Source organism: Winogradskyella sp. 4-2091 (genome assembly GCF_045765065.1).
In the GTDB taxonomy this organism is placed as follows: Bacteria; Bacteroidota; Bacteroidia; order Flavobacteriales; family Flavobacteriaceae; genus Winogradskyella.
This window is the reverse complement of sequence record NZ_JBJKOD010000004.1, coordinates 115,344-173,014: the sequence shown is the minus strand read 5'-3', so window position 1 is coordinate 173,014 and position 57,671 is coordinate 115,344. Positions and strand designations below refer to the sequence as shown.

Here is a 57,671-nt window from a genome sequence, read left to right as displayed (position 1 = left end):
TCTATGAGTAAAGACTCAAAATAGGCGGCACCAATGCGCCAATCTAATTTTAATGTTTTGGCAAAATAGGATGCCACATTTTGGCGTCCTCTGTTGCTCATCCAACCGGTTTCTTTGAGTTCAATCATATTGGCGTTTACAAATTCTGATGTGGTTTCGCCATTAATCCAGTTCTGAATCTGAGTTGGGTTTGAAGACCAGTCGTATTCCTTTTGAAGTATGCCTTCTAACTTAAAGATTTGGTTGCCATGTTTTAAGGACACATATTTAAAATAATCACGCCAAATGAGTTCAAAAATGAGCCAATAGGTTGATTGATTTCTGAAGCATTCGTTTTCAAATTTTTTCACTTGCCCATAAATTGTTCTGGCTGAGATGCAACCATTTGCTAGCCAAGGCGAAAATTTAGAACTGTAGTCAACACCAACTAAACCGTTTCTCGTTTTTTTATAAAATCCTAATTTTTTAGTGTTGAAAAAATAATCCTCGAGACGTTTATTAGCTTCGGTTTCGCCACCTTTAAAAGGAAAAGCTGAATGCGGATGGGTTTCAAAATGGTCGAAACCTAAATCGTGAAGTGTTGGGATTTTAGTGTTGTTGGTAATCCGATTGTTTTCTGGATATTTTTTAGGTTGTAATTCTGGGCGAATGGCAACATATTTCTCAAGTTTTTTTCTAAAGTTGGTAAAGACTTGAGGTGTTTGTTCAATTTTGAAATTGAGGTCTTCGGGATGGTATAAAAACTGATTGTAAACAGAGTGCCAGTTAATAGAACTCAATTTTGATTTAACAGCATTTTCCGATTCTAATTCTTCTGACGTCCATTCCTTTTGAAGAAATATTGAATTGATATTATAAGTTTTACAAAGCTCTGGCATTATCACTTCTGGTTCTCGATGAAAAACCAATAAATCAATATTTAAGTTGTTGAGTTGCGCTCTTAAATCTTGTATAGATTCAATTAAAAACTTGGCCCTAAATTTCTCTGTTTTTTTAAATCCGAATTTGTCAATAGCAAAGTGATGTGGATTGAAGCAATAAACAGCTATAATTGGATTACCGTCTTTTTGAGCTTCATTTAAAACGGGATTATCTATGGTTCTTAAGTCGTTTCTAAACCATATTAAGTTGCTATTGTTTTCTGTTTTTTGCATCTGTCACTACAATATTTAACGTGTTCCCAATCGCGTTCCCATTTTTTGCGCCATGTAAAAGGGCGATTACAAACAAGGCAAAGCTTTGTTGGAAGATTTTCCTTTTTTACACCTCTCATTTTTTTACCAAAGCGTTAATCATACCATTAAAAACAAAAGCATGAAACGGTAAAACAGCATACCAATACAAACGTCCCCAAATCCCTTTAGGTCTAAAAACCGCACGTTGGTGTAACTGGTCGTCTACAATTTTAAACTCTAACCAAGCCTCGCCAGGCAATCGCATTTCTGCAAACAATAAAAGTCGTTTTTCTTCTTTGTTGGCATATAAAACGCGCCAAAAATCTAATGCATCGCCAGCCTCTAAATACGTATCGCTTGTTCGGCCGCGTCTTAAACCAACACCACCAAAAAGCTTATCCATGTAACCTCTAATTTTCCACAAACCATTAAAGCTGTACCAACCATTGCGGCCACCAATAGCCCAAATTTTGTTCAGTGTAAATGCTTCGTCTGTCACTTTACGTTGTTTGACATCTTTAAAACAGCCAAATTTTGGTAGCTCTATATGCTTAGATAATTGGTCTTTAAATCGTCCGCTACTCACGGCATCTTTCCAACTCGATATTACAGCGTTTTGTTCAATTTTCTGAAAGGCTAAATCCACAGCTGTTTTGTAATCCATAGGTTCAATACCTATAATGCCGTTGATGTTACTGGGTTTTCCAATCACTTCAACCTTCATACTATCGACTAATGCGGCTGCTAGTTTAAACGATGTAGAGGTTACAAAGTACAACCAATACGACGAGAGTTTTGGTGTTAATACAGGAAGCGTTACAATGTAACGTTTGAGGTCTCTAACTTCAGCAAATTGAAGTAGCATTTCCTTGTACGTCAAGACTTCTGGACCAAAAATATCATAAGCATTATTGTAGAGTTCTGTTTTGCCTAAGCCACCTGCTAAAAAGTTGAGCACATCACGAACGGCTAAAGGTTGTGTTTTGGTATTGAGCCATTTTGGAGTAATCATAAATGGTAGTTTTTCTACGATATCTCTTATGATTTCAAATGATGCGCTACCACTACCAACAATAATGCCTGCTCTAAATGTTGTGAGTGCATAGGTTTCAGATTTTAAAGTGTTCTCTACCTGTAGTCTCGATTTTAAATGTTTAGATAAGGAAGCATCATTAACAATGCCACTTAAAAAAAGCACTTGTTTACAGTCGGTAGGTTCAACAAGGTCTTTAAAATTTTGAGCACATTGTTGTTCTAAATCCTCAAAATCATCTGAACTTGTGGACATGGAATGAATCAGATAATAAGCAGCATCGATGTCTTTAGGAATTTCAGCATCTTCAGGTTTTAAGAAGTCTACTTTAATAAAAGAACATAAAGGATGGTCTTCGATTTCATCTGGAATACGGTTTAAATCACGCACACAACAAACCAACTCATGCTCATCTTCAAGCAATTGAAGTGCCAGTCTTTTGGCAATATAGCCAGTTGTACCTGTGATTAATATGCGCATTATTTTTTTGAGTTTATAAGTTCTGTTTTCGGTCTTTGGTAGTCTAAGCGTGTTTTTAATTCTGGAATAGCATAACCATCCAAACCATTGATAGTTGCCACATTCCCTTTAGAAAGGTTAACAAAACCATCGTCGCTTAACAAGGTATCTTGTATGTATAGTTTTTCAATTTTACCAATGACCAAAATAGTATTGTTAGCCGCAATAGGATATTCTTCTACAAATTGCATGGCCAATTGCAGCGGTGCATTTTTTACAAATGGCGCTAAAAAATTAGCTTTATATTCTTCTGTTAAATGCGTGGCATCAAATTCTGATATGTGTGAATCGTATTTTGCAGAAGTGTGATGAGCATCTTCTATAATTTCAGAATGAATGTGATTTATAGTGTATTTTCCTGTTGTTTTTAAGTTAGAATAGGTGTTACGTGTGACAGTTGTAGGTCTTAAAAAGAAACCTAACAATGCAGGATTAGAACCTAAATGCGTCACAGAACTAAACACAGCAACATTACTAATCCCGTCTTCACTTTTAGTACCAATGAGGTTTGCCGATTTATAACCAGAACAACTGTTAATGAGGTTAATTCGGTAGAGGTGTTCCATCTTGTCGATGTCGTCACTGGTAAATTCTATCATTTATAAATTTTTGAAGTTATTGATTTTAACGTCTTTAGATTTTAAATCGAACATTAAATTATACAGTCCAAAAAACGTTCTGTTAATATAAATAAAGTGTTTAGAACCTCTATTACCATTCATATTTCTAAGTTCAGTGCTTTTGGAATAACGTTGTCCCATTTCTGAAATTTGATTGAAAAACTCTGGATTCGAAAAATCGAATGTTTCAACATGAAATGGTTTGGTAAACAAGCTTAACAACTCATGAAACATAGCACTAAAGAATTTCAGCTCTTCTTCGGAATCATCTTGTCTTAAAATTTCTAACTCATAAAGTTTTTCGGTAAACAATTTAGGATTCTCGATGCATTCCTTTTCGGCTAATTCAAAATACGGAATGTAGAATTCTTCCGGAATTGTTTTCATACAACCAAAATCGAGTGCAATTAAATCGACTGATTCAGAAATTAAGAAGTTGCCAGGATGTGGGTCTGCATGTACTTTTCTAAGATTATGAATTTGAAACATGTAAAAATCCCAAAGGGCTTGGCCTAGCTGATTCGCTAAAGCTTCATCCGTATTATGTGCTACAAATTCAGACAGGTGTTCGCCTTTCATGTAGTCCATTGTAATAATGCGTTCAGACGACAATTCTGAATAATACTTAGGAAACTTTAAATTAGGAATATGTTTGCAGGCGTCTGCAACGGCCTTACTTTGCTCAATTTCTAAGATGTAATTGGTTTCTTCTGTGAGTTTGTTTTCAACCTCCTTAAAGTATTTATCAGAATCTTTCCCTTTAATATTAAACATCTTAATAGCAATGGGTTTAACCAAGGCTAAGTCTGATGCAATACTTTCCGCAACTCCAGGATATTGGATTTTCACAGCAAATTTTTTCCCATTCTTCTCTGCAATATGGACTTGGCCAATACTGGCAGCATTAACTGAAGTTGCGTTGAAAGTATCAAATAAATCTTCGGGATGTTTCCCAAAATATTTTTTAAAGGTTTTTATAACTAAGGGTGGCGATAATGGTGGTACTGAAAATTGAGATAAGGAGAATTTTTCAACATAAGCCTGAGGCAAAATGCTTTTTTCCATGCTCAACATTTGCGCTACTTTTAAAGCACTTCCTTTTAATGTTTTTAAGCTATCGTAAATATCTTCGGCGTTATTTTGATTAAGTCGTTCTTTGGCATCTTCTTTAGAATTAACCATTTTATCGCCATAATATTTTAGGTAATTAACACCAACTTTTGCACCAGTAGATACCAATTTAGTGGCTCTAGAAATTTTAGTAATTGGTATGCTGTCTATAGTTTTCATAAGCTCTATTTGGTTTGCATTTTTTCTTTGTATAAAAATTTACCAAAGTCGATAATGCTTTTTAAGGGTGTTGTGTCTATTAAATCGAAACTAGTTTTTAACGATTTTTCTATAAAAATATCAGTCTTTTCGAATGAAGACGATGCGTCGTCCATCCAAAATCTTAGTGTGACTAACAATTGAATCCAAGCAGATTCTTTTAAAGCTTTATTCTGTATTTTTTCTAACTTTTCTTGTTTTAAATCAATAGTCTTAATGTCTAAGTGTGCCACGTAATTAGTGAAGCTGTTTTTTAAATGTTTTAAAACCTTTAAAGTCTCTAATTTGTTATTGCTAGCATTTAAAGCATGAATTACATAACTTCTATTAGCTGTTAAAATTTCAAAGAAGGTATAATAGAAACTCAGCATTTTGTTTCTGGCATCAAAAGAATGATAATCTTCACTTTTCTCAAGATTAGCAATAGTGTGGTCAAAAAATATTTGGAATATAGATTGCTCTAGTGCTTCAAAAGATCCAAAGAATTCATAGAATTTTTGTTCTTCAAAATTATTGTCTTTTGCGAATGCATAGACCGATTTTGGCTTGTGGTTATGTGTTAAAACATAATCCATATAAAATTCGATTACGTCAGATTGTTTAAATGCCTTCTTTTTTGCCATAGTATATTCGTTTAAGAATGGTGTAAAGATAAATAATGTTTAATCATTTTTGGTAATAGTTAAACAAAATTTAACAAGAATTTATTGCTTAGCTATTTTGTAACAGCTAAAGTGATGTTCTTAAAGATACTGAATTGTAAGATCTATATTGATATAAAAGCATCTTCTTCCAGAAAACTAATTGGTATTTTAAGTTTTTATTAACAAATACAGCTTGGCTTTAGGCGTAATTTTATACCCATTATAAACACACTTAACACTATAAATTATGAAGAAGTTATTACTATTTACATTTGCGTTAACTTTAATGTTTTCTGTAAATGCACAAATTAAGACACCACAACCTAGTCCTGCTGCTAAGTTAAAGCAAGTAGTTGGTTTAACAGATGTTGCTATTGAATATTCTAGACCAGCAATGAACGGCAGAACAATTTTTGGAGACCTTGTACCTTACGGTAAATTATGGAGAACAGGAGCTAACAAAAATACGATGGTAACGTTTAGCGATGCTGTTGAAATAGGAGGTAAAGAGTTAAAAGCTGGTGCTTATGCCATTTTTGTTACACCTTCTGCAAAATCTTGGGAAGTGATTTTTTATACTGACACTAATAATTGGGGAACTCCAAAAGAAATTGATGAATCAAAGGTTGCGGCAAGAGTTACTGCTGAAGTTTATCCTATAGAAATGGATATTCAATCGTTTACAATTTCGGTAGATGATATCACTAGTAGTTCTGCAGTTATTGGAATGATGTGGGAGAAGACTTATGTTGGGGTAGAATTTAAAGTACCAACTGATAAAACGGTTAGTGCTGCAATAGAAAAAGTAATGGCAGGACCATCTGCAAATGATTATTATGCTGCGGCAGTATATAATTTAGCTGAAGGAAAAGATATTAAGCAAGCTAAAGAATGGATGGATAAAGCGATTTCTATGATGGATAATCCTCGCTTTTATCAATTACGTAAGCAATCATTAATTTATGCAGCAGCAGGAGATAAGAAAGGTGCGATTGAAATTGCTAAAAAATCTTTAGAAGGCTCTAAAGCAGCTGGTAATGCAGATTATATTAAAATGAATGAAGATTCTCTTAAAGAATGGGGCGCGAAATAATGCTCTAAACTTAATTTACATTTAGAATACTGAAAAACGCAACTTAATATGTTGCGTTTTTTGATTTTAATATTCTAAATCAATTAAATTTCTAACCTTGTCTAAAGTTCTAATGAGTTCTTTACTTTTTTTAAACGGCATTATTGTGCTTTCCGTTTGATTGTCTCTGATTAGTTGGTTAAAATGCTCAATTTCGAAACTATACCCAATGGTTTTATAATTGAAGTTTATGTCTTCGGAATGACCTGTATGGTCAATTAATGTAACCGAAGAGGGCTCGTGAAAACGACTATTTATTTTTATAATACCCTTTTCACAATAAAATGTTGCTTCGGTATTGGTTTCCTCTAATAAGGTACTTTTTAAACTTGCTTCTGCATTATTATATTTAAATAAGATATCGCATTTTGAATCTGCTCCAGATTTAAAAAACTCTGCTTTAGCTTCAATAGATTTAGGTTCACCTAAAGTAGAAAGTGCTACAAAAATAGGGTAGATGCCAATATCTAATAAACTTCCGCCTCCAACAGATTTATCAAAAACTCTAGAGTTTTCATCATAGGTTGGATAGAATCCAAAATCTGCTTCAAGCTTTAATATTTCTCCAAAATGCTTTTGTTCAAGGATATCCAATACATAATTAAAATGTGGAAGAAAATTGGTCCACATGGCCTCCATTAATAAGGTGTTTTTTTCTTTTGAAAGTTGAATCATTTCTTCAACTTCTTGTAATTTCATAGCGAATGGTTTTTCGCATAACACAGGCTTATTACGATTTAAGCATAAAGCAGTATGCGTTTTATGAAAACTATGTGGTGTAGCAATGTAAATAGCATCAATGTTATTATCTGTTACAAGTTCTTCGTAACTTCCGTAAGCGACATTTGCTTGATGCTTTTTTTTAAAGGCGTCTGCTTTCTCAATATCCCTAGAAGCAATAGCGTAGAAATTACATTGAGAAACCGCGTTTAAATCGGTAGCAAATTTAGAAGCTATTTTACCAGCACCAATAATTCCCCAATTAATAATTTTAGAGGTCATTATGCTACTTTTTTAGGCATAACTGCTTGTAGAATATTTGCAACGCATATGACTACAACACAACCAAATAGATTTAACCATAAATAAGGCATCCAATCTAGCCACCAACCTATAACAACAATGGTTTGTGTAATGAGTGCGCCAATAAATACAGCATTTCCTTTTATATATTTAAAGAAAAAAGCAAGTAAAAATATACCTAACACATTGCCATAGAAAATAGAGCCAATAATGTTAACGAGCTGAATTAAGTTCTCAGCCAAATCCGCAAAACACGCAATAATTATAGCTACTATTCCCCAACCAAACGTAAACCACTTAGTTACTTTAACCATGTGTTCATCATCCTTTTCTTCTTTTAAGTTTCTACCATATAAATCAATTGATGTAATGGTTGCTAAAGCATTTATTTCTGATGCTGTAGAAGACATAGCTGCAGATAGAATAACAGCCAATAATAAACCTATTAAACCTTTCGGGAGATTATTTAAGATGAATGTGATAAACATATAGTCTCTATCATTGGTCTGAGTGTCTTTTGCAGCATCATTATATAAGGCGTTTAATTCGGCATTTTTATCAATGTAGGACGAATTGTCCACATCGTTTTCTAATGAGTTCACTTCACTTTGCAGCTCGTTGTATGCTTTTTCGTAATCTGGATCTACTGCTTTTTTAATTAAGAATTTTGATTCTAAACGATATGACTTTTCTAAAATGTTTAAGGCAGCGAGTTGTTTTTTTGAAGCATCATCATTGCCATCTGACTGAGCTAACTGTAAAGAGATTTTATTTTTTAAATCAAAGAGTTCAGCTTGTTGATCTTGTAGTGCTCTGTAATCGTTTCCATACTCAGATGCTAAGACCGTTTGTGTTGATTTATTAATAAAATTTAAAGGTGAAGGGTTAAATTGGTAAAACACAAACACCATAACACCAACTAATAAGATAAAAAATTGCATGGGTACTTTTAGCATACCATTAAACAATAATCCCATTTGCATTTCCTTAATAGATTTGCCAGAAAGGTAGCGTTGTACTTGACTTTGATCTGTTCCAAAATAGGAAAGCATTAAAAATGTTCCGCCTATAATACCAGTCCAAACGGTGTATCTATTCTCTAAATCAAAAGAGAAATCTAATACCTTCATTTTTCCCGTTGCTCCAGCGATATCAATAGCATCGATAAAAGAAACTTCTTCCGGAATTAAATTTATGATGATAAATAATGCGGCTAACATACCAGCAAAAATGACAAACATTTGCTGTTTTTGTGTTACGGTTACAGCTTTAGTTCCACCAGAAACGGTATATATTATGACTAATACTCCAATGATAATGTTAAGCGTTATTATGTTCCAGCCAAGAACTACAGAGAGAATAATAGCAGGTGCAAAAATCGTTATTCCTGCAGCTAGGCCACGTTGTATTAAAAATAAGATGGCGGTTAGACTTCTGGTTTTTAGGTCAAATCTATTTTCTAAAAACTCGTAAGCTGTGTAAACTTTTAGTCGATGGTATAATGGAATAAATACCAGACATATTATGACCATGGCAATTGGCAGTCCAAAATAAAATTGAACAAATCCCATGCCATCAGAAAAGGCTTGGCCAGTTGTAGAAAGGAAAGTAATAGCACTTGCTTGCGTTGCCATTACAGATAGACCTATCGTCCACCATTTAGTTGAATTACCACCCTTTATGTAATCTTGTGCGTTTTTTTGACCTCTTGTTTTCCAAGTCCCATAGCCTACAATAATTGCTAATGTGGCAATAAGTACGGTCCAATCTTTCCAATCTAAAATTTGAGGCATTTTTTATGCGAATGATGCGGTAATAAAGTAAAACAACACAATGTAAAGTGCATTAGCTATTAAAACTGCTGTGTATAATTTACTCCATTTTTGTTTTGCTTGTGGTTGGTTTTGGTTATTCATAATTCTGTTTTTGAGTTAGTTATATGAGGAAGTTATTATATTTTTAATTACATTTTTTTAATTTTAGTCAACCGTTAATCGGTATTTTCTGCGGATAGTAAGTTAGCAAAAATTCTGAAAGCACCTGAGACTCCAGCAGGAAATTCTCTAAAAAAGCTTAAGCCTGTATAAATGTAGTTGCCTTTTCCGTATTTAGCTACTAGTAAAGCTCCACTTTTCGAAGTTTCTCCTTTATCGTTAGAAGCCAGTAATGGCGTGAATTCTTCTGCCCATTCATTAGGGAAATACAACCCTCTTTCCTGCACCCAACCTTCAAAATCTGCACTTGTAATTTTGTTTGGAAAATTTAAAATTGAGTGATTTGGCTCTAAAATTCTCATTTCGGCATTTTCATCTGTAACGCGATCTCTTGATAATTTTAGATGGTATGGTGCTATATTATCTACCTTAAGTCTTCTATTGGTATTATATTGTATCACTAAGTTTCCACCATTTTTTACGAAGTCTAATAGGTGTTTTTGTTTAAACTTTAATTCGTCTACAATATTATATGCTCTAATACCAAGGACTACAGCATCAAACGTAGCTAATTTTTCTGGGGCTATTTCATCAGGTTTAATAATTGTTACGTTGTAGCCAATTTGCCTTAAACTTTCTGGTACTACATCGCCAGCACCTTCAATGTAACCAATATTATTGCCTCGTTTTTCAATATTTATTCGTACTATCTTACTTTCACTAGGCATTAAAACCGTTTGAAAAGGAATATGTGAGTAATCAATCTCTGTAAGTTCATCTGTATAAAAATCGCCATTTACATTTACCATTGGAGTTATCAATCCTTCACTTTGGTTTTTTGGAGGCACAACAGAAAACACCACTTTTTGAATATCTCCTTTATTGGTTATTGCTATTTTTTGCTTTTGAGGAAATACCTGCCAGTCGTTTGGGTAGGCCATTTGAACATAACCTTCTATTCCATCTTTACCCGCTTTTACAATAACTTCTATTTCTTTCTGTTCGTTGTTATCAAAAATATAGACGTCATCACTTAAACTTGCTGACACAATAGGTATGATTTCAAAAGGTCTATATAATTCTCCTTTATCTGGTTTAGAGTAACGAAAGATTACCGGTTTTTTATAGTTTATTGGAGTGCCTTCTATTAATAAATTGAAATCGACAAAGACTGTTCTAGGCGTTTCTGGTAGACCTATTAAATTTTGATCATTAACCTGATACATACCCAATGTACTTTGTTTGTTTAACCAATATGGTGTTGTGTAATCACTATCGTTTGGAATGACAATACTTTCTTCAAAATTTAATTTTTGATTTGAAGTTAACGTCATGTTTTTAGAAATTCCATGAGAAAGGGTTGATAAACCATAAGACACCAAATCTACTTTAGCGGAGCTTCTATTTAAAACTTCCATTTTTAAAGACACTTCAGAATTTGGAGTAGTATTAGGACTGTTTGCAGATACTTCGAGATATAAACCAGTACAAGCTTCAATAATAATTTTAATCTCTTTTGTTTTTACAGTTTTCCAATGCTGATCTTTTATAGACTGAATTAACTTATAAGCTTCTAAAAGTTGTGGTAAGTGCGACGCAGGATTTTTAAAATTAAAATTATTTTCTACGTCTTTTAAAATGTTTTCAATTGCTTTTCCGTCATCAATTCTATTCCAAGATGTATCAATACCTTCAAATACACCTTCTTTATTATGAATAGGTTCTCCTTTTAAAAACTCTATATATTCTTGTTGAGAACCACGCTGTGATAATCGTCCAAAACCTTGACATAAATGCTGGCTACTAGCTAAAGATGCTACTTCATTGTTAGATAGTCCTTTGTTTGGATAGTATACACCAATATCAAAATTTAGCATATTACTTTTGTCCACTTTATCAAATTCCTCTTGACTTCCATAGCGCCACCAAGATGTATTGTAAAATAAACGTTTTGGTTGCCAAGTTTCTGTAATTTCTAATTGTGAGGCATATTTAGTTGGATCATTTGCTAAGTCAAAAGCTTCTAAACTCAACATTGCTGATGCTGTATGATGGCCGTGTGTTCGTCCTGCACGTCTGTGATCAAAACGATTAATTATAACATCTGGTTTAAATTTACGAATAGCCCAAACAACATCTGAAAGGACTTCATCTTTGTTCCAAATTTCAAAGGTTTCATCAGGATGTTTTGAGTAGCCAAAATCATTAGCTCTAGAAAAACGCTGTTCGCCACCATCTACACGTCTTGCTGCTAATAATTCTTGAGTTCTAATAACGCCTAAAAGCTCTCTAATTTCAGGGCCAATAAGGTTTTGTCCACCGTCACCACGAGTTAAAGATAAATAACCGGTTCGCGCCTTAACCTCATTAGACATGTAAGATATTAGTCTTGTGTTTTCATCGTCTGGATGAGCAGCTATGTATAATACAGACCCTAAAACATTTAGTTTCTGAACTGCTTCGTAAATTTCTGATGAATTATATGTTTTTGGTTGTTGTGCTTGTAATGAAACAATGCTGCCTAAAAAAAGCAATAGACAGAGTCTAAAATGGTACATGTGGTAATTAGTTAGTTGCGTTTCAAATATAGAAAAGTTTGAAACGTATCACTTTTAATTTAGATTTATTTAACGATTCCTTGAGTCAGAAATGAAATTTAATTTGAAGACCACATTAACCAATTAAATAACTAAAATTAATTTTGATATTCTACCTTACTCTTTAGGTAATTTATAAAAACAAAAGAGGAATAACCTTGAAGTCATTCCTCTGTAAATTTAATTAAAAGACGTTTACTTTTTTAAAGTTCTAAAACTATATTGATCGTTTTCTGAAAATAGTTTAACGATATAAACACCAGCATTTAAAGAAGATACATCAACTTGAAATTGTGAGGCATTTGGTAGGTGTGTAAGAATATTTTGGCCTAAAAGATTATAGATTTTTACAGATTTGATTTCTGCATTGTAACTTACGTTCAAAGTATTTTTTATTGGATTAGGATACACAGATAATTGACTGATGTCAAAACTATTAACACTTAGCGAACTTACGCTTAAAGTGAGATCTAAAGCTTGTCCATAACCAGGTTGAGCGGCTGTACCAAATGGATTAAAAGAAATAGAGCATGGATCTACAATTGCAGGAGAATCGGCATCTGTATATGTTTTAGTGATTCTTATACGTGTAGCTCCTATAACGGCATCTGAAGGAATTGTTATATCTAAGGAAACTATAGTTCCATCATCTCCTGTGGTGTTAGTAAGTGTGCCGATAGAATAGACCTCATTAGCATCATCTAAAGTTTCATTTTGATTCCAATCTATAAAAGCTACGATATTTGTATCAAAGTTACCATAAGTATTACCAGTAACTGAAATGGTATAGGTTTGGTTTGGAATTATATTGACTATAGAAGTTGTTTTATCGACTAAAATGGAACTAGTATCAGAATTAGTAATACTTGTTAAATCAAAATTTACTGATGAAATTTCTTCTACAACAGCTCCAGACGGGATTTCGCAATATGGATTAGGAAATGTCTGTGCATTTAAAGCAAAAGTTAGTAAAGTAAAGAGTAAAGTAATTTTTTTCATATTGGTTGTGTTTTAAGTTGACTTTGAAGTTACTTAATAATAAAATAAAATCTTTAATTAATTGATTTTTAACACAATTAACTTTACTTAAGTTAGTTTATTCATTTTTTAAAAGTGCGTTGATATTATTTTTATTAAGGTATTTGAAATGCCGTTTGACTTACTTTTTTGTAACTAGACTATAAAAAAAACCATACATCTACTTTTTGTGTTTTTGATAATTGGTTTTACTACATTGCACTGTTTTTCCCTAATAAAAACAAAACATTAATGGACTTAATAGAGAAGATTATTAATAAGAAAAGTAGAGTGATATTTCTTCTTATTTTTTTGAGCATCGCTGTAATTTCTGCCGAGCCCTTTAGTCTTGACGATAAGAGGAACATTAATGACGCAAATATCTCGATATTTCCATTTACCATAAATGACTCTGCAACTGGTAAAATTAAATCAGCTTTTTTCGCGAGGGATAGTTATAATTCTTTTTTAAAATTAAAGGATAGCGTTCAAGTTTTATTTGTATCCTCAGCATCTTACGCTTCTTCTGTAAATAAAAATGCGAATTATCCCGTTGGTTTTTGTGCAGAGAATGGTAAGTTACTAAATAAAATACCACATCAAACTATGGATGGTCTTGTGCTAATTCATAATAATGAGCCAGAAATTAATACAATGCAAGTTATAGATCTAGATAAAGAGAACTATACATGCAATGATGGCAAATGTTATCCGTATTTTAGTACTGATAATATTAGAAATAATCCTGAAGAAACGTTTTCGTTTATAGATTTAGTTGAAACACAGAATATATCTAGTTTTCAAACCCAATTAGTCTATACGAATTATAAAAGTGATAAAGAAAATTTTAAAAATCTGACTAATGGCGATAATGATAGAAGTAGACGGTTTTTAGCGATTTGCGAAAAAGACAATCAGCTATATCATATTATTTTAGATAGTACGGAAGAAAACTATTTAATGACCTCTGCATTAGATGCTATAGACTATTTACGTCAAGCTAATTATGATGTGCGTAAAATGATTAATTTAGATACAGGTAGTAAAGACATTATGTATGTAAGAGAAGACGGTTTATTAAAAAATTATAGGCCTAATCCATTAACATCATCCTCAAAAATAGAAAACGCAGCCAGCTTATTGGTTTATTATAGAGATCTTTAGACAACGCGTTTTATGAGCTTTAAAAATCGAAATTTTCTATTTATTATTCTAGTTTTCAATTTCTTGGTTGGACTTTCTCAAAGTGAAACTACATCTATTAGTAGTGCAAATAGACTAATTACATTACCACTCGATAGTTTGTCAAATGACTTTAGAACTTATAGTATTGAGGATTACAATTATGCTATAGATACTGCCATTAAAATGTATAAGGATAGTAGTCAAATACATTTAAAAAAACGAGGTGTTAATATTGTAGCTAGTTTAGCTGTGAGTTTTCGTGAGCTGGTAATACATAAAAAAGTAGATTTAGATGCTATAGAAGTTGAAGCTTTGTTAGAGCGTTTTGAAGATGAAAATTTTTATATTGAAAAACCAAAAGTATCTAGATATATAAAACTAATGAACTATTTATGTAAAGGTGAGTATAGCTATGTGCATCATAGGCTTATAGATACAAGAGGATATAATATACTTTGTGTTTTTTTATTTTTATACTTTTCGATTTTTCTTTTTAGCTATTCAAATCAATTTAATTGGAAACATCAAAAACAATTTAGAAAAATTACTTTGTTTTCAATAGCATTTTTAGTTCTACTTTTCATTATTTTTAAATGTACTTGCCTTAATAATATAAAGGATTATTCCTTTTATGGAATTCCAGTATAACAAATTTTCTAAGTAGTAGCTTTTCTATTTAAAAACCAAACGTAACACACTAGTAGAATAACAAGAAGCCATAGCGCACCTATACTGCTGTAGTTAATAGTATTAAAAATTTTTACAAAGTTTAATTGACTTAAGTAATCTGCTTTTGAAAGATCATCGTAAAGTAACATCACTTTTTTATCAGACCAATTTTGAACCAATGGTTTCGTAATAGCAGCAAATATTGACAGTAAAACGAATAATAGCCAAGGAAATCTTGAAGATTTTAATTTTATAGAACTTATTTTTTTCTTTAATAATAATATAGAGATAACGCTAAAAATTACTGCTATTACTATGCTAAAAGCTGGTACATAGTATTGAAAGTGAATATTAATAAAACCATGCGATAGGCCATAATGAAAATAACCATATATGAAAATTTCCATTATAGCAGATAAAGCACTGATTAGTGTAAAGCCAAATATCAACCAGAGTATAGGTTTATAGATTGTTGATTTTTGTTTCATTCGTTAATTTACATTTCTTATTTTCCAAGAGTTAAATAAAGATATCGTAAAGGTATCGCCTTCATCTAATTCTTGATATAATATTTCTGTATCATTTTTATTTTTACTTTTCAGTTTTAGCTGAAATGAAGCACTTAAAGAATCCTCTGCTACAAATTTATTTAGCAACGTAGCGGTAATTTCTAAATCTCTCTCTGATTTAAATTTCCACTCTATTTTAGGACAATTGTAATCTATAGCATTATTATGTTCATCAACAGGAAGTCGTATTAATATCATGTCATTAACACTAAATTGATGGTAAGCGTCTAATGCTTTTTTATTAATTTGGTTTTGGCAGTCTTCAATAGGTTGCCAATAATTAAGAATTTCGTCTACTTGCTTTTGTAAGTTAAGTTGTTTGCTGTTTATATAATTATGATAGGTGTTTAGTATTAAGCCAGACTTATCCTTAACTCTGTATACACCCAAAGAATCAAAAAATGCATTTAACTTAACAGACGCTTCGTGGTTGTTTAAAAGATTTTGTTGTAAGTCATTTTCAATAGCGTAATCATAATAAACAGGTGTTACTTCTTTGATTACTATATCACTAAAACCTAATCTCTGATCATCATGCCAGTTTTTATCTAAGTACTGAAATGCAATGTCTAAGGTATTAGGAACTAATATTTTTTTCTTGCAAGAAAGAAATACAGAAACCAAAAGAATGCTAAATAATCTAAATTTCAATAGGTCTATGGTTTAATTACTATACGAAGTTCGACTTTTTTTATAATTCAGCAAATTAAATCCGTTGTATGTCCCAATTACACAGAGGTTTGGAGCTGTAACTTATAACATATCAACAAACCTTAAAGAATTCATAGATTACTCGTTTTATTTTGTAATTTTGTCTGCGTTTAACAACGTACCATGACCACAAACCCTAAATATATTTTTGTAACAGGAGGCGTGTCTTCTTCACTAGGAAAAGGCATTATAGCAGCATCTTTGGCTAAACTCTTACAATCACAAGGATACAGAATTACCATTCAAAAATTAGATCCATATATTAATATAGATCCAGGAACCTTAAATCCATATGAGCATGGTGAATGCTATGTTACGGATGATGGCGCAGAAACAGATTTGGATTTAGGACATTACGAACGTTTTCTAAACGTACCAACCTCTCAGGCCAATAACGTTACAACAGGTAGAATTTACCAAAGCGTTATAGATAAAGAAAGACGTGGAGAGTTTTTAGGGAAAACAGTTCAAGTAATTCCACATATTACAGATGAGATTAAACGAAGAATTCAAATTTTAGGGAACTCTGGTGATTATGATATTGTAATTACTGAAATAGGAGGAACTGTTGGTGATATTGAATCTTTACCATACATTGAAGCAGTAAGACAACTAGAATGGGATTTAGGTGAGCATAATACCTGTGTAATTCACCTAACTTTAGTACCTTATTTATCTGCTGCTGGCGAACTAAAAACTAAACCAACCCAACACAGTGTAAAAACTTTGATGGAAAGTGGTGTACAAGCTGATATTTTAGTTTGTAGAACTGAGCATCCGCTAAGCGAAGGATTAAAAACCAAGTTAGCGCGTTTTTGTAATGTAAAAAAGGAAGCCGTTATTGAATCTATTGATGCATCTACAATATATGATGTACCAAATTTAATGCTTCATGAAGGTCTAGATAAAGTGGTGTTAAACCAATTGCAACTCAAAAGTGATGTACCAAATTTAGAACGCTGGAACGAGTTTGTAAAGCGTCATAAAAATCCTAAAAGTGAAGTAACTATAGGATTAATTGGTAAATATGTAGAGTTACAAGATTCTTATAAATCTATACTTGAAGCTTTTATACATGCTGGTGCAGAAAAAGAAGTTAAGGTTATAGTAGAACCTATTCACTCTGAATATTTATCAGAAAGTAATATTGAATTTAAACTCGGTCATTTAGATGGTGTTTTAGTGGCACCTGGCTTTGGTGAGCGTGGTATTGAAGGTAAAATTGATGCCGTCAAATTTGTAAGAGAAAATAATATTCCATTTTTAGGAATATGCTTAGGTATGCAAATGGCAGTTATAGAGTATGCCAGAAATGTTCTAAATCTTAAGGATGCTAATTCTGTAGAAATGGATGAAAAAACGCCAAATCCTGTAATTAACCTTATGGAATCACAAAAAAATGTGGTTAACAAAGGAGGAACAATGCGTTTAGGAACATGGGACTGCAAGTTAGAAACAAAAGGCATAGCGCATAAAGTGTATCAATCTGAAATGATTACGGAAAGACATAGACATCGTTTTGAATTTAATAGTGCTTATAAAGCGCAATTCGAAAATGCTGGTTTAATACCAACTGGGTTTAATCCTGATACTGGTTTAGTTGAAATTGTAGAGATTCCAGAAAATGATTGGTTTGTTGGTGTACAGTATCATCCTGAATACAAAAGTACAGTGAGTAATCCTCATCCATTATTTGTGGCATTTGTATCAGCAGCATTAAAATACAAGAAGAAAAAATAAATTAAACGTGCCACTTTGGCGCAATTTTAACTTTGGACAGTTTTTTGGGTTGTTCAATTGTTACCTTATAAGACCTGTTAGATTTAAAAACCTGACAGGTCTAAAATTGAAAACTAAACATGGAAGAAAAGAAATTCGACGTTAAATCTATTATTGGCTTCATCCTTATATTTGGGATTTTGGTATTTATGATGTATCAAAATCAGCCAACTCCAGAAGAACTTGAAGCTCAGAAAAAAGCAGAACAAGAACAAGTTGAAGCTGAAAAAAATGAAAGTAAACCAGAGGAAACTTTAGTTACTACGTCTAACGACTATGCAAACCCACAAGCTTTAGATTCTACACAACTAGCAGCTGCTCAAGGTAAGTTAGGAAGATTTGGTTATGCTGCAACATTATCAGGAGAAGACGTTACCACTGTACAAACTGATGTTTTTGAATTAAAATTTAATAGAATAGGTGGTCATTTAGCTGAGGTAAAATTAAAGAAGTTTGTAGATTATGATTCGGTACCAATCTATTTGGTTAAAGATAATAATAGTGCCTTCAATATTACTTTCGGTACTTCAGACAACAGAACGTTTAATACGCAAGAATTACCTTTTCAACCTAAAGTCACTAAGAGTGGAGATAATACAATTATTTCTATGAAATTTAAGGCTTCAGAAACGGCATTTTTAGAATACCGTTATGAGTTGAAGCCAGATAATTATATGATTGATTTTTCAATCAAATCTCAAGGTTTGAGTGGTGTATTTAATACTTCACAACCGATTACCTTAGACTGGAAACAAAAAGGAATTCGTCATGCAAAAAGTATAAGCTACGAGAATCGCTATACAAGATTAACCTACATGCACGATGAAGGAAAGGTCGATAAATTATCTCAAATGGGAGATGATGATGAAATTGTTGAAGATGTAGAGTGGTTATCATACAGACAATTCTTTTTTAGCTCTATTCTAGTTTCTAACGATAGTCCATTTAAAGATGTGGCGATGACGTCTAAGAATTTAGTAGATGATGAGGAGATAGATACGCTTTTTACTAAAACCTATACATCTAAGCTACCTTTGGCTTACAGTGGAGGCGAAATAAATAAGAGTTTAGGTCTGTATTATGGACCAACAGAAGCCTCTACTTTAAAATCTTATGATAAAGGTTTAGAGGAAAGTATACCATTTGGATGGGGAATTTTTGGATGGATTAATAAGATTTTATTCATTCCTTTATTTGGATTCTTAATACAATATTTACCGCATGGTATTGCTATTGTTGTAATGACCGTTTTAGTGAAGATTATGTTGTCTTTTGTGCAGTATAAGCAATTTTTGTCTCAGGCTAAAATGAAAATTTTAAAGCCTGAATTAGATGCTGTAAGAGAAAAGTACAAGGACAATAAGTTAAAGGCGCAACAAGAAACAATGGCCATTCAAAGTAAAGCAGGTGCAAGTCCATTAAGCGGATGTTTACCTGGTTTAATGCAGATTCCTGTATTCTATGCCTTGTTTCAGTTTTTCCCAACTGCTTTTGATTTAAGACAAAAAAGTTTCCTTTGGGCAGATGATTTAAGTTCTTATGATTCTATTTTAGAATTACCATTTAGCATTCCTTTTTATGGTAGTCATGTGAGTTTATTCCCAATATTAGCTGCAATTGCTATTTTCTTCTATATGAAAATGACAACAGGTCAGCAAGTAGCATCACAGCCAACGCAAGAAGGTATGCCAGATATGGGTAAAATGATGAAATACATGATTTATTTCTCTCCATTACTTATGTTAGTATTCTTTAATAATTATGCTTCTGGTTTAAGTTTATATTACTTTATCTCTAATTTAATTAGTATTGGTATTATGTTAGTGATTAAAAACTACATAATTGATGAGGACAAAGTATTGGCTAAAATTGAAGTGAGTAAAACAAAGCCTAAAAAGCAAAACAAGTTTCAGAAAAAAATGGCTGAGATGATGGAGCAGGCTGAAGCTCAAAAACAAGCACAGCAAAAGAACAAAAAGAAGTAATTCTTCAATTTTATATAACAAGCCTTAACTTAACTGTTAAGGCTTTTTTATTAATGTTACATTTTGATAAATGTATGTGTCGTCTCCATGAATGCTAATTAACTTTAGAATAGTCTAAAAGTAAAATCATATCGCATTAAATAGCAGAAGCCCAAACTTTATGTTTGAGCTTCTGCACCTAACTATTAATCAAAAAATATAAATAAATTCCCTTATTTATTTTATTGTGGTGTTAAAACAACTTTATCAATCACATGAACCACACCATTCATTGCTTGTATATCTACTAATGAAACGATAATATTACTCACTCTGCCATTAGCATCTGTTAAAGTGAAAGCCGTATTGTCTGCAGTAATATCTCCACCAAGTGTTGTTACTGTTCCGTTTGGTAGTTGTGATGATTGTACATTGGCGTTGACGATGTGATATAATAAAACAGCATCTACTGTATCAGTGCCTAAATCTGATAATGCAGACACGTTTAATTCTGTCAATAAATCTGAAAAAGCATCATTGGTAGGAGCGAACACTGTATATGGTCCAGCTGTAGCATCAGATACAGTTGCTATATATGGCACAGTTGGAGTTCCTGAATCAGCATAAGCTAAAGCAGCAACTAAAGTATCTAAAGCAGGATTTGTTGTTGCAAATGTCGCAATAGTTGGTAATCCAATAACTTCATCTACAATATGTACTATACCATTAGAAGCTATGTTATCTGCGTTTATTACTGTTGAGGATCCATTAATCATTACTACGTTAGAAGTATTAAAATATAGACTCAAATTTGCGCCATTTGGACCCGTTGCACCAGTGTTAACGTAACCAGATCCAGCATTAGCCAAAGTCGTTGAGTTAATCGTCTCTCCAATTATAACATGATTCAATAAAATATTTCTCACTAAATCTTCTTCTGCAGCCGATAAATTGTCTAAATCTAAACCAGTTGCCGCTAAAAGATCAGCAAAAGCCTCATTGGTAGGAGCAAAAACAGTAAAAGGTCCAGAACCTTGTAACGTCGTTACTAAATCAGTGGCTGTTAGTGCTGCTGCTAAGGACGTTAAATTGTTCTCTAAAGCAATATCAACAACAGTTGTTGGTGCTGTTGTGCCATTGTCGTCATCGTCGCTACATGAAGTAAAACCTATAACCATTAGAAATACTGCAAGTAATTTGTAGTTTTTTAAAATAATTTTCATTGTTTTGAGTTTTTAAATTGTTCATCATTCAAACCACATTGGTTTGTTTAACAAATATAGAAAATGATTAAACAAAAAATTTATACTCTTTTTATTTTAACAGTTTTTTTAACAACTGGTTATGCTCAAAAATCTGTAAATCAATTTGACAAAGAAGGCAAACGTCACGGTATATGGACAAAGAACTACCATAAGACCGATCAAAAACGATATGAAGGTACTTTTGTCCATGGCAAAGAAGTAGACTCATTTAAATATTACACATTATCTTCTGGTAAAAGTGTGTTAAGTGCAGTAAAAGTCTTTAATCAGTCAGATAGTATTGCTGATGTTACGTTTTTAGCTTCAACTAAGAAAGTGATAAGTAAAGGCCAAATGAATGGTAAACGATTTATTGGTAAGTGGGTTTTTTATCATAAGAACTCTTCAGATGTCATGATTATTGAACATTATAATGATAATGGTTTACTTGAAGGCGAACGTTTTGTATATTTTAAAAATGGAAAAGTCGCCGAAAGTGCAAACTATAAAAATGGTAAACTTCATGGTGAATCTAAATGGTACTCTGAGAAAAGTGTGTTGCTCAGACACGCTAATTATGAAGATGATCATTTAGAAGGTAAAACTATGCATTATGATTCTGAAGGAAATATCATTTCAGAAGGCAATTATATTAAAAGTCAGAAGAAAGGCATTTGGAAGTATTATAAAGGTGGGAAACTAACAAAAAAAATAGACCATACCACAGAAGAAGTAATTTACAAGAAAGAATAGTTTAAAACTATGATATCTATAGAATTTCAAAATGGCAATCTCAATAGGATTGCCTTTTTTATTTTGTAATTTTGCCGAAGTTTTTAAGACTAAGATTTTTTAACTAAATACCAGATTCCTGTTTTTACAGGTATTGCTTATGAAAAGAGTTATAGTAGGACTTTCAGGAGGTGTAGATTCTAGCGTTGCAGCTTATCTTTTAAAAGAGCAAGGCTACGAGGTTATTGGCCTTTTTATGAAAAATTGGCACGATGATTCTGTGACTATTTCAGATGAATGCCCTTGGTTAGAAGACAGTAATGATGCAATGCTGGTAGCAGATAAATTGGGTATTCCTTTTCAAACGGTAGACTTAAGCGTACAATATAAAGAGCGTATTGTAGACTATATGTTTAATGAATACGAAAAAGGACGAACTCCAAATCCTGATGTATTATGTAATCGCGAAATAAAGTTCGATGTCTTTATGGATATAGCTTTAGAACTAGGAGCAGATTACGTAGCAACTGGTCATTATTGTAGAAAAGCAACAATAGAGAAAGACGGTAAGCAAATCCACCAATTATTAGCAGGTGCAGATGATAATAAAGACCAATCTTATTTTCTATGTCAGTTATCACAACAGCAATTAGCAAAAGCGTTATTTCCAATAGGCGAATTACAGAAACCAGAAGTAAGAGAAATAGCTAAAGCTCAAGATTTAATTACTGCAGAGAAGAAAGATTCTCAAGGACTTTGTTTTATCGGTAAGGTAAGACTACCAGAATTTTTACAGCAACAGTTAAAACCAAAAGAGGGTGATATTGTTGAGGTAAATTCAGATTTAGAGATTTATAATCAAGCCATTCCTAATTTCGATTCAAAAGAAGCAGAGTTAAAATACAGATCTAAAAAACCAGTATATAATATGTCTGATGGTAAAGTGGTTGGTAGACATCAAGGTGCACATTATTTCACTAAAGGTCAGAGAAAAGGCTTAGGTGTTGGCGGAACTGTAGAACCATTATTTGTAATTGACACTGATGTTAATGAGAATATTATTTACACTGGTCAAGGAAAGAATCATCCTGGATTATATAGAAATGTTTTATTTGTAACCAATGACGAATTGCATTGGGTTAGAGAGGATTTAGCATTAAATGATGGAGAAATAATGTCAGTAATGGCAAGAATTCGCTATAGACAAGCTTTAGAAAAAGCTACCTTACACAAGGTAGACTCTGGCTTATATGTAGCGTTCGAGAATAAACAATCTGCAATTACAGAAGGTCAGTTTGTGGCTTGGTATTTAGAGGATGAGTTGGTGGGTTCAGGAGTTATTTCTTAACTTGCAGAATAACGTTTTGTTGCTTGTAATGACAGATTAAGGTGGTTTTAAGAAACCCAAAAGTTTGTGATTACGTATATTATAGAGTTACAATTCATTAAATCATAAATCTATGAAAATCACTTTCACGTTATTACTGTTGTTATTTATTAATACAATTGTTTATGCGCAAGAAGATGCATGGATTTACCTTACAGACAAACCAAATGTAGCGGCATCCATAGCGAACCCAATTAGTATTCTTACCCAAAAAGCTATCGATAGAAAGCAAAATCACAATGTGTTAATAGATGAACGCGATGTACCAGTCAATGAAACTTATATTGCCGATCTCAAAACGCAATCTGGTATCACAGTAATGGCAAAGTCTAAATGGTTTAATGCCATCCATGTTAGAGGAACAGAAGCAGATATCAATGTCTTAAGTAATTTAAATTATGTAGAAAGTATAGATTTTGCGAATAATAGTTTAGATACAGCTTCGAGAAATGCTTCGATTTTAGATAAAAACGAAGTAGAGAATGAGAACATAGCGTTTACATATGGTGACACGCAGAATCAAGTAGAAATGATAAATGCAGATAACTTGCATTTAGCAGATTTTACAGGTGAAGGCATTACAGTTGCAGTTATGGATGCCGGATTTCCCAATGTAAATACAATGACTGCTTTTCAACGCTTAAGAGATAATGGCGATTTACTTAATGGCTATGATTTTGTAGATAGAAATGCTGATGTTTATGCCTTTACGGGCAATAATCATGGAACAAAAGTATTGAGTACTATGGCGGCTTTTGTGCAAGATCAATATGTTGGTACAGCACCAGATGCATCGTATTATTTGTTTAGAACAGAAGATTCTGGTAGTGAAAATCCGGTAGAAGAAAGTTATTGGGTTGAGGCAGCAGAGCGTGCAGATAGTTTGGGTGTAGATATGATTAATACGTCACTTGGGTATCAGACTTATAATAATTCTAATTACGATTACGCACCTTCAGATATGAATGGTCAAGTAACTTACATTTCAAAAGGAGCTTCAATAGCAGCAGAAAAAGGTATTCTGGTGGTTGTCAGTGCTGGTAATTCAGGTGCAACGAGCTGGCAAACTGTTGGTGCTCCAGCAGATTCTCCAAACGTTCTAAGTATTGGTGCTGTAAATGCAGATGGTAATTATGTGTCATTTAGTTCGCAAGGTAGCGCTGCACAAGTTGACTATCAAAAACCAGATGTTGTTGCGCGAGGAGGTCAAGCCTATGTGATTAATGAGTTTGACACAATTTTACAGAATAACGGAACCTCTTTCAGTGGACCAATAATGTGTGGTGGTATTGCTTCTCTTTGGCAAGCCTTGCCAGATGCTTTGCCAACTGAAATTATGGATTTTGTAAGAGAATCTGCTTCTCAGTTTACAACACCAGATGATTTTTTGGGTTACGGCATACCAGATTTAGATTTAGCGAGAGCTAATGCCTTATCAATAGATACTGAACTCAGGGAAGATTTTGTTTTTTATCCTAATCCAGTTTTATCTTATTTAAATATAGAATTGCCTTCTCATGTAGAGCATGTTGAAGCTATAATTTATAATCAATTAGGACACGAAATCTTATTTCATTCATTTAATGAAGATGTAAATTCAGTTGATGTATCAAAATTGGTATCCGGAATTTATATGATGAAATTTTCTTCGGAACATAACAATTATACGTTCAAGTTTATAAAAAAATAACTCCTAAATATGGCAAATAGAATCACATCACTTTTCAATATAAAATATCCAATCATTCAAGCTGGAATGATTTGGAATAGTGGTTGGAAACTAGCATCAGCCGCAAGTAACTCCGGTATTTTGGGTTTAATTGGTGCAGGTTCTATGTATCCAGATGTGTTGCGAGAGCATATTCAGAAATGTAAAGCCGCAACCGATAAACCTTTTGGTGTTAACGTGCCAATGTTGTATCCTAATATTCAGGTAATAATGGATATTATAGTTGAAGAAGGTGTAAAAATTGTTTTTACCTCTGCAGGAAATCCTAAGACTTGGACCGAGTGGTTGCAAGACAAAGGAATTACTGTTGTACATGTTGTGAGTAGTGTAAAATTTGCATTGAAAGCACAAGCAGCAGGAGTTGATGCAATTGTAGCTGAAGGTTTTGAAGCAGGAGGACACAACGGAAGAGATGAAACGACGACGTTGACCTTAATACCTATGGTAAAAGAACAACTTCAAATTCCATTAATTGCAGCAGGAGGTATTGCTACAGGGAAAGCCATGTTAGCGTGTATGGTTTTTGGAGCAGATGGCGTACAAGTAGGTAGCCGTTTTGTTGCGAGTGAAGAATCTTCAGCGCATCAAGCTTTTAAGCAAGTCGTTGTAGATGTTAAAGAAGGTGATACACAATTAACTTTAAAAGAATTAGCACCAGTTAGGTTAGTAAAAAATAAATTCTACAACGAACTACAAGAGCTTTATAAAACGAGTCCAACACCAGAGGAACTCAAAGAATTATTAGGAAGAGCCAGAGCCAAAAGAGGCATGTTTGAAGGTGATTTAGAGGATGGCGAATTAGAAATTGGGCAAATCGCAGGCTTAATACATGATATAAAACCAGTCGCTGAAATTGTTACTGAAATGGTACATGAATTTGAGGAGGCAAAAAACTTTGTTACAAACTTATAAATACCTTCATTTTTAGATGTTGATTCAATAATTTTGATTTGATGCTTTAATATATTGATAATTAAAAATTTAAAAACTAACTTTATATAATTAAAAACTAATGAACATAATTTATTTGTTCTATTCATTCATTCTTAAAAAGAAAGCTGATGCTTAAATTTATAAAGTTCTCATTTATTTTTCTTTTATCAATTTTATCATTGAATGCTCAAATTAGTGATTGCAGTTGTGTCAACGATTTAAATTTTTTAAATGAAAAAATTCAAAAAACACCTTCTTATAAGGTAAGTAAGGTAGATTATGAGAAAGCGTATTCAAAAATAAAAGAAGCCGTTAAAAATTTAGGTTCTGGTTATGACTGTTTTCTTCAATTAAATATTTTGATGCTCTCTTTAAATGATAGGCATTGTAATCTTTATGGTATAAATAAAGGAGCTACTGAGCAAATAAAAAAGAATGATAAAAAGTTTAATGAATTTAAAAACTCAAAACTTTTTGCAGCCTATCCTAAACCAACTATAGATATTGATAGTTTAACTACAGCACTAAAAAAACAATCAAACAACTCGATCGAAGGTATTTATTACAGAAAGAATAATATGTCTATTGGTGTATATAAATCTTTAGAAACTGATTTTTATAATGTTATTGTTTTAAATTCAGAAAACGAGCTATGGAAAACAGGTGAGCTTATTTATACATTGGTTCCTTATGGTAATAATTATTTATTAGCAGTTGGAGGAAGTTTGAGTAGTAAAAGAATGATTGCATTCGGCGAGCGTATTGAAAATGGAGTTTTTTTAACCTTGGGATTTCAAAAAGATGAGTCTGTAGTAAATTATTCTGTTTCAATACATCCTGAATCTACCTATTTAAAGCGCGAAATTTCGCCAGAAACGATCTATCTGAAAGCAGGTAGTTTTAGTTCTTGGAATCCTAAATTATCAGAAGCAGATCAATTTTACAAATCTTTAGAAGGAAAGCTGATTCATAAAAATTTGATATTGGATTTACGAGATAATGGAGGAGGTGGAAATAGAAATTCTGATGGCTTGTATAAAGTTTTGAAAAAATTTTTGAAAAACAATAACGTCTATGTTTTAGTTAATAATAGAACAGCTAGTAATGCAGAACAATTTGCTTATAAACTGAGTGAGTTTCAAAATTGCACTATTTTAGGAAATAGAACCAATGGAACCTTAGCTTATGAAATTGTTGACTCTAATTATAATCTGCCTTGCAATAATTTGTTAGCGGTCTTAACTTCAAAAAAACATGGTAAATATCTTAAATTTGAATCTAAGGGAATCGAGCCAGATGTAAAACTGTCTTCAACTTTAGACTGGATAATACAAGTTAAAAACTATATACAAGAGAATAATTAGCTATTAGAATTTAAACAGTGAATAATCTTGTTAAGTGATTTATTAAACAATATATTTAGATCAACTTTAATTGAATACAAGTTCGGTCTTATATAATATATTGATATGAATTTAAAGGTTTTTATAGTATCTTAAATCAATAATCTAACTAATACATCAAACCATGAAAAAATTAATAATTCTCTCGGTAATACTTCTTGGTTTCTTTGCTTGTGAAAACAAGATCAATTTTGATGCTGAAGAAGACCCAGTGAAAGTAAATTGGAATGAGCGCGTCGCTTCAATCTCTAAAGTAGACTCACTTTTTACTTCAGGACATTCGTATTTATCCGTGTATTCTCAAATCTATAGCTATTCGCAGCATAAAACGTATAATCTTACAGCGATGGTAAGTTTAAGAAATGTTAGTATGAAGGATACGATATACTTAACCAACGCAGATTATTACGATACGCATGGCACACTTTTAAAAAGTTACATAAAGAACACGGTGTATTTAGCACCATTAGAAACCGTTGAAATTGTTATTGACGAAGCAGATATTTCAGGTGGTACAGGTTCTAATTTTCTTTTCGATTGGAAAATACCAAAAGATGCGCCAGAACCTTTGTTTGAAGGAGTTATGACGTCTACAGCAGGACAACAAGGCTTATCATTTGTAACACATGCAAAACGTATTTACTAAATGGCAGAAATTTTAACAAGCATATTTTTTCTGTTTGCGGTTATAGATCCTATTGGTACTGTTCCTGTATTTTTAGAGGCCACCAAAGAGTTTGATAAAAAATACAAGAAGAAAATAGCACTTAGAGCTTCAGGTGTTGCATTTCTAATTTTACTCTTTTTCATTGTCATTGGGCAACTTATTTTAGAAGGCATGGAAGTGTCACTAGATGCTTTTCAAATTTCGGGAGGTGTTATTCTTTTCTTGTTTGCGTTAACTATGATTTTTGGTGATGGTAAACCAGAAAAGGAGAAAAATCAAATTTCAGATTACAAGCATGTTACTATTTTCCCAGTGGCAATTCCTTCAATAGCATCTCCTGGTGCTATAATGGCTGTCGTTTTATTAACGGATAACCATACCTATACTATTAATGAGCAAATTGTAACCACAATTTTAGTATTACTAGTCATTGGTTTAACAAGTTTAATTTTACTTGCTGCCACCAAGGTTCAAGATAGAATTGGTAGTTATGGTATTACTGTAATTAGTAAAATTATGGGCTTAATTTTAGCAGCATACGCGGTTCAGAATATCTTATCAGGTATTTCAGATTATTTTACAAAATAATTAGGGTATTATAGGCGATTGAAGTATTACTTTTGCGCCATGGTTTTAAGCGACTACACAAAAGAATTCAGGTACAATCTTAAGCTAGCATCTCCAGTGATTTTGGGAATGCTTGGCCACACGTTTGTCAGTTTTGTAGACAACGTTATGGTTGGTCAATTAGGTGCAGCAGAACTCGCAGCAGTATCCTTAGGAAATAGCTTTATTTTCATTGCCATGTCTTTAGGTATAGGATTTTCAACAGCTATTACACCTTTAGTTGCGGAAGCGGATACTGAAAAGGATTTTGCGAAAGGAAAATCAGTCTTTAAGCATGGTTTGTTTTTGTGTACAGTTTTAGGATTGTTATTATTTACAATGCTATTGTTCGCTAAACCGCTAATGTATGTTATGGATCAGCCAGAAGAAGTGGTTGAGTTGGCTTTGCCTTATTTAGATTTGGTTGCTTTTTCATTAGTGCCATTGATTATTTTTCAAGCGTTTAAACAATTTAGTGATGGATTATCACTTACTAAATATCCTATGTATGCTACTATAGTGGCTAACATATTAAACGTAGCAATAAACTATGTTTTAATTTTTGGAAAATTTGGTTTTCCAGAAATGGGAATTGTAGGTGCAGCTGTTGGGACTTTAGTGTCACGTTTTGTTATGGTGGCTTATTTATGGTGGTTATTGGCTAAACGCGAAAAATCTAAACCGTTTGTAACACAGATTAAATTCTTTGAACTTAAAAAATATCCTTTAAAAAAGATTACCAATTTAGGCTTGCCGAGTGCTATGCAAATGTTTTTTGAAGTTGCCATTTTTACAGCAGCCATTTGGTTGAGTGGTACGCTAGGCGCCAATGCGCAAGCTGCTAATCAAATAGCCTTAAATTTATCGTCTATGACCTTTATGGTTGCTATGGGATTGAGTGTTGCTGCAATGATACGTGTTGGTAATCAAAAAGGATTAAAAGATTTTAAAGCCTTAAGACGAATTGCGGAATCTATATTTTTAATTGGCTTTTGCTTCGCTGTCCTATTTGCATTGTTCTTTGTGGTATTTCATACAATGCTTCCAAATTTATATGTGGATTTAGACGATCCTGTCAATGCGATTGATACAGCTCAAGTGGTAGAAATTGCTGCTACATTATTGTTAGCATCTGCCGTGTTTCAAATTAGTGATAGTTTGCAAGTGATTATTCTTGGTGCATTGAGAGGTTTGCAAGATGTTAAGATTCCGACTGTATTAACCTTTATTTCTTATTGGGTTATTGGTTTTCCTATTAGCTATTTTTTAGGAAAAGAAGACGCTTATGGAAGTATTGGAATTTGGATTGGGTTATTGGCAGGTTTAACAGCTGCTTCAATTTTATTGTATTTTAGGTTTAATTATCTCACAAAGCGTTTAATTTTGCAACAAGAAAAAACATAGAAAATGGAATTACCAAAATTCATACTAGGTGATAATACAGATCATCCTAATGCAATTTATATTATACATACAGAATTCCCAAGATTTATAATTAATCTAGAAAACGATGAGGTTGAATGGTTTGAAGAATTTGACCAACATGATGAAAAGGAACTAGAAACTGAAACTGAAAACTACATTCAGCAAGCTACAGATTTCTACGATAGAGAAGTGGCTAGATACGACGATTAATGTTAGAGCAACTTTTACAGCACGATAAAGAGCTTTTTTTATATCTCAATAATTTGGGTTCAGAAACTTGGGATGGCTTATGGTTAGTCATAACAAATAAGTTTTCATCAATACCATTATATCTCGCTTTGTTATTTGTGATTTACAAGAAATTTGGGTGGAAAGCTTTACTTCTCATGTTTGTTGTCATTGCAGGTATGATTACCTTTACAGACCAAATTACGAACGTGTTCAAGGATACATTTATGCGTCCAAGACCTTGTAGAGCAGAAGGTGTTATGGACTTTACGCGCTTTATTGCACCTCGTTGCGGTAAGTATGGTTTTTTCTCAGGCCATTCTTCTAACTCCATGTCTACAGCGATTTTTGCAGGCCTATTATTGAGACCTTATTTCAAAAACCTTATTTATATTTTAATCGTTTGGAGTTTAGTTGTAGCCTATAGTCGTATATACGTAGGCGTGCATTATCCGTTAGATATTGCTTGTGGATTATTCTTTGGAGTTATTTCAGGATCCGGGTTTTATAAGCTGAATAAATATTTAATTAAACGTTTTATTTCAGAGTAAGCTCATATAATTGATTGACCAAACGTGATTTGTGATTTCTAGCCGAAAAATTTAAATCATAAGTGTCAATAAATTCAATATGGTAAAGTTTTGTAAGCTCTTCAATATCTTCTGGTTTTGTAGATGAAGTTAATAACCTAAATTGTTTTTCTGAAGGAATTAAAATACCATCTTCCGTTTTAATACTTATAATTTTACTACCATAATTATATATAGCTTCAGGTGATACACCATCTAGAGTGTAAAGTTTTAAGTCGTCCGAAGCTAATTCTGCAACCGACTTGTAATCCACCTGAGCTAAACCTTTCGCTAATGGTAGAACCAAGAGCCCTATGCTCATCATAAAAGCTATAACAAGGTAAAACACATTTTTTATATGCTTAGTTTTTAAGTTTTTAAAAATGAAAAAACCAATAATGGCTATGACTGCACTGGCGATAAAGAATCTATTTTTAGCAAATCCTTCTGTGTCTGACAATAAAAAGAAACCAGAAGCCCAAAATAGGATGGCAATTGTTCCAATTAAGCCGAATTGAAAATATACAGGAATCGTTTCCTTTTTTGAGTTTATAGTTTTGAACTCTCTTATTAAATAATCAATATAAAAGCCAATATTTATGGCCAAAGGAATTAAAACTGGCATTAAATAACGCGATTTCTTCTCAGGAATTATAGACAACAGAATTACAGCAATAAGTGTCCAAAATAAACTAAAACGATAAGCATTTAAGTTTGAAACTTTTGTTTTTAAATAAGGATAAAGTAAACTTATAAAAGCAGGAATAGTCCATAAACCACTTTGCACAAAGAAACTCCAGTAGTAATAAAATGGTCTAACATTATAACTGCTCCAATTAGAAGTTTCACGTTCTGCAATAGCAGTGAATGTTTCTGGATCTGCAACTCTTACATGAAAATACCACCAACCGCCTAAAACGATACCAAAAACTAATAGACTGATTAATTTTAAAAAATGAATGACTTTTCCTTTAAATTTAAAGGCAATGCCGTAAGCGACCACAAAGGGTAAGAACAGTACATATAAGGAAACAGGTCCTTTAGATAAAACAGAACCAGCAAGAAATAATACAAAAAGCAAACTTCTTAAAATTGGTGTTTTTCCACTCTGAAACATTAAAAATAATTGATACAAAGCCATGAGTAAAAAACCATGCGTGTAAATATCCCAAGGTGCTTCAACCGTAATGCCTAAAACGTAAAATGATGTAATAGCTATAAAACCATTGATAAGGCTATGTGATTTAGTTAACTCCAATTTTTTTGATAACAAATTAATTGAAATACCAATACTCGCCACAAAAAGTAAGGTAGGCCAGCGCAATGCTAAAACTGACGTTATGCTAAAAATCGATCCAAAAACAGCAGTAATCCAAGTAGGTAATGGTGGTTTTTGATAACGCGCTTGCCCATTCATTGTGGTTAAAACCCAATTATCATCTGTCAGCATTTCTCGAGCTGAAATAAAATTACGAGCTTCCATGATCGTTACAGGAATAGAATCTATTGTAAAGCCAAGCATTACAATTACAAAAAGCAAAAGACTGAGTATGGGATATTTTTCTATGAGTTTTATCATTTTTAATCCTTGGTTTGTCTAATTAAATAGGCATTTCTAGCGTAAATTATAAGTCCGAATAAATGACCAATAAATAAAACAGGATCTTTTCTAATGATGGCATAAGTTAATATTAAACCAGCACCAACTAAACTTAAGATCCAAAAACCTAGTGGAAGTGTAGAAACTTTATGACGTTCAGAGTGAATCCATTGGTATACAAAACGTAATGTAAAAATGACCTGAGCAACAATACCTAAAACCAATAACCACGTTGGAATATCAGTGTTTTTGAAGAGGAGGTCAACATCGATTTGGTTATTATTAAAGTAGAAAACAACGATAAAAATTGGTGCGAAGAACAATAAATATTGAACTGCCTTAGGGAATTTTTGCCATTGTCCTTGCAGTTGTAAATTTCTAATATAGATGAAATACGTTAAACTCTGACCTAGCATAATTGCAAAATCTAATCGTAAATAACCATATATAAATAGGAGGAAAGAGGCAATTAAACTAAGGGTCCAAAATGTTTTTGGCGTAATAACTTTTCTTTGTTTTTCAGAGGTTATCCATTGAATGATAAGCCGAGAAGAAAACAATATCTGAGCTAAAAATCCAATGCTATATATAATCCAGTCTTTCAAGTTAATTCGTGTTGTTTTCTTATATAAAAATAAGTTGAAATACCTATAACTTAAGTTTTTTAAGCATTTCTCTTTTAATTAAATAGCTGTAAATTATTTGCTGGATTTAGAAACTTCATAATTAATATACTTTTTCTTCATCCATAGATATGCAAAACAATCCATTAATGGACCAAGTAACCTGTTCCAAAGTCCAAATTTTGCTGTGCCAGCCATTCTAGGGAAATGCTGAACAGTGACTTGTGTAACACGTCCATTTTGTAACATTATCATAGCAGGTAAAAATCGATGCAAACCTCTAAACATTGGTATACGTTTAGCATAATCTGTTTTTATTACTTTCAGCGGACAGCCTGTATCATCCATACCATCTTTAGTAAATGCACGTCTAATGCCATTTGCAATTTTTGATGACATATTTTTTACAAAAGAATCCTTTCGGTTAGAGCGCACTCCTGTGACCAACTCATAAGAATCTATATGTTGTAGTAAAATATTAAAATCTTCTGGTGCCGTTTGTAAATCAGAGTCTATATAACCAACAAGTTCAGAATCTACGTGGTCAAAGCCAGCTTTTATTGCTGCACTCAGTCCTCTGTTTTCTTTAAATAGAATATAGTGGAATGCTTCGTTACGTTCACAAATACCTTCTATTAACATTTGACTATTATCACTAGATCCATCATTTACAAAAAGAATTGAAGTAGAAACTGTAGCAATATCTATATAATTAGAAAGTTCTTTTTCTACACGTTCTAAATTGTCTTCCTCATTATAAACAGGAACTATGATGGTAAACTTATACGTCATGTATCTATTGGCTTAGTCGTTGCAAAAGTATTGTTTTTTATATTAGTGTTAAAGCCTAATTAATTAAAGCTGATGTTTTATAAAAACAAACGCCAAACACTAAATATTGAAAATATTATGGTTACCAATGAAATCAATGCAGCGACTAAAGCTATTTTTCTAATTTCGATTTTATATGCTAGAAATAAACTAACAATGAAACCTATAATTGGTATTATGCCGTAATAATGTCTATAACCATATACTAACCATTCCGATAGCCCAAATAAAGCTCGTGTTTTACCAGTAGTTCTAATATAATGTTGGTACATCGTTATATTAATATGTATCAAAATTATTAAACTAATAGAGCTTAAAATGACAATAATGTAAATCATCTTTTTGGTCACAAGTTTAGCAAGTATTCGGCAGCAATAAAAGGTGTCGTTCTACCGGCTTCAACTAATTTTATTTGAGATTGTAGTTCTTCTTTTATGTGAGAAGCATTATAAAAATTAGATTTTAAACGGTCCTCTATGGTTTGTAGTAACCAAAATTTATTTTGCTGATGTCTATTGTTCTCAAAATAACCATTCGTTGTGGTAGTCTTTACGTATTCTTCAATAAGGTTCCAAATCTCTTTAATACCTTCACGTTTTAAAGCACTACTTAAAGTAACTTTTGGCGACCATTCTGAATCTTTAGTTGGATACAAATGTAAAGCCCTATTAAATTCTACTTTGGCCATTTTTGCAGCTTTTATATTCTCGCCATCAGCTTTATTAATGACAATGGCATCTGCCATTTCAATAATACCGCGTTTTATACCTTGTAATTCGTCACCAGCACCTGATAATTTTAAGAGCAAAAAGAAATCAACCATACTATGTACAGCCGTTTCACTTTGTCCAACACCAACAGTTTCAATAATAATGGTGTCATAACCAGCAGCTTCACATAAGATAATAGTCTCTCGTGTTTTTCTGGCAACACCTCCTAAAGAATTTCCTGAAGGCGAAGGTCTAATAAAAGCATTTTGATTTTTCACTAAATCTTCCATTCTAGTTTTATCACCCAGAATACTTCCTTTACTGAGACTACTACTTGGATCAACTGCTAACACAGCTACTTTTTTACCAATAGAGGTTAAATACAACCCAAAAGCCTCAATAAATGTGCTTTTACCAACACCAGGCACGCCTGTGATTCCTATTCTAATAGATTTATTAGCAAATGGTAAGCATTTAGAAATGACCTTATTTGCTTTTTTTGTGTGTGAAGGATTCGTACTTTCTACTAAGGTAATGGCTCTACTAAGCGAAGTGATATTTTGAGACGTAATACCAGAAACCAAATCGTCAACAGATGGCTGTTTCTTTCGATTTACTTTTATGATTTTGGCAACATTAGCGCTCAAACTTTTAGGTGGTTCAACACCTTCTTGTTCATGCAAAGCAGACGTGTATGATTTATCTTTTTTTGCCACTTTGCATTATAAATTTAAGGTTTTGTAGAGGAGTATTCACTTAATGGCAACTCTATAATAGTACTATCCCAAGCCATAGTGAGTTTTAAATTACCCGTTTTATGGTCAAAGGCAATTGTAAATTGTTCTACAGTTTCGTCAATTGTTTCTGATGGTACAACAACTTCTAAGGCATCAAAATTTGGATCCCACATTGGTTCCATTCTTTCATTAACACCCCATTTATACTGTTTAGAATTAAACATTACTTTCCATTTATCTTCCATAGGGACAGTCCAAATGGTGTACTTTCCCTTTTTTAAAACCATACCATCAATTAATAAATCTTGGTTGGTTTCAAAAGTTGTAGCTTCATTTGCACCTGTTCGCCATACCTTATCAAAAGGTACAAGTGCACCAAATACAATACGCTCTCGTTTAGAAGGTCTGTTGTATTCTACTTTTAACTTCAAATCATTTAAAGTAATTTCTGCAGAATCTTTAGGGCTCAATCGTGGCGCAAAAATATTTTCTACAAATACAGAATATAATAGTAAGCCTAAAGCTAAGATGCTTAGTATAATTAGGAGGCGTTTCAGCATAGTTTTTAATCTAAAAATTAAGAGGGTTCAATGTAATGCAAACTTATGCATTCTAAATTTAAAGATAATTCAATTCCTTAAATTTATAAGCTACTAACGTTGAATTTTAAGCAATTCTTATGAAAAATGATGTTTTATGAAAAATTTTTGCAACACTTTATTTTTTGTATCGTCTTTAGTGTATAACCAATCAAAAAATCAAATCTAAAATTAGTACGTTTCAAATAAATATTGTTGAACTGTGTAAACAGAACAATAGGCAAGCGCAAATGCAATTGTACAATCAGTATTGCAATGGCATGTTGGTTGTAGCTAAAAGATATGTACGCAACACTATGGAAGCAGAAGATATTGTTCAAGAATCTTTTATAAGTGCTTTTTCTAGGTTAGATCAGTTTAAAGCTCAAGTTAGTTTTGGCGCTTGGTTAAAAAGAATAGTAATTAATAGATGCATTGATTCTTTAAAGTCTAAGCATCAACGTTTGGTAGAATTAGAAGATTTTCATTTAAGCGATGTTACAAATGAAAATGAAAGTGATTGGCAAGTAGAATCAGAAATTACTGTTGAAGACGTCAATATTGAAATTGAGAAGTTGTCAGAAAAATACAAATATGTTGTGCTATTGTATTTAGTAGAAGGCTATGATCATAGCGAGATTTCTGACATATTAAAAATTACAGAAGTTGCCTCTAGGACACAATTATCACGAGGCAAACAAAAGTTGAAAAAGGCATTAAAATATAAGCAAAATGAAGCAAGATATTAGAGATTTATATAGAAATGAAGCCAAAAATGAAGACCTAAAAATGTCTGAAGGGCACGAAATGCGATTTCTTCAGAAATTAGGTAAAGCCTTACCTGTAAAAGAAAAATCATCAAATAAGACTTTGTTTTTTAAAGTCGCAGCTAGTGTTATAGTGTTATTAGGATTAAGTATTGGAGGTTTTAAAATGTTTAACAATTCAGTTGATGTAAAAGACCCAATTAAGGTAGTTGATACCGAAATAAAAACGTTAGGTGATATATCGCCAGATTTTAAAAAAGTAGAGGATTATTACTTAGCGAGTATAAATTTAGAATTGTCTAAAGTGCAATTAACACCTGAAAATAAAGAATTGTTTGATGGCTACATAGCACGCTTAAAAGAGTTAAATGACGAGTACAAAAAATTAACGATAGAGCTTAATAAAAACGGACCCAATGAAGCAACTTTAGATGCATTAATACAAAATCTAAAGTTTCGTTTAAAGCTTGTAATGCGTTTAAAGGATAAGCTCAAAGACTTTAGTGATGTGCCTATGGAGCAAAAAACAGCTTAAATCAATCAATTAATCAATCAATCAATCAATCAAATTCAATTAAAAAACGAACAGTTAAATCAAAGAATCATGAACAAAATCAAAATTTTAATTCTCTGTCTTTTTACCACTTTAGGTTATGCACAGAAAACGATGAACAAAACATCACAATCCATAAAGGTAGATAAGGATGTTGTAGTAGACCTAAACACTAGCAACGTAGAAATTCACTTAGAAACATGGAATAGAAATACGGTAGAAATCGAAGCTTACATTGAAAGCGAAACATTATCTAATGAGCAATTAAAAGACGCTTTAGAGCATTGGAGTCTTAAGGTTGAAGGTTCTAATAATAAGGTTTCAATTTCATCTCATGGAGGTAGACATATTGGTTTGTTAGAAACTGATGATTATTCGGTTTTATTAAATGATTTAGAGTACCAACTTATTGAGTTGCCAGAAATGCCTGAGATGCCAGAGATGCCAGAGCTTCCAGAAATGGTACAAATGCCTAGGATGCCAGATTTACCAGAAATGCCTGTGATGCCAAAATTACCGGAATTGCCTAAAGGTGTAACGACTATAGAATTCGATTACGAAAGATATCAAGAAGAAGGAGAGGCCTATTTGGCTGAATGGAGTAAAAAGTACGAAAAGAAAGGTGGTAAAGAGTTTCAGAAAAAAATGGAAGATTGGGCAAGAAAGTTTGGTGAAGCAGGTTATCCAGAAAAAATGGAAAAATGGGGAAAAGAATATGCTAAACGTTTTGATGGAAAATGGACTGAAGAAATGGAAAAATGGGGCGAAAAATTTGGCGAAAAATATGGTGAGGATATGGAAAAATGGGGAGAGGAGTTTAGTAAGAAATTTGGCAAAGAATGGGAAGAGAAGATGAAAGTTTGGGGAGAGCGTTTTAGTAATGAAATGGATGAACGTTCCGAAGTTATGGAGGAAAGAAGGGAAGCGCTTGATAAAAGAAAAGAGGCATTGTATGAGCAAAGAGATGCACGTAGAGCTGCATTAGAAGCTAGGCGTAGTGCGTTACAAAATAGAAGAAACACTCAGGTTATTCAACGATTAGAATCAGGTAGCAATAGTAAAGTGAAAAAGGTAATTAAAATTAAAATACCTAAAAAGGCTAAGTTAAAAACAGACATAAGACATGGCGAATTGAAACTAAGCTCTGTGATTCATAACATGAGTGGCGATATTTCGCACTCATTCTTAGTAGCAGAACACATTGATGGAAGTGATACTTCCATCAATGTATCTTACTCACCAGTCGTCATAGATACATGGAATTTAGGAACGTTAAATCTCAACTTTGTAGACAAAGCGCAGATTAAAAACGCAAAAAGCTTAGTTCTTAACTCCAAATCATCTAATATTAATATTCAAAGCCTTACCGAAACTGGTATTATCGACGGTAGTTTTGGAGACCTTACCATTTCTAATATTTCGGATGTTTTTAAGAATCTTAATTTAGTTTTAGAGCATAGTGATGCGTTAATAAATTTGCCTAAAGATGTAGATTATATACTTTATTTTAAAGGTAATAGATCTAAGTATAACAATAAATCTACAACACAAAAGACGATAAGAAATTTACCAAATAGTCAAGATTCAAATAGAAATATAGTGGTTAATGCCAAGTTTAGTAATGTGATTGTTAATTAAAAAAAATACAGTATAGTTAATAGATAGTTATCTATCTTAAATACTAAAATTATTTAAATTTTATTTTGCAGATTTGTCATAGAATCTGTTATTCCTTTCTTCTTTCCATTAAATAGTTTTCTATTTTTATGGAAATTTTTATTTATGCCTGTTGCAAGTTTTGAAATCTTATTAAATTCCATTAATGCTTATCCTATTATTGAAGCATTAGCAAATCCTCAAGATTGTGTTACGTTAGATTTATCGATTGATAATGAGGCGTTACTAAACATCAACATTTCATCTTCTAAAGACTTAGATAACTATATTACTAACTATATCACATATAATAAAGCCAAATTAGCTTATGGAGGTTATCTTGAAAAACGCGGAATTTATAAACGTAGCGAATACTTTAATGAGCTTGATACCAAAAAAGAAAGAAATATTCATTTAGGAACAGACATATGGATTAGTGAAGAAACACCAGTATTTGCACCATTAGATGGAATAATCCATAGTTTTAATAACAATACAAATTATGGCGATTATGGACCAACTATAATTTTAGAACATAAAATAAATGATTATATGTTTTACACCTTATATGGTCATTTAAGTATAGAATCTATTAAGGATAAAATTGTTGGAGTAGAAGTAAAGTCAGGTATGCAAATAGGAACTTTAGGGAGTGCAAATGTAAATGGTGATTATCCGCCTCATTTACATTTTCAGGTCATTAAAGATATTCAAAATTACAAAGGCGATTATCCAGGTGTTACTAACGAAAATGATTTAGAGTTTTATAAAAGTAATTGCCCAAATCCTAATGCGCTTTTAAGGCATTATTAAGTATTTCGTTTTTCAAGTGATTTAAAGATCCATTCTGAGATAAAACATAAACCAATTATTACAACTGAAACTATTACACCAGTAAGATTAGATTGATATTGTTGATGAATTAAAATAATTAAGGCTAACAGACAAAATGCAGAACCTAAAAGAGGAATTAATTTATTACTACCAGTCTCTTTAGCACATTTAAAACCAACAAAATTGACAATACCAAAGATGAGTATAAAACCTACACTTCCGGCAGTTGAAATTGTTTCTAAATTTAAAATATTTACTAATACCAATGTTGCCATAGCCGTTATGAATAAACCAACAGGCTGATTCCATAGTTTTGACGTAAAATGATGTGGTAATTCGTTATCTTCTGCAATCTCGTAATTCACTCTACTACCGCCATATAATGACGCGTTAATCGCCGAAAACGTAGAAATTAAAGCAGCAACGGTAATAATTGTAAAACCAATCTTGCCTAGCATAGGTTGCGCTGCCTCTGCTAAAACATAATCTTCAGCCTTTGCAATTTTATCAAATGGAAGGGAACCAACTGTAACAATAGCAATTATAATATATAGTATAATTACAAATATTACAGAATAATAATATGCTCGCGGAATATTTTTTTTTGGATTCTCAATGTCAGGAGCAGCATTTGCAATGAGCTCAAAACCTTCATACGCAACAAATATAACCATACCAGCAGCAAATAATTGAATTGGAGTTTCCCAATGATTTATAGCTAACTGAGATAGGTTAGGATTGCCTATAAGACCATAAGATCCAATACCTATAAAACCAATGAGAATGATTAATTTTATAACTACCGCGTACGATTCTATTTTTCCAACGACTGCAATGCTATAATAGTTAATGGAAGTTGCCAAAATAATTATAGCACTCGCATAGATATGAAAGTCAATTGTTTTATTATGTGTAAGTTCAAGTAAATTTGGCGCGTAAGAACCAAAAGCTGAAGCATATAAAGACAACATAATAATGTAACTTACCCATAGTAAGTTGTTAATAGCTCCACTAAAAATAGAGATTCCGAACCCTTGATTAATAAATTTTACTGTACCACCTCTATCAGGATATTTTTGAGAAAGTTTTACATAACTGTAAGAGGTAAGTAAAGCTAAAATACCAGCAAATAAAAATGCCACAGGAGTTCCTCCTTTAGCAATTGAAACTGCTAATCCTAGTACTGCAAAAATTCCTCCACCAACCATACCTCCAATTCCGATGGAAATAGCCTCTTTTAAACTTATATTACTGCTCATCTGCGTTAAGAATTATTTACTTAATTCAATAAAATTAAAAGTTTGTGATCTGTTTCTGAGCTATTAATTTTCCAATTAAAAAACCTGTAATAGCTAAAACACCATCAGATATAGAGAACCATAGCTCTTTTGGCAGTATTACAATAGTTACAAACGTCGCAATTACCATTAATCCTCCCGTAATGTAAGAAGGAATAACACTTTGTTTAGAGATCTTGGCGGCAGTAAACATACCTGTAATTATGCCTGCGAAATGAGCTATAACGACAAAAACCTTAGAACCCATTGGGATTTTTCCCATATTGTTCTTTATCCATTTTACATCGGAAAGATCTGCACCTTCTGGGAATGTAAATAGGTTATGACCAATAACTGCCTCAAAGATATGAACTGTAATACTCGCAACAATCAATCCTATAATGGTAGCTAATACATTTTTCATTTTTAAAATCTAATTAGATGTTAAGTTAAGAAATTATTTTTTACAAGTAAGAAGTGAAGGACCTATTACTTTATTTTAATCTTTAATAATTCAATGATTTTTAGAGAATAATTTACCTTCAATATACTCATGGAAGTATATCATTAAGCCGATTAAAAAGTGGTAACCGATTAAGAATTTGGCTATTAATTCTGTGGCATTGTTTGAGTTTAAAATAATAAAACCGGTTACTACGTGGTAAGCCATTAAGATAGAAAGCGCTGAATTAGATTTTGTAGACAATGCCCAAACTATAAATATAAGTTGAAACACTAATCGTCCTATTTGAAAAGGCAGCCTTTCGTTGCCTACTTTACTATATACAGATACAATTAATAGAATCTCTATAGCAAGTGAAATAATAATGGCTACGATTAGGATTGGTCTTTGCTTTCCTAGCATATATAATTTTTTACTGATAAATATTATGCTTTATTTTTTTCCAACCCATTGAGACAATGCTAGGTTCATAAATTAATAATTTATTACTTATTATAATGATTAGAGTAGTTTCAATAGTAGAGATAATAGCCAATTTTAATGCATATGATGCTAAGCCATGTGTAGAATTTAGTATTAGCTCTAACAAATATAGAGCCATGCTAATTAGCCATAAATTCCCCAAAATAGATTTAGTTACGTAAAGTTTTTTATACTTAAATATAGTGAAGATTAAAGATATAGGCTTTATGAAAAATATTAATATTAATGGCGACCAAATATGTAATCCAACTCTCCTAATATAGATTACACATGAAATTATGAGAATCCAAGTAAGATAATGTATCAATACTGACACGGGATTATTGATTCTATTATATTTAACTATGTCGAATATTAATATAGAAAGCAATACAGATGATGCGATATTATCCATTATAATCGAGAATCGGACAACAAGCAGAATTATGGCAATAGAAATGCTTAATCCTAATTTAACCCAGTCATATATCGCTAATTTATTCAAGTGAATGCAGATGTTTTAATTACAACCATTTCTTACGTTTAAAATAATATAACAAACCAATAAACATAATAAACATGACTCCCAAAAGAACGAAATAGCCATAACGATATCTGAGTTCTGGGATGTATTTAAAATTCATTCCATAGATACCTGCTAAAAAGGTAAGTGGAATAAAAATAGATGAGATAATAGTAAGAACTTTCATCACTTCATTCATCTTGTTGCTAATGGTAGTCATGTACATATCCATTAAACTCCAAATCATTTCTCGGTAAATATCTATATTCTCCGAAACTTGAATTAAGTGGTCGTAAATATCTCTGTAATAAGTAATTGTTTTGTTGTAAATTAATGGATGTTCCCCTTTTTCCACACGATTAATAATTTCTCGTAATGGAAAAATGGCACGTCGAACTTTTAGAATTTCACGTTTTAGGCGCTGTACGTCTACACTAATATTTTCTCTATCCTGACCAGCAAATAAATCTGTTTCTAAGTCTTCAATTTTATTACCTAAGGTTTCAATAATGCTGAAGTAATTATCTACAACAGCATCAATTAATGCATACAATAGATAATCTGATTTTAGATTTCTAATTCTTCCATTACCAAGTCTTAATCGTTCTCTTATGGTATCGAAAACGTCGCCTTCAGATTCTTGAAAAGATAAAACATAATTGTCACCTAGCACAAAGCTTACTTGTTCTATAACAATATTCTCGTCTTTATCGTAATAAAGCATTTTTAGAACAATGAACAGGTAGTCTTCATATTCATCTATTTTAGGACGTTGTGTGGTGTTTACGATATCTTCAAGAACAAGAGGGTGTAAATTATAGTGTTTGCCTATTTTCTCAATCTGTTCTGTGTGTTTTAAACCATCTACGTTAATCCATGAGATTGAATCTGTGTCTTTAAAAGTGTAGGTGTCTTCAATTTTGGTTAAAACACTTTCTGCAAATGTGTCTTTAGTATAATCAAAGGCTTCAATGTAAAAATCTTTATTCGATTTTTCACCAGTATATATTAAGGTTCCAGGAACTTGACCAACATGTTTTTTGTAATGTTCTGTTCTTTTCTTAACCTTACGTTTTAAAACCATGTATTAATATTTAGTATAATAATATCAACTAAATTAAACTAAAGTTTGCTTATTGCAATTTTAAATCTGCTCTTAAGCTTAAATCTGCGTTGCTTTTTTTATTCCAATAATCAGTTTTTAGTGTTTTTAACTTTGAAGCTTTCGTAGTTAACGTCTTTGCTGAAGGCCCTTTGCCAGAGATGGTAGTTTCTGTCCATCCTAAAATTTCATGTGGAAAATTAGAATTATAGCTAATTTTTACGGTTCTATTTAATTCGTTGTAGTTAATGGTATAACTATCATTCTCTAAACTTGTTGTGGCACTATATACCTTTAGCTCATCGTGGTTAAGTCTAGCACTTTCAATAGAAGGAATAAGCTTAATCTTACCAACAGGAAGAGTAGTTGGATCAATCCTTAATTTTGCCCAAAGTTCGTTTTCTGTCCAGTTTTTTTCTAATGTAAAAGTGTCATCTGCTTCGCCTTGAAAATAAGAATGCGACATTATTTCAAATTTATCACGATTGTTTAATTGGGTATATACATGTCCACACCATTCTTGTACAGAGGTTGAAATTTTTATAGCATGTTGATTATTTGCCACAGGAAAAAAGGTGCTCTGCATTATAGAATAAGGGTAAATACCAGTGTTGAAATTCTTGGTCATATTCAGTTTTAAAACTGGAACATTATTAGCATTGTAATTATTAGCTTTTACTTGTTCATCTGGTAAAAAGTCTTCGGTAACAAAGATTAGTACGGCGGTGCCTTCTTTAAGCTCGCCATATCGCGCTTGTTCTAATTTGTACGATGTTATTTCTGCATCGCCATTATACCAATAGTCTTTAAAGTCTTCGGATAGTGCTTTTTTAGGCGCTTCAGGTATTGGTGCTACTTCAGTAAGTTTTGCTATCTCTGATTCTTTTTTCGTAGTTGCATCTTTACAAGCGGTAAAGCTCAAAATACTAACAGTAATTAATACCAAGATGAGTTTTATTTTCGTTATCATAATTAACAAATTTCAACGCTGTTATTGCTTAAAAGCATATAACGTACGTTGGGTTTTATAATAAAGATAAGCTTCTAGATATCGTCTGCAATGCTATTTAACGTTTTATAAAGTAAATGAGTTGGCAAACCAACCACATTATTATAAGAGCCGTCAATATTAGTTATAGCAATGGCACCAATCCATTCTTGTATGCCATATGCACCAGCTTTGTCTAAGGGATTGAAATGATTAATGTAGTACCAGATTTCTTCATCTGCGAGCTGCTTAAAAGTCACTTTGGTAATAGTATTTACAACCCATTGTTTTCCGTTGCAAGTAATGCAAATAGATGTAACCACCTCATGGGTTTTGTTGCTTAAAGATTTTATCATCTCAAAAGCATCGGCTTCATCTTTTGGTTTGCCAATGGCTTCATCTTCTAACCAAACGATAGTATCACTTGTAATTAGAATATCATTGTCTTTAAGTTCTTCAGCAAATGGTTCAGCTTTTAATTTGGCCAGAAAATCGGTTATCTCTTCACGTTTTAAATGCTTCGGAAAAACCTCTTTTACTGGTTTTAACCTAATCTCAAAATCGAGATGCATATCTTTTAAAAAAGCATGACGACGTGGCGAAGCAGAGGCTAAAATAATATTAAAGTCTTTAAGTTTTTCGTTAAGCATATTATTTCAAAATATAATAATAAAGAATTAGAGACAACATACCTGTTAGCATCACTAATTTATAAATTAGACTGATTTGTTTGTATTCTGATTTCTCTTTAGCATTAAATAACTTAATGCTGGCATAAATTAAAGGTGCAATTACCAAAATTAAAAAGTAGCCCACAACAGGTAATTGCTTAAATAAATAAGTAATGACGTAATAAGTTATGGATAAAATAGGAAGCAAAGAAATAATGAAAACTATTTTGTTAGATTTTGTCTTACCTAAAAGTACAGGTAGAGTTTGTATTTCAGTCTTTTTATCACCTTCAATATCTTCAATATCTTTAACCATTTCTCTAACGAGATTTATTAAAAATGCAAATATGGCATAGTCTTTAATAATGTTTATAAAGGTTGTTTGTACAGCTTCATTATTGACGTTCATAGCAGGAATCAATTCAAAAACACCAACTAAAACAATACTTAATGCAACAACAATCGAGACTACAATATTACCAACAACAGCAATTTGTTTTAGTGATGTAGAATAAATATAGAGTAGTGCAGAAGCTATAAAAAAGATAGCGAAGAAACTAGTTTTACCTATGCCATAAGTTAAATAAAAGCCTAAGCCAACACCAATTATATTAAATGCCATGAATAGAGAGTAAGCATCTTTTTCACTTATGTTTTTTGTTACAATAAGTTTACTGGGCTTATTTATTCTATCGGTTTCAATATCATTTATGTCATTAATTACATAACCACCTGCAGCAATCAAAATTGTAGATAAAACAAGTAAGAAAAAATTAAAATGTGATAAAGATATTGTCACGCCGTGGCTTTCTTGAAATGGTATCAGTAAAGCATATTTAATTAAGTACTGCATAAAAGCAATCATTAATAAGTTTTTCCAACGGATTAAATTGAGAATGTGAATCATTTGAGGGATTAGTGAGATACTATTTTAGTGATTAAATAATAAGTGATAAAAGCAACTATAACTATTATTATAATGCTTAAAATTAGTGTACGTTTAAAAAGTTTTTGTTCTTGGAGCCTTATTTTATTTTTAATTCTTTCCTTATCTTCTTTAGTTAAATCTTTATGCAGAAAATCCATTTGGTAGTGCAAATGAGTTTCTAAATCTAACTTCTCTTTATATTTAGAAAACGGTGTAGACGATTTTCGGTTAAAAGTAGATTGGTTATTCCCAAAACCTATATATCCAAATCCAGTACTATGTCTTCTTCTATTAGACATGATTAAATTATTTTAACAATCATTTTTCTATTAAACAAAAACGGTAAATAATAACTTGCTAATCATACTTAGCACTAAAGTTACCATTCCATTTGCCTTGTACTTTTAAGACTTGCTCAATAACATCTCTAACAGCACCTTTTCCACCATTTTTATGTGAAATGTATTTTGAAATAGCTTTAATTTCAGGAACTGCATCTTGAGGACAACAAGGCAATCCAACCAATTCCATAACAGGATAATCTGGTATGTCGTCGCCCATATATAACACTTCAGATTTAGAAACATTGTGTTGGTCTAAATACGCATTAAGCTGTTCAATTTTGTTGTGAGCACCTAAAAATATGTCTTTTATACCCAAACCAGCTAAACGTTTACGAACACCTTCGTTAGATCCGCCAGAAATAATGCACAAGTTAAAACCTACATCAACAGCTGTTTTTAGGGCAAATCCGTCTTTAATGTTCATGGTTCTTAACATTTCGCCTTCAGTTGTTACCGTAATGGTTCCATCTGTTAAAACACCATCTACATCAAAAATGAAGGTGGTTATATCTGCTAAGTATTCTTTATAACTTTTATCGTCTCTCATTGGTTTTGATATCAAAAATTTAAATTATTTATTTGGTTAAATATATTAAAATAATGTTGGTCTGTTCTCAATTCTATTGTCAATACATTCTTTAATTTTGAAATTTTATAGATTTCATTTAAATCAAATAAGGGGTGAAGAATTTCAATTAATTTATCGATTATCTTAGACTTTGAATCAGATACTAAAATATAGTTGGAAGTACTTTTTATTTCAGAAAAATTTTTCCTTAAAAGTTGAGATACCATGTCCTTGATCGTTCTTTTTTTTATTATAAAATCTGGAATGTTTTGTGATGTATATTCTGTTTTCCAAATAGCTGAAACAAATAGATTTTGGCTCTTTGCACTTAGGATTAAATTCCCAGATGAGAATGTTGATTTTTTATATTCTAAAATCCATTTTCTGGATGTTTTAATTTCACCTAAAACACTATAAGACCAAGCATTATAATTGCCTTTTGATTTTCCGTTAAGTTGACTAATAAAACTTTCAAACTTTAAACAGAATGATTCATTCTTTACATAGTAAGGAGAATCCTTTTCGTTGGCAACTGCATTTGGTTTTATCATCGTTTTACTTGCTTCATCGATCTGCTCAAAACATTATGCGTCTTCTTAATCGAAGATGTCAGCATTTTGTATATCGCTTCATGCTCATCCTTTTCAATTAATTTTAATTGTCTTTTAATTGTTCTTTTATCATTGCGTTTAGCCGGTCCCGTTTGTGCCATAAAAGGCGACATTTGTTGCACTTTCTTAGCCGTTTCCTCAATTAATGGATGTAAAATTTCGAATTCTATATTCTTCGTTTCACAAATTTCATGACCGATTCTATAGAGTTGATTAGTAAAATTATTTACAAAAACTGCTGCTAAATGAAGCGTTTGACGTTGTTCTGTGGTTATTTTATGTGGCTTACACCCAACTGCTCTTGCTAAGTCTCTTAAGAGTTCAAGATTTTCTTTTTCATACACTTCAACACAAATTGGCACTTCAGAAAAATTAATTTCTGCACCTTTTGTAAATGATTGTAAAGGGTAAAAAACACCAATTTGGTTTTTTTTATCAATGTCGTGCATAGCAACACTGCCAGACGTATGAACAACCAAACGATTTGTAAATGGTAAAGCAGATGAAAATTCTGCAATACTATCATCACTCACTGCCATAATATATAGATCAGCTTCTTTAAGTTCATTTAACGAATCCGTAATTTCAACTTCATTGGCAAAAGAAGAAATGGAAGAACGTGTTCTATTATACCACTGTTTTACCGAAACGTTATCGGCATTAGAAAAGGCTTTATATAAATGTGTGGCTACATTGCCAGCACCAAGTAATATCACTGAAATCATGCTGTAAAAATACTAAGATTTCTTATCTTAGAATAACAACAAAGCGATTAAAAGAATAACTTTGAAACAATGAGCAAAAAAGATATAAAAACCAGAGCAGACGTTTTTTTATTAGTTTCTAAATTTTATGAAAAAGTTAGAAAAGATGAAACGCTAGGACCATTTTTTAATAAAACCATTAAAGATTGGCCAGCGCATTTAGAGCATCTTACAACCTTTTGGGAATCGAGCTTATTTTTAAAAACAAAATTTAGTGGCAATCCTTTAGAAGCACACACCAAAGTGGACAAAGCTTTTAATCATAGTATTACAGAATTGCATTTTGGCATTTGGCTGAATTTATGGTTTCAAACTATAGACGAATTATTTGAAGGCGATTATGCTGAAAACGCCAAACGAAGAGCACGTAAAATGGGCACTTTTATGTACATGAATATTTTTACGTCTAGAAATACTTAGGCTTTTATGTGCAACTTCTTAAATTTGTGTTTTTTAAAACCTAAAATTTAAAACACAAACTACGATATGAAACTCATCAAAGAATTTAAAGAATTTGCAGTAAAAGGAAACATGATGGATATGGCTGTTGGTATCATAATAGGTGCAGCATTTAATAAAGTCATCGATGTATTGGCAAAACAGGTTCTGTTGCCGCCATTGTCACTGTTAACAGATGGTGTAAATTTTAGTGATAAAAAATTAGTGTTGCGAGATGCTGTATTAAATTCTGCTGGTGAAACCATAACGGCTGAGGTAGCTGTTGCTTATGGTAAATTGTCTGAAGTGTTTTTAGATTTTATAATTATCGGTTTTACAGTATTTGTAATTGTAAAGTTTATGAACAGACTTATAAATCAGGCTCAAGATACTACAGACGAAACTGTGGTAACACCTAAGGATATTCAGTTGTTATCAGATTTAAAAGATTTAATGGAAGAGCAAAACAAAATTTTAAAGACAGATTCAAGTAATTAAGCTTGTAGAATTAATAGAATTTTAACAACTATTGAGGGTTTTAAAGGAATGCCTAAATCGTTTAAAAACCATATCTTTGCACGAGCTTAAAAAAGCCATTAATTATGCAAAAGAAAATCGCTAATTTCCTATTCTCTACAAAACTTACTGCGTTTTTATTTATTGCCTTTGCCGCAGCCATGGCAACAGGCACACTTTTAGATAGAAACATGGATACTTCACCAACACCTTACACAAGAACATTGATTTATGGTGCATGGTGGTTTGAAGCAATTATGGTCTTCTTTGTCATTAATTTTGTAGGTAATATTTTTAGATTCCGTTTGTATAAAAAGGAAAAATGGGCAACGCTAATTTTACATTTATCTTTCATCTTTATTTTACTAGGAGCATTTATAACGCGTTATGTAGGTTATGAAGGAATTATGCCTATTAGAGAAGGCGAAACTCAAAATGAATTTTACTCGCAAAAAACATACATAAGCGGTCGTATTATTGGCGATTATAAAATAAATGGTCAGTTACAACAACGTAGAGTAGAAGAGGAAGTAGATTTTTCTCATCGTTTAGATAATTCATTTAGTGAAACATTAGATTATGGAGATACAGATGTTACAATTAAACTCAAGGAATTAATTCAAGGTGCTGAAAAGGACGTTATTCCTAATGAAACAGGTAAGCGCTATTTAAAAATAGTCGAAGCTGGTAATGGAGCACCTCATAATCACTTTTTAGAAGATGGTACAATCTCTAGCCTTCATAATGTTTTAGTGTCATTGAATAAATTTGAAAAGGATGCTATAAATATTACTGAAACAGAAGAAGGTTTATTTATTCAATCTCCTTACGAAGGAGAGTATATGACGATGGCGACGCGTGCAACAGGTAAATTATTTAAAGATAGTATTCAGCCATTGATTTTAAGATCGCGATATATTATTGGGAATATGCAAATTGTGATGCCAAAGCCTATTATTAAGGGCGATTTTGGAGTGGTAAAAAAGTCTGATCTCTTAAAGAATGATACTGATGGTTTAATTTTAGAGGTTACTGCGAACGGAGAAACTAAAGAAGTTGGCGTTTTAGGAGGACCAGGAATACCAGCGGAATATGAAGAGTTTGAAGTTGGTGGATTAGAATTAGCTTTAAAATATGGACCTAAAGTTTTAAAATTACCTTTTGATGTAAAACTCAACGATTTTATTGCCGAAAAATATCCTGGCACCGAAAAAGCTTATTCATCTTACGAGAGTAAGGTTACGGTTTTAGATAGAGAAGAAGGCGATTTTGATTATCATATTTATATGAACCACGTATTAGATCATAGAGGTTACCGTTTCTTTCAAGCAAACTTTGATCCAGATGAAAAAGGAACCTACCTTTCTGTAAACCATGATTTTTTGGGAACGTATATCACCTACGCAGGTTACATGTTATTGTATTTTGGGTTGTTAGCAATTCTATTCGCAAAAAACACACGCTTTGACGATATACGAAACCGACTAAAGAAGATAAAAGCTAAGAAAGCAAAAATAATGACAATGATATTGTTGTTATTCGGTTTAACAGGTTTTGCGCAACAACATTCAGAGGACGATGGCCACAACCATCAAGATAGGCCTGTAAAAGAACAAATAGATTCAATTTTAAGAGTACATATTACGCCAAAGGAACACGCAGCTGAGTTTTCAAAAATGGTAATTCAGGATTATAGTGGTCGTATGATGCCAATTCATACTTATTCTTCAGAAATGTTACGTGGTATTAGTCATAGAGATACGTATGAAGAATTTAACGCAGATCAAGTTTTTCTTTCCATACAAGAAAGTCCTATGCTTTGGTATAATGTGCCAATTATTTATTTAACACCAAGAAAAGCAGATTCTATAAGAACTATTATTGGTGTAGATAAAAAGGTTAAACATGCCAGTCTACTCGATTTCTTTACGGAACGTGGTGTAAATAAACTAGATCCTTATTTGAGTGATGCTTTTAATGCAAAAATTCCAACAGGATATCAAAGTCAAATCAAAGAAGTTTACGGTCGACTAAGTTTATTGTCTGATGCCATTGAAGGAAGAAATATTAAAATATTCCCTGTACCAGAAGATGAAAATAACCGTTGGATATCTTCTAAGGATTTTAGAGACGAAGGATTTAGAGATAAGATAAAGGATTCTCTTTATGGCAACTTTATAAATAATGGATTTGTAGCTTATTTGGTTACTTTAAATAATGCCAAACAAACTGGCGATTATTCTAAAGCTGAAGAATTGCTTTCTGGCATTAAGAAAACTCAGCAGAAATATGGTAGTGAAGTTATGCTATCGGACGAAAAAATTAATTCGGAGATCATGTATAATGATTTCGACCTCTTCAAACGATTGTATTATATGTACATGCTTGTAGGAGCATTGTTATTTATTCTGATCATTGTTCAGATTTTTAAATACAAAAGCAAAGCTTTAAAAATAGCTATTAATATATTCATGATTGTTATTGCGCTGTTTTTTATACTTCACACAATTGGTTTAATTTGGAGATGGTATTTATCTGGTCATGCACCTTGGAGTGATACATACGAATCAATGATATATGTAGCATGGTCTACCATGTTATTTGGGTTTATTGTAGGTATAACTAAGCGAAAGAATACTTCAGATAAAAAGGCTTCATTTTTAGGTAAATTTAGTTCATCGAGTTTAACTGTTGCTGCAGGTGCCTTTGTAACCTCTATGATTTTAATGATTGCACATTGGAGTTGGTTAGATCCTGCAATAGGTAATCTACAGCCAGTACTACAAGGGTATTGGTTAATGATACATGTGTCTGTTATTGTGGCGAGTTATGGACCATTTACGTTAGGAATGATATTAGGAGCCGTAGCATTGTTGTTAATGATTTTTACAACAAAAGAGAATAAAGAGCGCATGCTCGTAAATATAAAAGAGTTGACCATTATTAACGAAATGGCATTAACGGTTGGTTTAGTAATGTTAACTATTGGAAATTTTCTTGGAGGTATGTGGGCAAATGAAAGTTGGGGACGATATTGGGGTTGGGATCCAAAAGAAACTTGGGCTTTAATAAGTATTATGATATATGCTTTTGTTATTCACATGCGTTTAGTGCCAGGCTTAAGAGGTCGTTGGATCTATAGTTTAATGTCTATTGTGGCATATGGTAGTATTTTAATGACCTATTTTGGTGTTAATTTCTACTTGGCAGGTTTACACTCTTATGCTAGTGGAGACCAAATTTTAAGTGGAAAAGTAATTGCTATTGCTGTAGGTGTTATTGCCATACTTGGTTTTTTCTCTTATAGAAAAAGTAAGATTTACTATAAGAAATAATTGCTCTTTGTTACGCATGGAGTTGGTCTTAACGTCAGCAGAACCTATCAAGTTTAGAATATAATTTATCTTAAATAATATTCTGCTTATTGTAAGTAAAATATCTATTTTGTTAATTAAAAACGTATTTTATCGTGTAAATATGGTTTTAATAGGGTTTTTTGTGATATTTTTACTATGTTTAAACCATAGTAGTACAATTCATTAAAACCCCAAATCTAATGAGAACTATAGTATTAGGACTTATGCTTATGATGAGCATAACTTTTTCATTCGCACAAAACGAAATACAACGTGTTAGAGTTAATTTTGAAAATCCAGAAGGTTTTTCTAGACAGTTGTTATTAGGATTTGTGCCAGATAACTCAGCAACAGATGGATTGGACTATGGATATGATGCTATAAATATTGATGATTTATCAAATGATTTAAATTGGATAATTGAGGACGAACGCTATGTGATACAAGGCGTAGGTGCTTTTAATGAAAATAAGTATTATCCACTTGGACTATTTTTGTCAAATTCTGGTGACGTCAAAATATCTCTACATGAGTTAGAGAATTTTGATGAAGTTATTGATGTGTATTTGTATGATTTAGAATTGGATGAATATACGTTATTAAATGATGTGGATTACCTCAATAGTTTAGCCGCTGAAACATATTTAGATAGATTCTTTATTACATTTTCAAATTCAGTTGGTAATACAATAAGTGAAGAAGTACTATCCGTAACTCAAAATAATTTTGAAGAGTTAAAAATATGGCATTCATCATTTCAAAATGAATTACATATTGATGGCGTTTCAAAAGACTATAATACTTTGAAATTAAGTTTGTATACTGTTGATGGTAAGCAAATTTGGCTAGATAACGTTGATCATACTACTTCAAATTCTATAATAGTTCCCACTTCAAATATTTCTACAGGTATTTACATTGTATCCTTAGAAACCGAGAATTCTTCTTATTCCTCTAAAGTTTATATTGAGAAATAAGTTAGCGCAGACTATTTTTATTAATTTTATTCCATTAATAATTATACGATGTCAGAGAATAAAAATCTTGGTTTAAACACCATTTGCGCACATATTGGAGAAGTCAAAGACGAACAGTTTAAAGGTGCAGTTTCGCCTATGTATTTAAGCTCGTCTTATGAGTATTTAGATGTTGACGTAAAGCGTTATCCTCGTTATTTTAATACACCAAACCAAGAGTATTTAGCTAAAAAAATAGCGGCCTTAGAAAATACGGAATCGGCTATGATTTTTGGATCTGGTATGGCAGCTATAAGTACCATGTTTTTGGCATTTTTAAAGCAAGGTGATCATTTAGTTGTGCAAAATACCTTGTATGGAGGAACTGTAAATTTTATAAAGGAAGAATTTCCTAAATATGGAATTGAATATACCTTTACAAATGGTTATAAGGTTGAAGATTTCGAAGCTGTAATTCAAAGTAATACAAAATTAATTCATATTGAAACGCCATCTAACCCCTTGTTAACTATCACAGATATTAAGGCGATAGCCAAGTTGGGAAAATCTAAAGGCATCTTAACCTCTATAGATAATACATTTGCGTCACCTGTTAATCAAAAACCTATGAACCTAGGCATAGATATGGTTATGCACTCAGCAACCAAATATTTTGGAGGACATAGTGATATATGTGCAGGCGCAGTAGCAAGTTCAGCAGAACATATAGAACGCATTTGGAATGTTGGAAAAAATTTAGGAGGAAGCCTTAGTGATATGACCGTTTGGATGTTAGAACGCAGTATGAAAACTTTAGGATTACGCGTAAAAGCTCAGACTAAAAATGCTTTAAAATTAGCCAAATGGTTGAATAAGCACCCAAATGTTTCAAAAGTATATTATCCAGGATTAAAATCACATCCAGAATATAAATTAGCAAAATCCCAAATGAGTGGATTTGGAGCTATGCTATCATTTGAGTTGGTAGATGGTTTAGATTCTCAAAAATTTCAAAAGGCTTTACAACTAATAAAATCTTCAATGAGTTTGGCAGGCGTAGAGAGCACAGTCGTATCTCCACATTTAACGTCTCATGCTTTATTAACTCAAGAGGAACGCGATGCTGTTGGTATAACCGATCAGTTAGTACGTTTCTCAGTTGGTATTGAGACTATTAAAGATTTAAAGAAAGATATCAATCAAGCTATTGAGAATGCATAATAAAGAGTTGAATTAAAATTGTCTTATTTAATAATTTTGAGATAATTTTTATGTTTTCTCTTTCCTTGAGTCAAATTTTAAATTAAGCTGAATCGATAGTCTGTTATAACTTTTCGTTTTAAAAGAATGTCTTGCATAACCAAATTCTGCTTTTATATTTTTATTAAAATTCACGCCTAGTCCAGAAAATATTCTGTTTTGCTGAAAATCGAATTCATTTAAATAAAAGTGAATTTCATCATAAATTGAAACATAAAATGTATCATTTATTGGGATTTTTGATTTAAATCTATAGCGTAGTCTATGCTTCAAGATAGTTTCAGTTTCATATTCTAAAAACCGTTGTTCTAATCTAAATCGTTGTGATAATTTTATAGAATTTAATTTGTGATTAAATACTAATTGCTCTAAAATTCTATGTTCTTTAGTATGAGGCGTGTCATTGATTTCAAAAAAGGAATCAATATCACCATAAGCGTAACCTATTCCTATTGAGGTTTTAGTATTTAAATGATATTTTGCACCAACAATAGCCAATAGTAAATGAGATCGTTCTGCTGGCAACTCATAATTCCAACTTGTTAAAGAACCAAATACGCTGTATTTATCGCTAATTCTGTTTGATAAGGTTATTTCGTACCAAGACCCTAATTCCTGCTCTCCAGTGCTTTGTGCTTCTAACTGAATTTGGTTAAATATAATGGCAACTAAAATAAATATGTATTTTTTCATAATTCTATATGTAATAAAAAAAGAGCCCATTTAAGGGCTCTTTTAGCTCATGGAAATTTAAATATGATCGTGTAAATGATGATGTTCATCAATTAGCGGTCCACCTTCTATGATTTGTTCTGAAGCTTCACTTGCGAACTTTTCAAAATTTAGATGAAATGAATGCGCCAGTTGTATTGATTTGCTGATATATTGTCCTTTGTCTTCCCAAGTGTTCATAGGATCTAATAAATTATCTGGTACGTTAGGACAAGATTTTGGCATAAATAATCCGAAAATAGGATGCTGATTATACTCTACATTATCTAATTCGCCATTAAGAATAGCCGAAATCATAGCTCTTGTATACTTTAATTTTATACGTGCACCAATGCCATAAGGGCCAGCACTCCAACCGGTATTTATGAGCCAAACATTAACACCTGCATCTTGCATTTTTTTACTTAGCATCTCAGCATAAACAGTAGGATGCAAAGGCATAAATGGTTCTCCAAAACAAGCAGAGAATGATGGAACAGGTTCTGTGATACCAGCTTCTGTACCAGCAACTTTTGCCGTATAACCAGAAATAAAATGATATGCTGCTTGACCAGGAGTTAATTTTGAAACAGGAGGTAAAACACCAAAAGCATCTGCCGTTAAAAAGAAAATATTCTTAGGATTACCTGCATATGATGGGTTTTGAATATTATCTATATGATAAATAGGATAGCTTACACGCGTGTTTTGTGTAATTGTACTGTCCATATAATCAACGTCTCCATTTTCTTTGAAAACAACATTTTCAAGAATAGCTCCAGGTTTAATAGCTCTAAAGATATCAGGTTCTTTATCTTCAGATAGGTCAATAACTTTAGCGTAGCAACCTCCTTCAAAATTGAAGATAGTGTTGTTTGCTGTCCAGCCATGTTCATCATCTCCAATTAACTTTCGTGTAGGATCTGCAGAAAGCGTGGTTTTGCCAGTACCAGATAATCCAAAGAAAATTGCAGTATCTCCAGCTTCACCAACGTTGGCAGAGCAGTGCATTGGTAAAACATTTTTCTCAACTGGAAGAATAAAATTTAATGAAGAAAATATTCCTTTTTTAATTTCACCAGTATAGCCAGATCCACCGACTAAGGCAATTTTTTTAGAAAAATTAAGAATTGAAAAATTACCCTGTCTTAAGCCTACTGCTTTAGGATTTGATGCCTCATAACCTGGCGCACAAAGTACTAACCAGTCTTCCTCAAAATTTTCTAATTCGGAGTCCTCTGATCTTAAAAACATATTGTAAGTAAACATGTTAGACCAAGGATATTCAGTAACTGTTCTCACATTAGTTTTAAATTCTGGATCTGCACAGACATATGCATCTCTAACATAAATTTCTTTTTCACTTAAAAAGTTGACAATTTCCGCTTGTAAATGATCAAAATTTTCTGGAGATATAGCCTTATTGGTTTTTCCCCACCAAACTTTGTTTTCTGTGTAATCATCTTTTACTATAAAACGATCTTGAGGAGATCGACCAGTAAATTTCCCTGTGTTGATTGCTAAAGTTCCGTTAGCTGTTTCTGTTCCCATTCCTTTTTTTACAGTAATGGCTTGTAACTCTTCTGGACTTAAATTCCACTTTGCAATGGCATTCTTTATTCCATACTTTGTTAAGTCTCTAGACTTTCTTGCTGATGTGTTTAATAAAGTTTCCATGATAATATTTTTTTAATTCGACATTCGATTTAAAACGGCCATATTAATGGCACTAATAATAATGAGGTTATTAAGAAGAGTAGGAGCAATGGCGCACCTACTTTTAAATAGTCCATAAATTTGTATCCACCTGCAGTCATAACCATAGCATTAGTTGTGGTTCCAACAGGTGTTAAAAAGGCTGTTGAAGCGCTAATAGCAACTACTATCATAAATGGAGCTGCTGAAATATTAAGAGAGTTTGCAGCAATAATTACAATAGGAGCCATAAGTACTGCAGTCGCAGAATTGTTAATTACTTGACTAAATGATGTGGTTAGTAAAAAAACGCCACCAAGCAATAC

The 57,671-nt window shown here is 32.2% G+C and carries 58 protein-coding genes (2 of these 58 cut by a window edge); 25 read left to right on the top strand and 33 right to left on the bottom strand.

The window, feature by feature from the left end:
* The 6 genes in view from ACJBCC_RS06920 to ACJBCC_RS06895 are tightly spaced (at most 5 nt apart) and all read right to left on the bottom strand, a layout consistent with a single transcriptional unit that may run on beyond the window.
* On the bottom strand, positions 1-1,154 hold the 5' portion of the coding sequence (locus ACJBCC_RS06920) for a DASH family cryptochrome (protein ID WP_407556754.1). It extends 154 nt beyond the left edge of the window; the window shows 1,154 of its 1,308 coding nt (coding positions 1-1,154); the start codon lies at positions 1,152-1,154; the stop codon falls past the left edge of the window.
* Positions 1,124-1,273 (bottom strand): DUF2256 domain-containing protein, encoded by a 150-nt coding sequence (locus ACJBCC_RS06915; protein WP_299100948.1) that lies wholly within the window; start codon positions 1,271-1,273, stop codon positions 1,124-1,126. Before ACJBCC_RS06915 ends, ACJBCC_RS06920 begins: the two co-directional genes overlap by 31 nt.
* Positions 1,270-2,688, bottom strand: a complete 1,419-nt coding sequence (locus ACJBCC_RS06910) for an SDR family oxidoreductase (RefSeq protein ID WP_299100949.1) — start codon at positions 2,686-2,688, stop codon at positions 1,270-1,272. Before ACJBCC_RS06910 ends, ACJBCC_RS06915 begins: the two co-directional genes overlap by 4 nt.
* On the bottom strand, positions 2,688-3,326 hold the full coding sequence (locus ACJBCC_RS06905; protein ID WP_299100950.1) for a flavin reductase family protein: 639 nt from the start codon (positions 3,324-3,326) through the stop codon (positions 2,688-2,690). Before ACJBCC_RS06905 ends, ACJBCC_RS06910 begins: the two co-directional genes overlap by 1 nt.
* Positions 3,327-4,637 carry an AarF/ABC1/UbiB kinase family protein gene (locus ACJBCC_RS06900; protein WP_299100952.1) on the bottom strand — a complete coding sequence of 437 codons (1,311 nt, stop codon included), beginning with the start codon at positions 4,635-4,637 and terminating at the stop codon, positions 3,327-3,329. It lies immediately after the preceding gene.
* Positions 4,638-4,642: 5 nt separating this feature from the next.
* A complete protein-coding gene (locus ACJBCC_RS06895; protein ID WP_299100953.1) occupies positions 4,643-5,299 on the bottom strand; it encodes a TetR family transcriptional regulator C-terminal domain-containing protein in 657 nt (218 codons plus the stop codon).
* A gap of 268 nt (positions 5,300-5,567) precedes the next feature.
* Between ACJBCC_RS06895 and ACJBCC_RS06890 the strand changes: the two genes are divergently transcribed.
* Positions 5,568-6,413, top strand: a complete 846-nt coding sequence (locus ACJBCC_RS06890; RefSeq protein ID WP_407556753.1) for a DUF2911 domain-containing protein — start codon at positions 5,568-5,570, stop codon at positions 6,411-6,413.
* A gap of 66 nt (positions 6,414-6,479) precedes the next feature.
* On the opposite strand, the gene ACJBCC_RS06885 is transcribed toward ACJBCC_RS06890, so the two are convergent.
* The 4 genes from ACJBCC_RS06885 to ACJBCC_RS06870 all read right to left on the bottom strand — a co-directional run bounded on the left by ACJBCC_RS06885 (position 6,480) and on the right by ACJBCC_RS06870 (position 13,005).
* Positions 6,480-7,454: a Gfo/Idh/MocA family protein gene (locus ACJBCC_RS06885; protein WP_407556752.1), complete on the bottom strand. Its 975-nt coding sequence runs from the start codon at positions 7,452-7,454 to the stop codon at positions 6,480-6,482.
* Positions 7,454-9,268, bottom strand: coding sequence for a sodium:solute symporter family transporter (locus ACJBCC_RS06880; protein WP_407556751.1), 1,815 nt, complete (start codon positions 9,266-9,268; stop codon positions 7,454-7,456). The genes ACJBCC_RS06885 and ACJBCC_RS06880 overlap by 1 nt, the downstream gene beginning before the upstream one ends.
* 197 nt (positions 9,269-9,465) lie before the next feature.
* Positions 9,466-11,967, bottom strand: a complete 2,502-nt coding sequence (locus ACJBCC_RS06875; RefSeq protein ID WP_407556750.1) for a PIG-L family deacetylase — start codon at positions 11,965-11,967, stop codon at positions 9,466-9,468.
* Between the two features lie 234 nt (positions 11,968-12,201).
* A complete protein-coding gene (locus tag ACJBCC_RS06870) occupies positions 12,202-13,005 on the bottom strand; it encodes a T9SS type A sorting domain-containing protein (RefSeq protein WP_407556749.1) in 804 nt (267 codons plus the stop codon).
* Positions 13,006-13,275: 270 nt separating this feature from the next.
* Between ACJBCC_RS06870 and ACJBCC_RS06865 the strand changes: the two genes are divergently transcribed.
* A complete protein-coding gene (locus ACJBCC_RS06865; protein ID WP_407556748.1) occupies positions 13,276-14,187 on the top strand; it encodes a hypothetical protein in 912 nt (303 codons plus the stop codon).
* Positions 14,188-14,199: 12 nt separating this feature from the next.
* A complete protein-coding gene (locus ACJBCC_RS06860) occupies positions 14,200-14,856 on the top strand; it encodes a hypothetical protein (protein ID WP_407556747.1) in 657 nt (218 codons plus the stop codon).
* 8 nt (positions 14,857-14,864) lie between these two features.
* Here ACJBCC_RS06860 and ACJBCC_RS06855 read toward each other — a convergent pair whose 3' ends face one another.
* The gene (locus ACJBCC_RS06855; RefSeq protein WP_407556746.1) at positions 14,865-15,365 is read right to left on the bottom strand and encodes a hypothetical protein; all 501 of its coding nucleotides are present in this window, start codon (positions 15,363-15,365) and stop codon (positions 14,865-14,867) included.
* Positions 15,366-15,368: 3 nt separating this feature from the next.
* Complete coding sequence (locus tag ACJBCC_RS06850) at positions 15,369-16,097, bottom strand: DUF6794 domain-containing protein (RefSeq protein ID WP_407556745.1); 729 nt, start codon at positions 16,095-16,097, stop codon at positions 15,369-15,371.
* A gap of 183 nt (positions 16,098-16,280) precedes the next feature.
* Here ACJBCC_RS06850 and ACJBCC_RS06845 point away from each other — a divergent pair, with 183 nt between their 5' ends.
* On the top strand, positions 16,281-17,897 hold the full coding sequence (locus tag ACJBCC_RS06845; RefSeq protein WP_299100964.1) for a CTP synthase: 1,617 nt from the start codon (positions 16,281-16,283) through the stop codon (positions 17,895-17,897).
* Positions 17,898-18,016: 119 nt separating this feature from the next.
* Complete coding sequence (yidC, locus tag ACJBCC_RS06840; protein WP_299100965.1) at positions 18,017-19,921, top strand: membrane protein insertase YidC; 1,905 nt, start codon at positions 18,017-18,019, stop codon at positions 19,919-19,921.
* Between the two features lie 221 nt (positions 19,922-20,142).
* On the opposite strand, the gene ACJBCC_RS06835 is transcribed toward yidC, so the two are convergent.
* Positions 20,143-21,123, bottom strand: coding sequence for a fasciclin domain-containing protein (locus ACJBCC_RS06835; RefSeq protein WP_299100967.1), 981 nt, complete (start codon positions 21,121-21,123; stop codon positions 20,143-20,145).
* 63 nt (positions 21,124-21,186) lie between these two features.
* Between ACJBCC_RS06835 and ACJBCC_RS06830 the strand changes: the two genes are divergently transcribed.
* From ACJBCC_RS06830 to ACJBCC_RS06785, 10 genes are all read left to right on the top strand, one after another.
* Complete coding sequence (locus ACJBCC_RS06830; protein ID WP_299100968.1) at positions 21,187-21,897, top strand: toxin-antitoxin system YwqK family antitoxin; 711 nt, start codon at positions 21,187-21,189, stop codon at positions 21,895-21,897.
* Between the two features lie 139 nt (positions 21,898-22,036).
* A complete protein-coding gene (gene mnmA / locus ACJBCC_RS06825) occupies positions 22,037-23,224 on the top strand; it encodes a tRNA 2-thiouridine(34) synthase MnmA (protein ID WP_299100970.1) in 1,188 nt (395 codons plus the stop codon).
* 112 nt (positions 23,225-23,336) lie between these two features.
* On the top strand, positions 23,337-24,953 hold the full coding sequence (locus ACJBCC_RS06820) for a S8 family serine peptidase (protein ID WP_299100971.1): 1,617 nt from the start codon (positions 23,337-23,339) through the stop codon (positions 24,951-24,953).
* Between the two features lie 9 nt (positions 24,954-24,962).
* Positions 24,963-25,904 carry an NAD(P)H-dependent flavin oxidoreductase gene (locus ACJBCC_RS06815; RefSeq protein ID WP_407556744.1) on the top strand — a complete coding sequence of 314 codons (942 nt, stop codon included), beginning with the start codon at positions 24,963-24,965 and terminating at the stop codon, positions 25,902-25,904.
* A 149-nt stretch (positions 25,905-26,053) separates the two neighbouring features.
* Positions 26,054-27,289 carry a S41 family peptidase gene (locus ACJBCC_RS06810; RefSeq protein WP_299100975.1) on the top strand — a complete coding sequence of 412 codons (1,236 nt, stop codon included), beginning with the start codon at positions 26,054-26,056 and terminating at the stop codon, positions 27,287-27,289.
* Positions 27,290-27,452: 163 nt separating this feature from the next.
* Positions 27,453-27,974 (top strand): DUF3124 domain-containing protein, encoded by a 522-nt coding sequence (locus ACJBCC_RS06805; RefSeq protein WP_299100977.1) that lies wholly within the window; start codon positions 27,453-27,455, stop codon positions 27,972-27,974.
* On the top strand, positions 27,975-28,583 hold the full coding sequence (locus ACJBCC_RS06800; protein ID WP_299100979.1) for a MarC family protein: 609 nt from the start codon (positions 27,975-27,977) through the stop codon (positions 28,581-28,583). It begins immediately after the preceding gene.
* Between the two features lie 39 nt (positions 28,584-28,622).
* Positions 28,623-30,005, top strand: coding sequence for an MATE family efflux transporter (locus tag ACJBCC_RS06795; protein WP_407556743.1), 1,383 nt, complete (start codon positions 28,623-28,625; stop codon positions 30,003-30,005).
* A 3-nt stretch (positions 30,006-30,008) separates the two neighbouring features.
* The gene (locus ACJBCC_RS06790) at positions 30,009-30,236 is read left to right on the top strand and encodes a hypothetical protein (protein ID WP_299100982.1); all 228 of its coding nucleotides are present in this window, start codon (positions 30,009-30,011) and stop codon (positions 30,234-30,236) included.
* Positions 30,236-30,805 (top strand): phosphatase PAP2 family protein, encoded by a 570-nt coding sequence (locus ACJBCC_RS06785; protein WP_407556742.1) that lies wholly within the window; start codon positions 30,236-30,238, stop codon positions 30,803-30,805. Before ACJBCC_RS06790 ends, ACJBCC_RS06785 begins: the two co-directional genes overlap by 1 nt.
* On the opposite strand, the gene ACJBCC_RS06780 is transcribed toward ACJBCC_RS06785, so the two are convergent.
* The 6 genes from ACJBCC_RS06780 to ACJBCC_RS06755 form a co-directional block, all read right to left on the bottom strand.
* Complete coding sequence (locus ACJBCC_RS06780) at positions 30,792-32,402, bottom strand: ArnT family glycosyltransferase (RefSeq protein ID WP_407556741.1); 1,611 nt, start codon at positions 32,400-32,402, stop codon at positions 30,792-30,794. The two genes, ACJBCC_RS06785 and ACJBCC_RS06780, sit on opposite strands and share 14 nt — an antisense overlap.
* Positions 32,403-32,404: 2 nt before the next feature.
* On the bottom strand, positions 32,405-33,028 hold the full coding sequence (locus tag ACJBCC_RS06775; protein ID WP_407556740.1) for a lipid-A-disaccharide synthase N-terminal domain-containing protein: 624 nt from the start codon (positions 33,026-33,028) through the stop codon (positions 32,405-32,407).
* A 93-nt stretch (positions 33,029-33,121) separates the two neighbouring features.
* Positions 33,122-33,838, bottom strand: a complete 717-nt coding sequence (locus ACJBCC_RS06770) for a glycosyltransferase family 2 protein (RefSeq protein WP_407556739.1) — start codon at positions 33,836-33,838, stop codon at positions 33,122-33,124.
* Positions 33,839-33,915: 77 nt separating this feature from the next.
* On the bottom strand, positions 33,916-34,215 hold the full coding sequence (locus ACJBCC_RS06765; RefSeq protein WP_407556738.1) for a hypothetical protein: 300 nt from the start codon (positions 34,213-34,215) through the stop codon (positions 33,916-33,918).
* Positions 34,216-34,223: 8 nt separating this feature from the next.
* A complete protein-coding gene (meaB, locus tag ACJBCC_RS06760) occupies positions 34,224-35,303 on the bottom strand; it encodes a methylmalonyl Co-A mutase-associated GTPase MeaB (RefSeq protein ID WP_299100991.1) in 1,080 nt (359 codons plus the stop codon).
* Positions 35,304-35,317: 14 nt separating this feature from the next.
* A complete protein-coding gene (locus tag ACJBCC_RS06755; RefSeq protein WP_299100994.1) occupies positions 35,318-35,884 on the bottom strand; it encodes a DUF2911 domain-containing protein in 567 nt (188 codons plus the stop codon).
* 269 nt (positions 35,885-36,153) lie between these two features.
* Between ACJBCC_RS06755 and ACJBCC_RS06750 the strand changes: the two genes are divergently transcribed.
* From ACJBCC_RS06750 to ACJBCC_RS06735, 4 genes are all read left to right on the top strand, one after another.
* Positions 36,154-36,651 carry an RNA polymerase sigma factor gene (locus tag ACJBCC_RS06750; protein ID WP_299100996.1) on the top strand — a complete coding sequence of 166 codons (498 nt, stop codon included), beginning with the start codon at positions 36,154-36,156 and terminating at the stop codon, positions 36,649-36,651.
* Positions 36,635-37,204: a hypothetical protein gene (locus ACJBCC_RS06745; protein ID WP_299100998.1), complete on the top strand. Its 570-nt coding sequence runs from the start codon at positions 36,635-36,637 to the stop codon at positions 37,202-37,204. The genes ACJBCC_RS06750 and ACJBCC_RS06745 overlap by 17 nt, the downstream gene beginning before the upstream one ends.
* A 69-nt stretch (positions 37,205-37,273) precedes the next feature.
* A complete protein-coding gene (locus ACJBCC_RS06740; RefSeq protein WP_299101000.1) occupies positions 37,274-38,860 on the top strand; it encodes a hypothetical protein in 1,587 nt (528 codons plus the stop codon).
* A gap of 144 nt (positions 38,861-39,004) precedes the next feature.
* Positions 39,005-39,691, top strand: coding sequence for a peptidoglycan DD-metalloendopeptidase family protein (locus ACJBCC_RS06735; RefSeq protein WP_407556737.1), 687 nt, complete (start codon positions 39,005-39,007; stop codon positions 39,689-39,691).
* Here the strand turns inward: ACJBCC_RS06735 and ACJBCC_RS06730 are convergent.
* From ACJBCC_RS06730 to ACJBCC_RS06720, 3 genes are all read right to left on the bottom strand, one after another.
* Entirely contained in the window at positions 39,688-40,971 is a 1,284-nt protein-coding gene (locus ACJBCC_RS06730) for an APC family permease (protein ID WP_407556736.1), read from the bottom strand. The two genes, ACJBCC_RS06735 and ACJBCC_RS06730, sit on opposite strands and share 4 nt — an antisense overlap.
* A gap of 34 nt (positions 40,972-41,005) precedes the next feature.
* Complete coding sequence (locus ACJBCC_RS06725; protein ID WP_299101006.1) at positions 41,006-41,413, bottom strand: hypothetical protein; 408 nt, start codon at positions 41,411-41,413, stop codon at positions 41,006-41,008.
* A 90-nt stretch (positions 41,414-41,503) separates the two neighbouring features.
* Entirely contained in the window at positions 41,504-41,854 is a 351-nt protein-coding gene (locus tag ACJBCC_RS06720; protein ID WP_407556735.1) for a hypothetical protein, read from the bottom strand.
* Between the two features lie 95 nt (positions 41,855-41,949).
* Between ACJBCC_RS06720 and ACJBCC_RS06715 the strand changes: the two genes are divergently transcribed.
* Positions 41,950-42,096 carry a hypothetical protein gene (locus tag ACJBCC_RS06715; protein ID WP_299101011.1) on the top strand — a complete coding sequence of 49 codons (147 nt, stop codon included), beginning with the start codon at positions 41,950-41,952 and terminating at the stop codon, positions 42,094-42,096.
* A gap of 342 nt (positions 42,097-42,438) precedes the next feature.
* Here the strand turns inward: ACJBCC_RS06715 and corA are convergent, their stop codons facing one another.
* The 8 genes from corA to ACJBCC_RS06675 all read right to left on the bottom strand — a co-directional run bounded on the left by corA (position 42,439) and on the right by ACJBCC_RS06675 (position 48,374).
* Complete coding sequence (corA, locus tag ACJBCC_RS06710; RefSeq protein ID WP_407556734.1) at positions 42,439-43,521, bottom strand: magnesium/cobalt transporter CorA; 1,083 nt, start codon at positions 43,519-43,521, stop codon at positions 42,439-42,441.
* A 49-nt stretch (positions 43,522-43,570) separates the two neighbouring features.
* On the bottom strand, positions 43,571-44,509 hold the full coding sequence (locus ACJBCC_RS06705) for a septum formation inhibitor Maf (protein WP_407556733.1): 939 nt from the start codon (positions 44,507-44,509) through the stop codon (positions 43,571-43,573).
* Positions 44,510-44,583: 74 nt separating this feature from the next.
* A complete protein-coding gene (locus ACJBCC_RS06700) occupies positions 44,584-45,177 on the bottom strand; it encodes a Maf-like protein (protein ID WP_407556732.1) in 594 nt (197 codons plus the stop codon).
* Position 45,178: 1 nt separating this feature from the next.
* Positions 45,179-46,105 (bottom strand): geranylgeranylglycerol-phosphate geranylgeranyltransferase, encoded by a 927-nt coding sequence (locus ACJBCC_RS06695; RefSeq protein ID WP_299101020.1) that lies wholly within the window; start codon positions 46,103-46,105, stop codon positions 45,179-45,181.
* A gap of 8 nt (positions 46,106-46,113) precedes the next feature.
* The gene (locus ACJBCC_RS06690) at positions 46,114-46,425 is read right to left on the bottom strand and encodes a hypothetical protein (RefSeq protein ID WP_299101022.1); all 312 of its coding nucleotides are present in this window, start codon (positions 46,423-46,425) and stop codon (positions 46,114-46,116) included.
* Between the two features lie 58 nt (positions 46,426-46,483).
* On the bottom strand, positions 46,484-47,017 hold the full coding sequence (locus tag ACJBCC_RS06685; RefSeq protein WP_407556731.1) for a KdsC family phosphatase: 534 nt from the start codon (positions 47,015-47,017) through the stop codon (positions 46,484-46,486).
* 11 nt (positions 47,018-47,028) lie between these two features.
* Positions 47,029-47,589: a hypothetical protein gene (locus ACJBCC_RS06680; protein ID WP_299101027.1), complete on the bottom strand. Its 561-nt coding sequence runs from the start codon at positions 47,587-47,589 to the stop codon at positions 47,029-47,031.
* Entirely contained in the window at positions 47,586-48,374 is a 789-nt protein-coding gene (locus ACJBCC_RS06675; protein WP_407556730.1) for a Rossmann-like and DUF2520 domain-containing protein, read from the bottom strand. The genes ACJBCC_RS06680 and ACJBCC_RS06675 overlap by 4 nt, the downstream gene beginning before the upstream one ends.
* Positions 48,375-48,443: 69 nt before the next feature.
* Here ACJBCC_RS06675 and ACJBCC_RS06670 point away from each other — a divergent pair, with 69 nt between their 5' ends.
* From ACJBCC_RS06670 to ACJBCC_RS06650, 5 genes are all read left to right on the top strand, one after another.
* Positions 48,444-48,833 (top strand): group III truncated hemoglobin, encoded by a 390-nt coding sequence (locus ACJBCC_RS06670; protein WP_299101031.1) that lies wholly within the window; start codon positions 48,444-48,446, stop codon positions 48,831-48,833.
* 66 nt (positions 48,834-48,899) lie between these two features.
* On the top strand, positions 48,900-49,349 hold the full coding sequence (gene mscL, locus ACJBCC_RS06665; protein WP_299101033.1) for a large conductance mechanosensitive channel protein MscL: 450 nt from the start codon (positions 48,900-48,902) through the stop codon (positions 49,347-49,349).
* A gap of 104 nt (positions 49,350-49,453) precedes the next feature.
* Positions 49,454-52,702: a cytochrome c biogenesis protein CcsA gene (gene ccsA, locus ACJBCC_RS06660; protein WP_407556729.1), complete on the top strand. Its 3,249-nt coding sequence runs from the start codon at positions 49,454-49,456 to the stop codon at positions 52,700-52,702.
* A 221-nt stretch (positions 52,703-52,923) separates the two neighbouring features.
* Positions 52,924-53,700 (top strand): T9SS type A sorting domain-containing protein, encoded by a 777-nt coding sequence (locus tag ACJBCC_RS06655; protein WP_407556728.1) that lies wholly within the window; start codon positions 52,924-52,926, stop codon positions 53,698-53,700.
* A gap of 48 nt (positions 53,701-53,748) precedes the next feature.
* Complete coding sequence (locus tag ACJBCC_RS06650; protein ID WP_407556727.1) at positions 53,749-54,900, top strand: trans-sulfuration enzyme family protein; 1,152 nt, start codon at positions 53,749-53,751, stop codon at positions 54,898-54,900.
* A gap of 48 nt (positions 54,901-54,948) precedes the next feature.
* Here ACJBCC_RS06650 and ACJBCC_RS06645 read toward each other — a convergent pair whose 3' ends face one another.
* The 3 genes in view from ACJBCC_RS06645 to ACJBCC_RS06635 are tightly spaced (at most 57 nt apart) and all read right to left on the bottom strand, a layout consistent with a single transcriptional unit that may run on beyond the window.
* Positions 54,949-55,632, bottom strand: a complete 684-nt coding sequence (locus ACJBCC_RS06645; protein ID WP_299101043.1) for a DUF2490 domain-containing protein — start codon at positions 55,630-55,632, stop codon at positions 54,949-54,951.
* Between the two features lie 57 nt (positions 55,633-55,689).
* A complete protein-coding gene (gene pckA / locus ACJBCC_RS06640; RefSeq protein WP_407556726.1) occupies positions 55,690-57,327 on the bottom strand; it encodes a phosphoenolpyruvate carboxykinase (ATP) in 1,638 nt (545 codons plus the stop codon).
* A gap of 29 nt (positions 57,328-57,356) precedes the next feature.
* Positions 57,357-57,671: the final stretch of an SLC13 family permease gene (locus ACJBCC_RS06635; RefSeq protein ID WP_407556725.1), read on the bottom strand. Its footprint extends 1,524 nt past the window's final position; the window shows 315 of its 1,839 coding nt (coding positions 1,525-1,839); its start codon lies beyond the right edge, outside the window — the gene reads right to left on this strand; its stop codon occupies positions 57,357-57,359.

Coding starts and splice junctions, on each gene's coding strand:
- ACJBCC_RS06910 (WP_299100949.1), bottom strand. CDS start 2,688: ATGCGCATATTAATCACAGGTACAACTGGCTATATTGCCAAAAGACTG.
- ACJBCC_RS06675 (WP_407556730.1), bottom strand. CDS start 48,374: ATGATTTCAGTGATATTACTTGGTGCTGGCAATGTAGCCACACATTTA.
- ACJBCC_RS06650 (WP_407556727.1), top strand. CDS start 53,749: ATGTCAGAGAATAAAAATCTTGGTTTAAACACCATTTGCGCACATATT.
- ACJBCC_RS06745 (WP_299100998.1), top strand. CDS start 36,635: ATGAAGCAAGATATTAGAGATTTATATAGAAATGAAGCCAAAAATGAA.
- pckA (WP_407556726.1), bottom strand. CDS start 57,327: ATGGAAACTTTATTAAACACATCAGCAAGAAAGTCTAGAGACTTAACA.
- ACJBCC_RS06735 (WP_407556737.1), top strand. CDS start 39,005: ATGCCTGTTGCAAGTTTTGAAATCTTATTAAATTCCATTAATGCTTAT.
- ACJBCC_RS06845 (WP_299100964.1), top strand. CDS start 16,281: ATGACCACAAACCCTAAATATATTTTTGTAACAGGAGGCGTGTCTTCT.
- ACJBCC_RS06690 (WP_299101022.1), bottom strand. CDS start 46,425: ATGTCTAATAGAAGAAGACATAGTACTGGATTTGGATATATAGGTTTT.
- ACJBCC_RS06870 (WP_407556749.1), bottom strand. CDS start 13,005: ATGAAAAAAATTACTTTACTCTTTACTTTACTAACTTTTGCTTTAAAT.
- ccsA (WP_407556729.1), top strand. CDS start 49,454: ATGCAAAAGAAAATCGCTAATTTCCTATTCTCTACAAAACTTACTGCG.
- ACJBCC_RS06715 (WP_299101011.1), top strand. CDS start 41,950: ATGATTAGAGTAGTTTCAATAGTAGAGATAATAGCCAATTTTAATGCA.
- ACJBCC_RS06795 (WP_407556743.1), top strand. CDS start 28,623: ATGGTTTTAAGCGACTACACAAAAGAATTCAGGTACAATCTTAAGCTA.
- ACJBCC_RS06790 (WP_299100982.1), top strand. CDS start 30,009: ATGGAATTACCAAAATTCATACTAGGTGATAATACAGATCATCCTAAT.
- ACJBCC_RS06645 (WP_299101043.1), bottom strand. CDS start 55,632: ATGAAAAAATACATATTTATTTTAGTTGCCATTATATTTAACCAAATT.
- ACJBCC_RS06875 (WP_407556750.1), bottom strand. CDS start 11,967: ATGTACCATTTTAGACTCTGTCTATTGCTTTTTTTAGGCAGCATTGTT.
- ACJBCC_RS06765 (WP_407556738.1), bottom strand. CDS start 34,215: ATGATTTACATTATTGTCATTTTAAGCTCTATTAGTTTAATAATTTTG.
- ACJBCC_RS06750 (WP_299100996.1), top strand. CDS start 36,154: ATGCAATTGTACAATCAGTATTGCAATGGCATGTTGGTTGTAGCTAAA.
- ACJBCC_RS06900 (WP_299100952.1), bottom strand. CDS start 4,637: ATGAAAACTATAGACAGCATACCAATTACTAAAATTTCTAGAGCCACT.
- ACJBCC_RS06915 (WP_299100948.1), bottom strand. CDS start 1,273: ATGAGAGGTGTAAAAAAGGAAAATCTTCCAACAAAGCTTTGCCTTGTT.
- ACJBCC_RS06835 (WP_299100967.1), bottom strand. CDS start 21,123: ATGAAAATTATTTTAAAAAACTACAAATTACTTGCAGTATTTCTAATG.
- ACJBCC_RS06685 (WP_407556731.1), bottom strand. CDS start 47,017: ATGAGAGACGATAAAAGTTATAAAGAATACTTAGCAGATATAACCACC.
- ACJBCC_RS06800 (WP_299100979.1), top strand. CDS start 27,975: ATGGCAGAAATTTTAACAAGCATATTTTTTCTGTTTGCGGTTATAGAT.
- ACJBCC_RS06700 (WP_407556732.1), bottom strand. CDS start 45,177: ATGCTTAACGAAAAACTTAAAGACTTTAATATTATTTTAGCCTCTGCT.
- ACJBCC_RS06810 (WP_299100975.1), top strand. CDS start 26,054: ATGCTTAAATTTATAAAGTTCTCATTTATTTTTCTTTTATCAATTTTA.
- ACJBCC_RS06740 (WP_299101000.1), top strand. CDS start 37,274: ATGAACAAAATCAAAATTTTAATTCTCTGTCTTTTTACCACTTTAGGT.
- ACJBCC_RS06655 (WP_407556728.1), top strand. CDS start 52,924: ATGAGAACTATAGTATTAGGACTTATGCTTATGATGAGCATAACTTTT.
- ACJBCC_RS06705 (WP_407556733.1), bottom strand. CDS start 44,509: ATGATAACGAAAATAAAACTCATCTTGGTATTAATTACTGTTAGTATT.
- ACJBCC_RS06805 (WP_299100977.1), top strand. CDS start 27,453: ATGAAAAAATTAATAATTCTCTCGGTAATACTTCTTGGTTTCTTTGCT.
- ACJBCC_RS06905 (WP_299100950.1), bottom strand. CDS start 3,326: ATGATAGAATTTACCAGTGACGACATCGACAAGATGGAACACCTCTAC.
- ACJBCC_RS06670 (WP_299101031.1), top strand. CDS start 48,444: ATGAGCAAAAAAGATATAAAAACCAGAGCAGACGTTTTTTTATTAGTT.
- ACJBCC_RS06680 (WP_299101027.1), bottom strand. CDS start 47,589: ATGATAAAACCAAATGCAGTTGCCAACGAAAAGGATTCTCCTTACTAT.
- ACJBCC_RS06695 (WP_299101020.1), bottom strand. CDS start 46,105: ATGATTCACATTCTCAATTTAATCCGTTGGAAAAACTTATTAATGATT.
- ACJBCC_RS06815 (WP_407556744.1), top strand. CDS start 24,963: ATGGCAAATAGAATCACATCACTTTTCAATATAAAATATCCAATCATT.
- ACJBCC_RS06860 (WP_407556747.1), top strand. CDS start 14,200: ATGAGCTTTAAAAATCGAAATTTTCTATTTATTATTCTAGTTTTCAAT.
- yidC (WP_299100965.1), top strand. CDS start 18,017: ATGGAAGAAAAGAAATTCGACGTTAAATCTATTATTGGCTTCATCCTT.
- corA (WP_407556734.1), bottom strand. CDS start 43,521: ATGGTTTTAAAACGTAAGGTTAAGAAAAGAACAGAACATTACAAAAAA.
- ACJBCC_RS06730 (WP_407556736.1), bottom strand. CDS start 40,971: ATGAGCAGTAATATAAGTTTAAAAGAGGCTATTTCCATCGGAATTGGA.
- ACJBCC_RS06895 (WP_299100953.1), bottom strand. CDS start 5,299: ATGGCAAAAAAGAAGGCATTTAAACAATCTGACGTAATCGAATTTTAT.
- ACJBCC_RS06725 (WP_299101006.1), bottom strand. CDS start 41,413: ATGAAAAATGTATTAGCTACCATTATAGGATTGATTGTTGCGAGTATT.
- ACJBCC_RS06755 (WP_299100994.1), bottom strand. CDS start 35,884: ATGCTGAAACGCCTCCTAATTATACTAAGCATCTTAGCTTTAGGCTTA.
- ACJBCC_RS06785 (WP_407556742.1), top strand. CDS start 30,236: ATGTTAGAGCAACTTTTACAGCACGATAAAGAGCTTTTTTTATATCTC.
- ACJBCC_RS06880 (WP_407556751.1), bottom strand. CDS start 9,268: ATGCCTCAAATTTTAGATTGGAAAGATTGGACCGTACTTATTGCCACA.
- ACJBCC_RS06830 (WP_299100968.1), top strand. CDS start 21,187: ATGATTAAACAAAAAATTTATACTCTTTTTATTTTAACAGTTTTTTTA.
- ACJBCC_RS06885 (WP_407556752.1), bottom strand. CDS start 7,454: ATGACCTCTAAAATTATTAATTGGGGAATTATTGGTGCTGGTAAAATA.
- mscL (WP_299101033.1), top strand. CDS start 48,900: ATGAAACTCATCAAAGAATTTAAAGAATTTGCAGTAAAAGGAAACATG.
- ACJBCC_RS06770 (WP_407556739.1), bottom strand. CDS start 33,838: ATGACGTATAAGTTTACCATCATAGTTCCTGTTTATAATGAGGAAGAC.
- ACJBCC_RS06890 (WP_407556753.1), top strand. CDS start 5,568: ATGAAGAAGTTATTACTATTTACATTTGCGTTAACTTTAATGTTTTCT.
- ACJBCC_RS06865 (WP_407556748.1), top strand. CDS start 13,276: ATGGACTTAATAGAGAAGATTATTAATAAGAAAAGTAGAGTGATATTT.
- ACJBCC_RS06820 (WP_299100971.1), top strand. CDS start 23,337: ATGAAAATCACTTTCACGTTATTACTGTTGTTATTTATTAATACAATT.
- ACJBCC_RS06855 (WP_407556746.1), bottom strand. CDS start 15,365: ATGAAACAAAAATCAACAATCTATAAACCTATACTCTGGTTGATATTT.
- ACJBCC_RS06780 (WP_407556741.1), bottom strand. CDS start 32,402: ATGATAAAACTCATAGAAAAATATCCCATACTCAGTCTTTTGCTTTTT.
- ACJBCC_RS06720 (WP_407556735.1), bottom strand. CDS start 41,854: ATGCTAGGAAAGCAAAGACCAATCCTAATCGTAGCCATTATTATTTCA.
- mnmA (WP_299100970.1), top strand. CDS start 22,037: ATGAAAAGAGTTATAGTAGGACTTTCAGGAGGTGTAGATTCTAGCGTT.